General features: G+C 45.8%; 45 protein-coding genes (2 of these 45 running past the window's edge). 14 read left to right on the plus strand and 31 right to left on the minus strand.

The features are described 5' to 3' along the window. A protein-coding gene (locus tag ACU37H_RS02860) for a dicarboxylate/amino acid:cation symporter (RefSeq protein ID WP_472702851.1) crosses the window boundary here: on the minus strand, positions 1 to 199 show its start. The gene continues 1,178 nt to the left of window position 1, outside the view; only the first 199 of its 1,377 coding nucleotides appear in the window; its start codon is at positions 197 to 199; the stop codon falls past the left edge of the window. A 173-nt stretch (positions 200 to 372) separates the two neighbouring features. Here ACU37H_RS02860 and ACU37H_RS02865 point away from each other — a divergent pair, with 173 nt between their 5' ends. Continuing rightward, complete coding sequence (locus ACU37H_RS02865) at positions 373 to 1,863, plus strand: amino acid permease (protein WP_472702852.1); 1,491 nt, start codon at positions 373 to 375, stop codon at positions 1,861 to 1,863. 151 nt (positions 1,864 to 2,014) lie between these two features. On the opposite strand, the gene ACU37H_RS02870 is transcribed toward ACU37H_RS02865, so the two are convergent. Then, complete coding sequence (locus ACU37H_RS02870) at positions 2,015 to 3,640, minus strand: ABC-F family ATP-binding cassette domain-containing protein (protein WP_472702853.1); 1,626 nt, start codon at positions 3,638 to 3,640, stop codon at positions 2,015 to 2,017. A 316-nt stretch (positions 3,641 to 3,956) separates the two neighbouring features. Here ACU37H_RS02870 and ACU37H_RS02875 point away from each other — a divergent pair, with 316 nt between their 5' ends. Further along, positions 3,957 to 5,381, plus strand: coding sequence for a Gfo/Idh/MocA family oxidoreductase (locus ACU37H_RS02875; RefSeq protein ID WP_472702854.1), 1,425 nt, complete (start codon positions 3,957 to 3,959; stop codon positions 5,379 to 5,381). Between the two features lie 281 nt (positions 5,382 to 5,662). Here the strand turns inward: ACU37H_RS02875 and ACU37H_RS02880 are convergent, their stop codons facing one another. The 10 genes from ACU37H_RS02880 to ACU37H_RS02925 all read right to left on the minus strand — a co-directional run bounded on the left by ACU37H_RS02880 (position 5,663) and on the right by ACU37H_RS02925 (position 18,679). Continuing rightward, positions 5,663 to 7,069, minus strand: coding sequence for a BT_3987 domain-containing protein (locus tag ACU37H_RS02880; RefSeq protein WP_472702855.1), 1,407 nt, complete (start codon positions 7,067 to 7,069; stop codon positions 5,663 to 5,665). 31 nt (positions 7,070 to 7,100) lie between these two features. Continuing rightward, a complete protein-coding gene (locus tag ACU37H_RS02885) occupies positions 7,101 to 7,349 on the minus strand; it encodes a glycoside hydrolase family 18 protein (RefSeq protein ID WP_472702856.1) in 249 nt (82 codons plus the stop codon). Between the two features lie 9 nt (positions 7,350 to 7,358). Then, positions 7,359 to 8,123 carry a glycoside hydrolase family 18 gene (locus ACU37H_RS02890; protein ID WP_472702857.1) on the minus strand — a complete coding sequence of 255 codons (765 nt, stop codon included), beginning with the start codon at positions 8,121 to 8,123 and terminating at the stop codon, positions 7,359 to 7,361. 41 nt (positions 8,124 to 8,164) lie between these two features. After that, the gene (locus ACU37H_RS02895) at positions 8,165 to 9,232 is read right to left on the minus strand and encodes a BT_3987 domain-containing protein (RefSeq protein WP_472702858.1); all 1,068 of its coding nucleotides are present in this window, start codon (positions 9,230 to 9,232) and stop codon (positions 8,165 to 8,167) included. Positions 9,233 to 9,312: 80 nt separating this feature from the next. After that, complete coding sequence (locus ACU37H_RS02900) at positions 9,313 to 10,935, minus strand: SusD/RagB family nutrient-binding outer membrane lipoprotein (RefSeq protein WP_472702859.1); 1,623 nt, start codon at positions 10,933 to 10,935, stop codon at positions 9,313 to 9,315. A gap of 60 nt (positions 10,936 to 10,995) precedes the next feature. Then, positions 10,996 to 14,277, minus strand: coding sequence for a SusC/RagA family TonB-linked outer membrane protein (locus tag ACU37H_RS02905; RefSeq protein ID WP_472702860.1), 3,282 nt, complete (start codon positions 14,275 to 14,277; stop codon positions 10,996 to 10,998). 298 nt (positions 14,278 to 14,575) lie between these two features. After that, positions 14,576 to 15,784 (minus strand): FecR family protein, encoded by a 1,209-nt coding sequence (locus tag ACU37H_RS02910; protein ID WP_472702861.1) that lies wholly within the window; start codon positions 15,782 to 15,784, stop codon positions 14,576 to 14,578. Positions 15,785 to 15,851: 67 nt separating this feature from the next. Next, complete coding sequence (locus tag ACU37H_RS02915) at positions 15,852 to 16,433, minus strand: RNA polymerase sigma factor (RefSeq protein WP_472702862.1); 582 nt, start codon at positions 16,431 to 16,433, stop codon at positions 15,852 to 15,854. Positions 16,434 to 16,651: 218 nt separating this feature from the next. Further along, positions 16,652 to 18,292, minus strand: a complete 1,641-nt coding sequence (gene groL, locus ACU37H_RS02920) for a chaperonin GroEL (RefSeq protein WP_472702863.1) — start codon at positions 18,290 to 18,292, stop codon at positions 16,652 to 16,654. 105 nt (positions 18,293 to 18,397) lie between these two features. Beyond that, positions 18,398 to 18,679, minus strand: coding sequence for a co-chaperone GroES (locus ACU37H_RS02925; protein WP_472702864.1), 282 nt, complete (start codon positions 18,677 to 18,679; stop codon positions 18,398 to 18,400). Between the two features lie 272 nt (positions 18,680 to 18,951). Between ACU37H_RS02925 and nusB the strand changes: the two genes are divergently transcribed. The 6 genes from nusB to ACU37H_RS02955 all read left to right on the plus strand — a co-directional run bounded on the left by nusB (position 18,952) and on the right by ACU37H_RS02955 (position 23,650). Further along, positions 18,952 to 19,878 carry a transcription antitermination factor NusB gene (gene nusB, locus ACU37H_RS02930; RefSeq protein ID WP_472702865.1) on the plus strand — a complete coding sequence of 309 codons (927 nt, stop codon included), beginning with the start codon at positions 18,952 to 18,954 and terminating at the stop codon, positions 19,876 to 19,878. Between the two features lie 167 nt (positions 19,879 to 20,045). Next, positions 20,046 to 20,501: a DUF1573 domain-containing protein gene (locus tag ACU37H_RS02935; RefSeq protein WP_472702866.1), complete on the plus strand. Its 456-nt coding sequence runs from the start codon at positions 20,046 to 20,048 to the stop codon at positions 20,499 to 20,501. A 25-nt stretch (positions 20,502 to 20,526) separates the two neighbouring features. Next, positions 20,527 to 20,847, plus strand: coding sequence for a preprotein translocase subunit YajC (yajC, locus tag ACU37H_RS02940; RefSeq protein WP_472702867.1), 321 nt, complete (start codon positions 20,527 to 20,529; stop codon positions 20,845 to 20,847). A gap of 101 nt (positions 20,848 to 20,948) precedes the next feature. Further along, positions 20,949 to 21,539: a dephospho-CoA kinase gene (gene coaE / locus ACU37H_RS02945; RefSeq protein ID WP_472702868.1), complete on the plus strand. Its 591-nt coding sequence runs from the start codon at positions 20,949 to 20,951 to the stop codon at positions 21,537 to 21,539. Between the two features lie 27 nt (positions 21,540 to 21,566). Continuing rightward, entirely contained in the window at positions 21,567 to 22,481 is a 915-nt protein-coding gene (locus tag ACU37H_RS02950) for a glycosyltransferase family 2 protein (protein WP_472702869.1), read from the plus strand. Next, positions 22,478 to 23,650 carry a glycosyltransferase family 2 protein gene (locus ACU37H_RS02955; RefSeq protein WP_472702870.1) on the plus strand — a complete coding sequence of 391 codons (1,173 nt, stop codon included), beginning with the start codon at positions 22,478 to 22,480 and terminating at the stop codon, positions 23,648 to 23,650. The genes ACU37H_RS02950 and ACU37H_RS02955 overlap by 4 nt, the downstream gene beginning before the upstream one ends. A gap of 154 nt (positions 23,651 to 23,804) precedes the next feature. Here the strand turns inward: ACU37H_RS02955 and ACU37H_RS02960 are convergent, their stop codons facing one another. From ACU37H_RS02960 to ACU37H_RS02990, 7 genes are all read right to left on the minus strand, one after another. Next, on the minus strand, positions 23,805 to 24,407 hold the full coding sequence (locus tag ACU37H_RS02960; protein ID WP_472702871.1) for a LuxR C-terminal-related transcriptional regulator: 603 nt from the start codon (positions 24,405 to 24,407) through the stop codon (positions 23,805 to 23,807). Between the two features lie 191 nt (positions 24,408 to 24,598). Continuing rightward, positions 24,599 to 25,666 (minus strand): hypothetical protein, encoded by a 1,068-nt coding sequence (locus ACU37H_RS02965; RefSeq protein WP_472702872.1) that lies wholly within the window; start codon positions 25,664 to 25,666, stop codon positions 24,599 to 24,601. A 333-nt stretch (positions 25,667 to 25,999) separates the two neighbouring features. Continuing rightward, positions 26,000 to 26,584 (minus strand): hypothetical protein, encoded by a 585-nt coding sequence (locus tag ACU37H_RS02970; RefSeq protein ID WP_472702873.1) that lies wholly within the window; start codon positions 26,582 to 26,584, stop codon positions 26,000 to 26,002. 242 nt (positions 26,585 to 26,826) lie between these two features. Continuing rightward, positions 26,827 to 27,393, minus strand: coding sequence for a hypothetical protein (locus ACU37H_RS02975; protein WP_472702874.1), 567 nt, complete (start codon positions 27,391 to 27,393; stop codon positions 26,827 to 26,829). Between the two features lie 11 nt (positions 27,394 to 27,404). Then, positions 27,405 to 27,989, minus strand: coding sequence for a hypothetical protein (locus tag ACU37H_RS02980; protein WP_472702875.1), 585 nt, complete (start codon positions 27,987 to 27,989; stop codon positions 27,405 to 27,407). A gap of 10 nt (positions 27,990 to 27,999) precedes the next feature. Further along, a complete protein-coding gene (locus tag ACU37H_RS02985) occupies positions 28,000 to 34,608 on the minus strand; it encodes an FG-GAP-like repeat-containing protein (RefSeq protein ID WP_472702876.1) in 6,609 nt (2,202 codons plus the stop codon). 637 nt (positions 34,609 to 35,245) lie between these two features. Then, positions 35,246 to 36,070, minus strand: coding sequence for a 4'-phosphopantetheinyl transferase family protein (locus ACU37H_RS02990; protein ID WP_472702877.1), 825 nt, complete (start codon positions 36,068 to 36,070; stop codon positions 35,246 to 35,248). A 12-nt stretch (positions 36,071 to 36,082) separates the two neighbouring features. Between ACU37H_RS02990 and recF the strand changes: the two genes are divergently transcribed. Both recF and ACU37H_RS03000 read left to right on the plus strand, forming a co-directional pair. Then, entirely contained in the window at positions 36,083 to 37,198 is a 1,116-nt protein-coding gene (gene recF, locus ACU37H_RS02995; protein WP_472702878.1) for a DNA replication/repair protein RecF, read from the plus strand. 67 nt (positions 37,199 to 37,265) lie between these two features. After that, positions 37,266 to 37,547 (plus strand): DciA family protein, encoded by a 282-nt coding sequence (locus ACU37H_RS03000; RefSeq protein ID WP_472702879.1) that lies wholly within the window; start codon positions 37,266 to 37,268, stop codon positions 37,545 to 37,547. A 40-nt stretch (positions 37,548 to 37,587) separates the two neighbouring features. On the opposite strand, the gene ACU37H_RS03005 is transcribed toward ACU37H_RS03000, so the two are convergent. The 3 genes from ACU37H_RS03005 to ACU37H_RS03015 form a co-directional block, all read right to left on the minus strand. Then, entirely contained in the window at positions 37,588 to 38,634 is a 1,047-nt protein-coding gene (locus tag ACU37H_RS03005; RefSeq protein WP_472702880.1) for an ABC transporter permease, read from the minus strand. A 130-nt stretch (positions 38,635 to 38,764) separates the two neighbouring features. Continuing rightward, entirely contained in the window at positions 38,765 to 39,871 is a 1,107-nt protein-coding gene (locus ACU37H_RS03010) for a BT_3928 family protein (protein WP_472702881.1), read from the minus strand. 66 nt (positions 39,872 to 39,937) lie between these two features. Next, positions 39,938 to 40,492: a DUF1599 domain-containing protein gene (locus ACU37H_RS03015; protein ID WP_472702882.1), complete on the minus strand. Its 555-nt coding sequence runs from the start codon at positions 40,490 to 40,492 to the stop codon at positions 39,938 to 39,940. Positions 40,493 to 40,754: 262 nt separating this feature from the next. On the opposite strand from ACU37H_RS03015, the gene folP reads away from it, so the two are divergent. Further along, the gene (folP, locus tag ACU37H_RS03020; RefSeq protein WP_472702883.1) at positions 40,755 to 41,585 is read left to right on the plus strand and encodes a dihydropteroate synthase; all 831 of its coding nucleotides are present in this window, start codon (positions 40,755 to 40,757) and stop codon (positions 41,583 to 41,585) included. Between the two features lie 13 nt (positions 41,586 to 41,598). Here folP and ACU37H_RS03025 read toward each other — a convergent pair whose 3' ends face one another. Beyond that, a complete protein-coding gene (locus ACU37H_RS03025; protein WP_472702884.1) occupies positions 41,599 to 42,348 on the minus strand; it encodes a lysophospholipid acyltransferase family protein in 750 nt (249 codons plus the stop codon). A 283-nt stretch (positions 42,349 to 42,631) separates the two neighbouring features. Between ACU37H_RS03025 and ACU37H_RS03030 the strand changes: the two genes are divergently transcribed. The 3 genes from ACU37H_RS03030 (at position 42,632) to fbaA (ending at position 45,670) form a co-directional block, all read left to right on the plus strand. Then, a complete protein-coding gene (locus ACU37H_RS03030; RefSeq protein WP_472702885.1) occupies positions 42,632 to 43,756 on the plus strand; it encodes a hypothetical protein in 1,125 nt (374 codons plus the stop codon). Positions 43,757 to 43,974: 218 nt separating this feature from the next. Then, positions 43,975 to 44,397, plus strand: a complete 423-nt coding sequence (locus ACU37H_RS03035; protein WP_472702886.1) for a DM13 domain-containing protein — start codon at positions 43,975 to 43,977, stop codon at positions 44,395 to 44,397. Between the two features lie 202 nt (positions 44,398 to 44,599). Further along, entirely contained in the window at positions 44,600 to 45,670 is a 1,071-nt protein-coding gene (gene fbaA / locus ACU37H_RS03040; RefSeq protein ID WP_472702887.1) for a class II fructose-bisphosphate aldolase, read from the plus strand. A gap of 55 nt (positions 45,671 to 45,725) precedes the next feature. Here fbaA and ACU37H_RS03045 read toward each other — a convergent pair whose 3' ends face one another. The 8 genes from ACU37H_RS03045 to ACU37H_RS03080 form a co-directional block, all read right to left on the minus strand. Next, on the minus strand, positions 45,726 to 46,103 hold the full coding sequence (locus tag ACU37H_RS03045) for a septal ring lytic transglycosylase RlpA family protein (protein ID WP_472702888.1): 378 nt from the start codon (positions 46,101 to 46,103) through the stop codon (positions 45,726 to 45,728). A 330-nt stretch (positions 46,104 to 46,433) separates the two neighbouring features. After that, positions 46,434 to 47,741 carry a 30S ribosomal protein S12 methylthiotransferase RimO gene (gene rimO / locus ACU37H_RS03050; protein ID WP_472702889.1) on the minus strand — a complete coding sequence of 436 codons (1,308 nt, stop codon included), beginning with the start codon at positions 47,739 to 47,741 and terminating at the stop codon, positions 46,434 to 46,436. Between the two features lie 171 nt (positions 47,742 to 47,912). After that, complete coding sequence (locus ACU37H_RS03055; protein WP_472702890.1) at positions 47,913 to 49,067, minus strand: ATP-binding protein; 1,155 nt, start codon at positions 49,065 to 49,067, stop codon at positions 47,913 to 47,915. Positions 49,068 to 49,369: 302 nt separating this feature from the next. Next, a complete protein-coding gene (locus ACU37H_RS03060) occupies positions 49,370 to 51,109 on the minus strand; it encodes a RagB/SusD family nutrient uptake outer membrane protein (protein WP_472702891.1) in 1,740 nt (579 codons plus the stop codon). Positions 51,110 to 51,127: 18 nt separating this feature from the next. Further along, positions 51,128 to 54,316 carry a SusC/RagA family TonB-linked outer membrane protein gene (locus ACU37H_RS03065; RefSeq protein ID WP_472702892.1) on the minus strand — a complete coding sequence of 1,063 codons (3,189 nt, stop codon included), beginning with the start codon at positions 54,314 to 54,316 and terminating at the stop codon, positions 51,128 to 51,130. Between the two features lie 294 nt (positions 54,317 to 54,610). Then, positions 54,611 to 56,905 carry a glycoside hydrolase family 20 protein gene (locus ACU37H_RS03070; protein WP_472702893.1) on the minus strand — a complete coding sequence of 765 codons (2,295 nt, stop codon included), beginning with the start codon at positions 56,903 to 56,905 and terminating at the stop codon, positions 54,611 to 54,613. 195 nt (positions 56,906 to 57,100) lie between these two features. Further along, positions 57,101 to 57,331: a hypothetical protein gene (locus ACU37H_RS03075; protein ID WP_472702894.1), complete on the minus strand. Its 231-nt coding sequence runs from the start codon at positions 57,329 to 57,331 to the stop codon at positions 57,101 to 57,103. A gap of 105 nt (positions 57,332 to 57,436) precedes the next feature. After that, positions 57,437 to 57,671, minus strand: partial view of an L-rhamnose mutarotase gene (locus ACU37H_RS03080; RefSeq protein ID WP_472702895.1) — the 3' portion only. 230 nt of this gene lie beyond the right edge of the window; only the last 235 of its 465 coding nucleotides appear in the window; the start codon falls outside the window, past its right edge; it ends in the stop codon at positions 57,437 to 57,439.

The raw sequence follows: 57,671 nt of genomic DNA on the forward strand, positions 1-57,671 counted from the left end.
CCAGCGCCATCGCTACGAGTATCCAGGTGGTCAGGGATTTTTTTGTAAAAGCAAACAGGAATAAAGCGCCGATCAGCACCCAACGGGAAGTAAACAACAGCGCGTCCGGCAAAGGCCGGATCTCAAAGCTGAATACATGTAACACAGCTACTAAAGTAAAAAGGATCAACGCGATCAGTCCTGCTTTTTTTTTGGTCATAATATATTATAATGTTCTCGAAATTAGCTTTTGCAACCTGGTAAAACTCGGTAAAGTAGCGGATATTCTACGTAACTTCCAAAAGTTTTGTTAAGGCATTTGCAATTATTCCTTATTTTTCGGTCGTCAAATCAATTTATAAAAAATAATATACCACCTCAAAGTAGATACTTATGGGATTATTTACTAAAAAACCGTTAAGCATTTTATTGACAGAAGCCAGTGACTCAGAAAAAGGATTAAAGCGTACGTTAAGCGCGGGCGGCCTTGTGGCATTGGGTATTGGAGCGATTATCGGAGCCGGACTTTTTTCGTTGACAGGTATCACTGCCGCTGACAATGCGGGGCCGGCCGTTGTATTCTCTTTTATCATTGCTGCCGTTGGTTGCGCGTTCGCAGGCTTGTGCTACGCCGAGTTTGCGAGCATGATCCCCGTAGCGGGTAGTGCATATACTTATAGTTATGCCACCATGGGAGAATTCATTGCATGGATCATTGGCTGGGATCTGGTCCTGGAATATGCATTAGGTGCCGCGACGGTGGCGGTTAGCTGGTCCCAGTACATGGGTAAGTTTTTGGACTCTGTAGGCATTCATCTTCCGAAGGCGCTGCTCTACGGCCCCTGGGATGAAGTCAATGGCGTAAGCATGGGTGGCGTCGTTAACCTGCCGGCCATTATTATCGTTTGCCTGTTGTCGCTGTTATTAATAAGAGGTACCAAAGAATCTGCTTTGCTGAATAACCTGCTGGTAATATTAAAGGTATCGGTGGTAGTGGTATTTATTATTTTGGGATGGGGCTTTATCAATCCCGCGAATCACACGCCGTTTATCCCTGAAAACGCAGGAGAAACGATGTGGAAGTCTGGCGAGATGAGCTTCGGACAATTCTTTACAAGCGATTATTTCGGTCATTTCGGATGGAGCGGTATTTTAAGAGGTGCGGGCGTAGTGTTCTTTGCCTTCATCGGTTTTGATGCGGTAAGTACGGCTGCCCAGGAAGCGAAGAACCCGCAAAAAGGCATGCCTATTGGTATTATCGGATCGCTGGCCATCTGTACCGTATTATATGTGCTGTTTTCTTATGTGTTGACAGGTCTGGAAAACTACACAGCTTTTCGCGGTGATGCCAGCCCCGTTACTACGGCCTTTGCGCAAACCGGTTATACCTTCCTGAATTCAGGCCTGACCATCGCGATCATTGCCGGTTATACTTCTGTAATGCTGGTGATGCTGATGGGCCAGAGCCGCGTGTTTTACAGCATGAGCGTAGATGGTCTGTTACCAAAGTTCTTCAGCACCCTGCACCCGAAGAACAGAACCCCATGGAAAACCAACGTGGTGTTTATGATCTTTGTGAGCTTGTTTGCCGGTTTTATTCCTGTATCTGACCTGGGACATATGGTAAGTATCGGTACCCTGTTTGCTTTCTCACTGGTTTGTATCGGTGTGATCGTGATGCGCAAAACCAATCCGGATGCCATCCGCGGGTTCAGAACACCGCTGGTGCCTGTGATTCCTATCCTGGGTATCATTGTGTGCGTAGCGCTGATGGCGGGTCTACCTGTGGAAAGCTGGGAACGTTTAGCGATCTGGCTGGCTATCGGGCTGATCATTTATTTCGGCTACGGTAAAAAGCACAGTAAGCTCCGTAACAAAGAGTAATTACAGTTTTATCTTTTTATATAGAGCCGCCTCCGTCTGGAGGCGGCTCTTTTTGTGATACTTCAGAGGTTTGCAAGCGCGCAGGCTTCCGGTCACAAACGAAAAAAGGTACCCTTTTGAGGTACCTTCGTCTTTATAAGATCTTTGAGCCCTATGCATACATTTCTTCTCTCAGTGCTTTCACCCGCTCATCTTCGAGATACTCATCAAAGGTGGACAGCCTGTCGATAATGCCTTTAGGCGTCAGCTCGATGATCCGGTTGGCCACTGTTTGCATGAAGGTATGGTCATGGCTGGTCAGCAATACCACACCGCTATACACCGTACACTGTTCGTTGAAGCTCTGGATACTTTCCAGGTCGAGGTGGTTGGTAGGCTGGTCGAGCACGATGCAATTGGGATTTTGCAGCATCATTTTACTGATCATGCAACGCACTTTCTCTCCCCCGCTCAATACGGTTGTTTTCTTCATCACGTCCTCCCCGCTGAAAAGCATCTTGCCCAGGAACCCGCGAAGGAACGGCTCGTCGACGTCTGTAACATGCGATGGCACATACTGGCGCAACCAATCCATCAGGTTGAGGTCTTCCTGGAAATATTCTCCATTCTCTACCGGCAGGTAGGCCCTGGTGATCGTGGTGCCCCACTCGAAGCTGCCTGAATCCGCTGTCGCTTTTTCATTGATGATATTGAAGAACTGGGTCACGGCGAGCGGGTCACGGCTGATGAAAGCTATTTTATCGCCTTTGTTGACGCTAAAGGTAACATCTTTGAATAGCGGGCGGTCTTCCAGGCTGGAGCTCAGCTTCTCGGCATTGAGGATCTGGTTTCCCACATCACGGAGCGGCTGGAAGATGATGCCCGGATATTTGCGATAGCTGGGCTCGATTTCCTCGATCGTTAATTTTTCCAGAGCTTTTTTACGGCTGGTCGCCTGTTTACTTTTGGAAGCGTTGGCACTAAAGCGCGCGATAAAATCGAGCAGATCTTTCCGCTTCTCTTCCATCTTTTTGTTCTTGTCTGCGATCTGGCGCGCCATCAGCTGAGAGCTCTCATACCAGAAGGAATAGTTACCGGTAAATATTTTGATCTTAGAGCGATCCACATCGGCAACGTGCGTACATACAGCATCTAAAAAGTGACGGTCGTGGCTCACAACCAAAACGATATTCTCATAATCCGCGAGGAAATTTTCGAGCCATCCGATGGTTTCAATATCCAGACCGTTGGTAGGCTCATCAAGCAGCAGAATATCGGGGTTGCCGAACAATGCCTGCGCAAGTAACACCCGCACTTTCATGTTGGAAGGAATATCCTTCATGAGCATCTGGTGCATATCGTCTTTGATGCCCAAACCGCTTAAAAAGTTACCGGCATTGCTCTCCGACTCATATCCGCCCATTTCACCGTACTCTGCTTCCAGCTCTCCTGCTTTCATGTAATCGTCTTCGGTAGCATCAGGATTGGCATAAATGGCGTCACGCTGGTGCATGACATCCCACATTTTTTTATGCCCCATTAACACGGTATTCAATACGGTCTGATCATCAAATTCAAACTGGTTCTGCTTCAGCACCGCCATGCGTTCGCCGGGCGTGATACTGACCGTTCCTTTGTTAGGCTCTATCTCTCCACTTAAAATTTTCAGGAAGGTTGATTTTCCCGCACCGTTGGCTCCGATCACACCATAACAATTGCCTTTGGTGAAATTGACATTGACGTCTTCAAAAAGCACACGCTTGCCATATGCGAGTTTAAGATCTTTTACACTTATCATTACTGACTATTTTTTAAGGCTGCAAAGGTAGTTTAAAGTTATAAGGTGGAAAAGTTTCAACCCGTAAAACCTCGCCGCAAACGTTTTCGTAGCGGCTTTGCGGGGATTGCGCCAAACAAAAGAACACATCAATCGCAATTTTATTTATCTTTCCACGACAGACTGCAGCGTCCAATCAGCTGTCATTGAGGATGGTAACATACATCACGCTTTGCCTTTTGCTACATATGCGCTTTTAATAATACGTTGATCGATCATTGCCTGTCTGAGTTCCTGGTCAAAATAACCTTTCATTTTTAACCAATATTATTTCATAATGGATCAAAAACAAACGTCAAGAAGAAAATTTATACGAAATACTGCGTTTGCCACAGCCGGAGTGTTGGCCCTTCCGGATCTGCTGCTGGCGAAGAACAGTGTTTTGGGTGCAGCGGAAAAAGTGAACCTGGCCTGCGTGGGTATCGGCAACCGTGGCGCTGAGATCATCCAGGAGTTTGCCAAAACGGGCCTGGCCAATATCGTAGCTTTATGTGATGTAGATATGGGGGCGCCGCATACCCAAAAGATCATGGCTCAGTTTCCCAACGCCAAACGTTTCCAGGATTTCAGACAGATGTTTGATAAAATGGGCAATGAAATTGACGCGGTGAGCATCGGCACACCGGACTTTTCCCATTTCCCGATCACCATGACCGCCCTTTCGCTGAACAAGCATGTGTACGTGGAGAAGCCCATGGGCAGGACGTTTCAGGAAGTGGAGCTGATGATGAAAGCTGCACAAAAGTATCATAAAGCGGTAACGCAAATGGGCAACCAGGGACACTCGGAAGGAAATTATTTCCAGTTCAAAAGCTGGGTGGAAGCGGGCATCATAAAAGATGTTACAAAAGTAGTGGCCCATATGAACTCGCCACGCCGCTGGCATGGCTGGGATCCCAATATAAAATCTTTCCCGCCGAAAGAACCCATTCCCGAAACGCTGGACTGGACTTTATGGCAAATGCAAACCTTTGGCCACGAATACAACCATGACTATGTAAATGGTCAGTGGCGCTGCTGGTACGACTTTGGCATGGGCGCGCTGGGCGACTGGGGCGCACACCTCCTGGATACGGCGCACCAGTTCCTGGACCTGGGCCTGCCGAAGGAAGTGAAGCCCTTGAAACTAAGTGGTCATAATGATTTCTTCTACCCGATGTCGACCACGCTGTCATTTAAGTTCCCTAAAAGAGGGAATATGCCGAAACTGGAAGTGATGTGGTACGATGGCCTGGACAACCTTCCTCCCATTCCGAAGGGTTACGGCGTTCAGGGGCTGGATCCGAATATCCCTCCGCCCAGCACCGGGAAAATCGAGGCGCCAAAATTGAATCCGGGTAAGATCATTTATAGCAAGGACCTTACGTTCAAGGGAGCTTCTCACGGAAGCACACTGTCGATCATCCCTGAAGAAAAGGCGAAGGAAATGGCATCGCGTTTACCCGTAGTACCTAAATCTCCGTCTAATCATTTCAAAAACTTCTTACAAGCTTGTAAAGGCCTCGAAGAAACCCGTTCTCCGTTTTCGGTAGCAGGTCCGCTCAGCCAGGTATTTTGCCTGGGCGTGATCGCGCAGTGGACGGGCGACAAGATCAAGTTTGACCGCGAGAGAAAGATCATAACGAATAATAAAAAAGCAAACGAACTACTGGTAGGCCCGCCGCCCAGGAAAGGTTGGGAACAGTATTATAAAATGGTCTAACAGCCGGATCCCGTTAAAATAAGTTTACTTAAATGAAAAGTCCCGCCTCATTGGAGGTGGGACTTTTGCGTTGTAGGCCCGTGGTCGATGAATGCTGAGCTGACGATGCAGCTGTATCATATCCTGAGCAACAATTCTCCTTGTTCCGGAGGGCTCCCTGTATCAGCCCAGGCTCCGGTGGATTTAAAAGGCCGGCTTGAGAACAAGCCGGCCGTCTAATTGATTAACCTAAAGATATTTTATACGTTGTTAAACGAGATATCAGTAATGGTACATGCAGATTATTCTGTAGCGTTGATTTCTGATATGTTGACGTAACTACCATATGGTGGTTTCGTTTTAAGCACGTTGAACCTGAAATACCTGGCTTTGACCGGAGTGATGAACTTAACAACTTTATCCGTCGAGACCTCGTCGTAAAGCACCCCTTCCAGCTTCCATCTTACTCCGTCATTACTGGACAACACCTCAAATTCAAAAACATGGCCGAAGCTTGAGGAAGACACAGTAAAGCCTTTTACTGTCCGCTGCTCACTCATGTCTACGTCGACCCACTGCGGTAAACGGTAGGCGAGCCACATCGATGATTTGTTGCCGTCTATCGTTTTATCTACTCTATAAAAGGCGCCCAGATAGCTGCTGGCCTTTACCGTCCAGTCGGAGCGCGACATCACGGAGCCTGTAAGAGCAGCACCCGATTGATCTACATTATTTTTAAATACGTCCAGATAGATAAATACCAGCCGGGACGATTGGTTGACCAAAGGAGCCTGCGGATCGCTGTCTTTTACTATTTCAACAGGCAATACATAACTTTTACCCGTTTCGAATGCATTCAGATCGGTCAATTTGATGGCCAGGCTGTCTGCAGATACCGTGGATCCGGGTTCAATAACGACTGAGCCTTTCTGCAGCGTAAACCCATTTGAAGGAAACGGCAGGAAGTCTGTTCCGGACGCCTGACGCAAAGAATCTACCAGCGACAGGTTGTCTTTGATGCGGATCGTCACATCCCTGCTGATGTTGACGGGCATGTTTACAAATCCTTTAAGATAGATGACATCGGGACCGACATTTTCTCCGTCTTCCTCCTCGAGCAGTATCGACACGGAAGCCGTATTGCTAAGGCTACTGATGCCGGCGGTTATGATATTTACATTAACTTCTACATACATGACCTGGCGTGTAGCACTTAAGGAGGGGCCATTACTAGCCATTTGTAACACTACAGGGATCACGTAGGTTTTTATATCTTTTTCTACTAAGGAAGCATCGACTAATGCCACTTCTACAGAATCTGATGAATACAATTCGCCGGCTTTGATCGTTACCTTGCCCCCGCGCGCCAGCTTAAAGGCACCTGCGGGAACGGAAGGCGATGTTTTCTGATAGATACTATCATACAAATCTGTGAGCGTTGTGTCTATACTGGCCTGCACTTCAATGTCCTGTTCGAAAGCCCGTGACAGCACCACGGGGAATGACGTCTTGACGCCTGGCAATATAGCGTTGCCCATGAGCCCGATGCTGCCGCCTGATAATACATTGTAGGCCGCTGTTCCCGGCGCCGCATACACATAAAGTTCATTGGTGTTGAGGCTATCCCGCTTCCGGCAGGAAGAAAGGTTGAGCACTATACTTACCAGGGCCAGAAGCCAACCTGTTACACGTATGTTCAAATAATTCATAAATATTTTGTTTTGCTACTGATAATGATCCTTAATACAAAGCCGGGTTTTGTATCTGGATACCTTTTCTAAAATTGTAATAATAACCGGCATTGGGGTTGGACAAGGCGTCATATTCCAGAAGGTAGGCGCCGAAACCTCCCTTACGTCCTCCCTGAATGGGATTCCAGTAAGCCATTCCGGCCAGTGATCCGATGTTGACGCCATTATAGATAAACGACTTCCCAAACGCGCCGTTGCCCTGCATATTTTCTGTCACCACAAACTTTTCGGAAGGCAATATGTTTCCTCATCCATAAGTCGAAAATCTGCTTTGCAAAGAGCCGGCATTGGATACACCGTAGGTCTGCTGCACGTGATAGTCAATATAAGGGATGATACCAACGTCTGACTGCCCATCGATGATCAGCAACTTATCCGTACCAGACATAGGACCAAAATACTGGGATAAGGCTTTGAACAAGCGTTGTGTATGTGGGTCGTCGGTAATTGTCCCTCCCGAATCACCAAAGATGCTCTTATCACCATAGCCCGGTTCGTAGTCGAGATCAAAGCCATCCAGATTGTACTTCTTTACTGTATCTGCAATGGCTTTAGCCACATTGTCGATCGCAGCCATTGGATCAGTGATACTCAACAGACTATCGTTCTTATCCATAAGCCTGTTGACGCCCGACCCAAACATTACGATCACAAACTGGGTACCTTTCTTTTCGCGGACTGCTTGCAGCTCAGCCATGACTTCGGGATTTTTAGGGATGCCGCCCCAGAGGCTTACAATGTCAATACTGTCTGGCAGCCCTTCATACCTGGATGCCATATTAGGGCCAATGGACTCAACTCCACTCCCTCCCCACCAGGCAAAGCTGATGGAGTGTTTGCTTTTTTTATACGCACGCAAGGCTTTATAATACTCAGGACTGCCTACTTTGGGTTTCAATTCAGGAAACTCCAGCGGCACAGGCTCATTATATTTACTACAGCCCTGACCTATGACCAGGAAGCAGGCCAGGCTGGTAAAAAATTGGATTACGGGTAGTTTTTTTATTCTCATCGCTGTTCTTTTTAATCATGTTTTTCTAATCACTTAACTATTTACGGGCATTTCACGTCGCTTAACCAGGTAAAAGCGCTCGGGTCAACAATATCGTGCCCGTTGCCGGAAACGTCTTTGATTGTTGTTCCGCTGCCTTCATTGAACCGCCAGTAGGCGCGCAGTCCCGGGGTGGCCGGGTCAACGGCACAGGCAAAGGTTTTTATTTGCTTCCTGGTGCGTACATGATCCCAGATACGAAACTCACTTACCGCACAGCCATTGGTATAACCAGCGATCCCGAGGCCGCCAATGGTAAGGCCTGCGTAGGTCACCGATGAACCGGACTGTTCGCCGTTGATGTAAAGTGTAACAGCATTATCTTTATAGGTGATAGCAAAATGAGTCCAGGTGTTCAATTTGGTAGAAGTGGGTGGTCTTTCGTTGAACATAAACGCAGCATTAGGAAACCTGATATCAATACCACCGCTTCGAAATACCGCGAGCTGCATTCCAAATCCCGTGAAGATGTCGCTTCGCCAGTTTCCCGGTACGGCAAGATCTTTTGTAAGAATAAACTTGCCTTCAATAGTAATATTATCGGCCGACCCGGTTTTGCCCATGATATCAGCACTGGTGGCTGAAAAACCACGGTCGGTTGTATGCGCCGCCACTGTGTTAATGATTTTGTTGATCGACACGACCACCACATCACTGCCGGGCAATATGTCTGCGCCACCTTTGGATGCTATCTGTACAGGAATGGCATATTGAACGCCGTCAACATATTTAGGTGAATTGTTCACCGTTACCGTGAGCGCCCTGTCTGCGGCTGCCTTTCCCGCGGGAATAGACACCGCTGAAGCAGAAAGCTCAAAAGTAGATGCCGGCGCCATGACATAGTTGGTGCCATTTTTCTCGTTGAAGCTTTTCAGGTAGCTGTCGTCTAATACGGTGACGCCCACCTCTAAATTTTCTGTTGCCAGCTGAGCCGACACCAATGTCAGGCTAACCGTCCCTTTGGCTCCGTCAATAAGAACAGGAACGATCGGAGATGCGACAGACTGGGAAAAATATACCTTATTAGTAAAGTCAGTGCTTTTATTACAACTCCCTGCAAAGAGAGCCATAGCTATACAGCTGATAAATAGCGCTGTTGATTGAGATCGAAACATATGCATACAATTTTTTGAGAAGTTCACAATTCGTTTTACTTTTTGTCCCACCATAATTTTGTCCCACCGAGATCCGGGCCGCCTAAAAGCTGCACGCCCCGGGTGACATTGGCAGCGTTTTGCTGATACTCGCTGGAAGGATAAGGCAAACGTTTTACAGGATAGGTTTCCGACAAACGGTTGTCGTTACCCAGATTCCTTACCACGCCGAATAATTTTGGATAACCGGTACGACGGTATTCGCTCCAGGCCTCCTGTCCGTTAGGATACATGGCGATCCATTTTTGCGTGAGGATACGCTCCAGCTTTTTCTCAAAGCCATCAGATTCGTTCCATTTTATAGTGATCGTGCTTAGCTGAGAACTACCCGCCGATACATCGTTACTTGAATTGACCGGATCACTGTATTCTGCGGCTTTGCTGGTATCATTGGCCATATAAGCGGAAGCGCCTGCTACGCTCCATTGACTGAAGGACCGCTCGATGCCTGTTTCATACAGATCCTTTACAGTGCCATTCATATTCCATCCCCTGAGAGCTCCTTCGGCTCTAAGAAAATACACTTCAGCAGCAGGCATCCAGATCACATTAAAATTGGTTTTCAGGATGGAGAAGGCCCGGTAGTTGCCTTCGTTCGCGGTGGAAATAACATTGCCGCTTCTGATGCCTCTGTAAGTAGTAGCGCCATCACCCGGGTAGGTAGAAGTATAAAATAGTGCGGGCAATCTCGGGTCTTTGTATCCTGTTAAAAAAGACTCCATATTGGCACTCATTCGCGCCTCCCTGTAATCATTGGTAATACCGGACAAAGGATTCCCGTAGCTGAGCGCCTCATTGCCCCGTATGATTGCGTTGTCAATGTTGTTATCTATCACCCCAATCGGATCGTTTACAGCCTCTTCAGCATACCGTTTGGCCCGCTGCGGATCGGCATACACGATACGTAATGCCAGTCGCAGCTTCAGGGAGTTGGCCAATTTTACCCATTGGGTATAATCACCTGAATAAACAATGTCGAAACTTTTTAAAGGATTGGCACCGATGGCAATGGATGTTTTAAGATCTGAGATCGCCGTATCCAGATCGTTGAAGAACGAATAATAAATTTCGTCCATCGGATCATAGGCGGAACCGAATTTACCTAACTGAAAGCCCGTGTTGAAATAAGGGATCGGACCATACATGTCCACGACGCGATGGGCGGCCTGTACTTTGATGATCCTTGCAACTGCCTTGATATCGGGATTATTTGCAGCGTATCTGCTTATAGTATCATAGTTCAGCAGGATATTAGAATAAAAGGAATTGAACGCCGCGCTGTTCCAACCCACGGCTAAGAAATTGTAGGTCGTATTATCCCCCGCAGCATTCCAGTTGTGCGTCATACCATGGTAACAGCCAAAAATGTCGCCTGCAAGATTTTCGATTACCTGATAGGCATTGGTTGAGGAGCTCCCCGTGCCCCCTACCGGAAAAATACTTTCCTGCATCTTCCGGAAAAATCCGCCCAATGCTAAGTTATCCTTGTTAAGATCCTGCTGCCTCAACGCATTGGGGTTCGTGTTAAACTCTTCGAAACTGCGTGTGCAGGACGCATAGGATATAACCAATAATATACCGGCTATAATACTTAAAATATAAAGTTTAAAATTTTTCATCTTAGTATTTTATTTGTCGTTGGAAACCTATTTGATCAACTGATTACAAATACTTATTGTCTAAAATCTTGCATTGATGCTGAATCCAACACCGCGCAGACTGGGCTGCCTGAAGTAGTCGAAGCCCTGATAGTAAGTACCTGAAGAAGCGGTGCTCTCGGGATCAAAAGGAGCTTTATTGTAGAGCATGAACAGGTTATTACCCGTTACGGCAACCCGCAGGTCTTTTACGACATTGCCCAGCAGCTTACCCGGAATAGTGTACCCCAGTGAAAGCTCTCTTAACCGCACGTTGGTGGCGCTATATACATAGTAGCTCAATACGCCGTTAAGACCACTTCCCATTTGCGTATAAAAATTCTGTACATCGGGATAGGGGTACCCGTTTATTTCCACGCTGCCCTTTTCGCGGGCGTCAGCAGTGGCTTTAGATACTCCATAAGCATCAAGCATAGCCTGGGTGGCAGATACACCCACACCGCCTACTCTGGCAAAAATCAGGAAGTTCAAACTCAGATTCTTATAGCTGAATCCATTGTTCCAGCCTAAGGTATATTTAGGATCTGCATTGCCCACATAAATAGGATCAGTAGAGGATGCATCTACCGAAAGTGGCAGCATGACATATCCCTTTTCATCCAGCCTTAATTTTGCAGTGGTATATATGGAACTGAGATTTCGGCCTACGATCGCTCTTTGAAGGTAAGAACCACCACCTGCAAGATCAAGGTGAGATATCGAAACCTTGTTACCATTCGCATCGGTTGTATTATACAGCACTTCTGCTACATTTTGGTTAAGCGTGTAGGTGGCATTGCTATTCCATTTCACTCCGCCAAGATTACCTGAGTAGCCCAAAGCCGCTTCTATACCCCGGTTATTTACTCTTCCGGCGTTAAGATAGAAAGCGCTGTATCCGCCACTGGTCGCTGATTGAGAAACTCTGAAGATCTGGTCAGTCGTATAAGCGTTGTACAGCGTAACATCCAGGTTGATCTTATTGCGTAAAAATTTCAGATTGGCTCCTGCTTCCCACGATCTGGTACGTTCGGGCCTTAAAGGAAGCTGCAAGGTCTGACTCTGGGAAATTTGCCCGGTAGATAACGCAAACACCTGCGGTCCTCCTATATATGCTCTTGGCGCATTACCCGCTTCTGCATAGTTGGCTCTCACTTTTATGAAGGACACCGCATCCGAGTTCAGCTTGAAAATATCACTCAAGATAGCAGAGGCACCAATTGCCGGGTAATTGAGATAGAGCTTGGAATTTTCGTTGTAATACAACCTCGAATCCCAATCCGTACGATAGGATCCATCTATAAATACCATATTCTTATAGGCAAGGTTGGCGGATGCAAACAGCGACTGGTAGCTGCTTTTGGTTGGCTGCCGCAGCGTTGCCGAAGCCTTATCCGTTGTGAACGCATTGGGAGCATCGCCTTCGGGTATCCTTTCTTCTGAAAAACTACTGACATCCCTGTCTTCTGTCCGCTGCCCCCCGACATTGGCGGTCAGCGCCCAATCTCCCCATTTATTATTCACACCGGCGATGATGTCTGCGTAAAGTCTTTGATCGGTACCGCTTGCAACGCTAAATGCTCCGCCATAGCCTGCAAAAAGCTGATCGGTGCTGGCATACCGCTTAACGCTGTTATGGTATGCATTATGATCCATTGTTCCCCTGGCCGTGATATTTAACCAATCAAACAAATCGTACCGCAATGAACCGTTAAATAACAAGCGGCGGTTACTATTTTCAACAGGCTCCCTGTTTACAATCCACCAGGGATTTTCTGTCCGGAACTGGTCTCCCAGGAAAGGCCAGTACTGTGTAGGAAATAACCGCGACGGATCGTAGCGCTCGTATATTTTAACGGCGTCGATGTTACCGCCGGGCGGAAACAAATAGATTGGCACCAGTGGGTTGTGATACAAACCCTGTGCTACGAAATTCTTTTCGTTTTGAGCAGTATAGCGGGTATTGAGATCTAACGTAAACTTGTCGTTGAAGAATTTAGTCGTATTTCTTACCGACGCATTATAACGGCGCAATGTATTATTGGGAATGATACCGTTGGCACGGACCATATCACCGGAAATGTAGGTCTGGTTGTTTTCCGTTCCAGTGGAAAAGTTGAAGCCGACCGTGGTATTGTTACCGGTTTGAAAGAAATCGGCGGGGTTGTAAGTGGAAGGTGTGGACAGCTTGGGGCCCCAACTTTGGTTACTTCCCTGGTCCGTTGGCCCATAGGTATTTTGAAACTCAGGCATTACCAGCGGACTGAAGAACATCGTGTTGTTGTGCAACCCGACAATTGCTTTCCGCTTATTGTTACCAGATTTGGTGTTAATGATAATCACACCATTCTGGCCGTCCTTACCGTATAACGCGGTACCGGCTGCACCGGTGAGCACGGAAATATCTTCAATGTCTTCCGGGTTAATGGACGACATGATATCCGTACCGGTATTGGCTGAAAAGATACTGGAGATCTGGCCTCCCCTGCTGTTCAACACGGGAATACCGTCAATAACATATAAAGCGTTGTTGTTACCTGTGATAGATTTGATACCGCGCATCACGACCCGCGCTGCGCCACCTATACCGGCCGAACTGCTGTTGATCGTCACACCCGCTACTTTACCCACCAGGCTGTTTACAAAGTTGGCGTCCTTGTTACGGGTAAGCTCGTCGCCTTTGATCTGCTGCACATTGTAGGTCAATGATTTTTCAGCTTTCTTTATACCCAGGGCTGTTGTGATCACCACTTCTTGTTCCAGCGTCCGCTCAAGCTGCAGGATAATTTTCAGTTCCCTTGAAGGATCTGAAATAGTGATGATCTGTGTGCTATATCCAACGGATGAGACTTCGAGGACATCGCCGGCCTCTGCTTCAATGGCAAACCGGCCATCGGCATCGGTGACCGTACCGGTGGTTTTGCCTCGTACCTGAACGTTAACATTGACCAGCGGGGCGCCTGAAGAATCCGTAACCCGGCCTCTGATTCTTTCATAGACAGGCCTGACAACTTCAACCTTTCTTGGCAGTGGATTCGCCTTCAACAAGATCGTCTTATTAACGATTTCATAAGTGACAGGCGTATTCCTGAAACATATATCCAGTGCGCTCGCGAGCGGTTTGTTTTTAAAATCAGCAGACACACGAGGCGCGTTTTTTAACAGCGCATCATCATACCAGAAAAAATAGCCTGTTTGCTTTTCTATCTTTTTCAACACCCTCGACAGGTTCGTCCCCTTTTCGGAAAGCGATACCTTTTGGGCATGCCCACTGGCATGGACCTGGAATACAGCTACTGTCAATAGTAGTATCGACAACTTCATTATAAGCAAGTTTTTTTTGAGAGAAGCGCTGCTATAGCGAATCTTAACAGCATACCAATCATTTAAATTCATAAATTTGACAGGGTTTGAGTTTTAGTGATTACAACATTTACAACAGTAAGGCTTAGCCCAATTACAACGTGCTCCGGCTCCACCCGGGGCACATTTTATCTGAACGATGATATTTGGGTATCAGCAAGCCTTCCCTGCTATTTTATAAGTGATAACTTATATTTTTAAACAAGCTTCGGTAGTCAGTGGCAATCTGACTTAACAATCGTCTCTGGTTGGGAATCAATTACCCGGTTATTACAATTGTTCTGGCAGTCATTTCAATTTTTATATCGCTTTGCCTCAGTATATGCAATACCTGCTGCAAACTTGTGTTTCGGCTGATAGCACCGGAAAAGGTCTTCACAGGAGGAGTACCCCGGTACACAACCTGTACATCGTACCACCTGGATACCTCCTGCATGATAGCTTTGATATCGGCCTTATTGAAGCTCAGCAATCCATTTTTCCAGGCCATTACGTCCTCTGTGTCAACCCGGGCGGGAGACGTGATTTCGGAGCCGCTGATCTGAACCTGTTGTCCGGGAATCAGACTGCGTGCCGGCCTGCCACCTGTGTGACTTCCTACCTCCACAGCACCTTCCAGCAGCGTTACCTTTTGCTGCTCGCCTTCATAGGATCTGACGTTAAAATGTGTGCCGGTTACTTCAGTATAAAAAGAACCGGATTCAACCACAAATTTTTTCTGAGCATTCTTTGCTATTTCAAAATAGGCCTCGCCCTTGATATTGACCGTACGGGTATCTTGTGAAAACGCCAGGGGATAACTGATGGAAGATTGTGCATTTAGCCAAACAGATGAACCATCTGCTAAAGTCAGCAGCAATGGCTGGCTGGCTCTTGGATTTTCAACCAATACCTGCGCGGCCTGACGGCCCTGCGTATATGGATCAGCCACTGTTAATGCTAATCCATCGTTTCCGGCACTTTTGACAGACAAGCCATACGAACTTAGCGCCATCCCTGTCTGCAAAGAATCCACGGGAATAACGGTTCCGTCCGGCAAGGTCATAACAGCATAATTTTTCTGCGGGGCAGCGATATCTTTCAATATCGTTGCAGCATGATCACCACCCTTAACAGGAGTATGATCCGTTTGAACCAGCAGCCAATATCCAACACCTGACAAGGCTATGAGAAGGAATACGGCCGCAATCTTTCTCCAATGATTGAAAAATCGCAATGAGGCGGGACGTGCCGGTTTCTGTAATGAATGCCTGATCTGTTCCAATACTTTTTGCAGGCTTCTTTCTCTTTCCTCCTCCGTCTCTAATCCCTTGTACACGCCACTTTCAAAATCCTTCAGCAGTTCCTGCTCCACATAGGGAGCCGCTTTCTCATCATGAAGAGCAGCCAATACTTCCTCCAGTTCCGAAACGCTTAATTTTTCGCTCTTCCATTTATCTAATAATGCTTTGGCTTGTTCTGCTGTCATGATTTTAATTATGCCCTATATTAATAAGTACCCTGCGGGAAAACAAAAAGGGGGGTGATAAAAAAAATTAAAAAATAATAATCGAAAGAATAATGTCTTTATATTTTATTAACCGCTGCTTCATTTTAGCAACTGCCTTGGAAGCATGTTCTTTAACCGTTTCGGGTGACAGGCCCAACCGGAGCGCAATCTCTTTATAGGTATAGCCTTCGTGCCGGCTCAGGCGGTAGACCTCCTGCTGGCGTTTGGGCAGCTCAATCAGTATCTGTTCCACCAACTCCCCCTTTTGACGGGTAATCAGCTGGTCAATGGGCGTATCTGCTTCTTCGACAAATTGTTCCTTCAACCGGTCGATATAAGATTCGTAAGTCGTTTTCTTTCGTAACCATTTCAGGGTTTGATTTTTGGCCACATTATAAAGCCATGCTTCCGGGTTAGCGATGTCTTTTAGCTCTTTCCGCTGCTCCCACAAGGCGATGAAAACCTGCTGGGTGATATCTTCTGCCCCAGTGCGCGTTTTGCAATACTGCAACGCCGTAGAAAAAATACGACTATAGCAGGTCTTGTAGACCTTCGTGAACGCTTCTGCATCGCCGGCGGATATTTTAAAGAAATCTGATTTTATAGTTTTGGTAAATGTGGGGTGCATTTTGAAAAAGTGTTAGTTTTCTTCCTTACAAAAATAAGGGTATCGAAAGAAGTGCCCGTTGGCGCCCGTGAAAATTGACGTAATCGTCTGAACATTAAAGTCTTTGCAACATTGATTTAGACATTAAAAAAAATCCCGCCTCTTTCAAAGCGGGACTTTTATTGATCGATGACCGTCGGCCATTTCTGTCGACTTTCATCTGTAATCTGTCAACTGGATTAATAACCCATTCCACCCATCTCGTGGCCACCTGGCATTGCAGGAGCTGCAGATTTAGGCTCTGGTTTGTCAGCCACTACACACTCAGTAGTTAATAACATACCGGCGATAGAAGCTGCATTTTCTAATGCAACACGACTTACTTTAGTCGGGTCGATTACACCAGCTTTGAAAAGGTTTTCGTAAGACTCGGTTCTGGCGTTGAAGCCAAAGTCGCCTGTTCCTTCTTTAATTCTCTGAACTACGATAGAACCGTCGATTCCGGCGTTGTCAGTTAAAGTGCGGATCGGAGATTCCAACGCGCGTTTTACGATTGCCATACCGGTCTGCTCATCTTCCATCTGGCCTTTTACTTTTACATCCAGGGAAGCAACAGAGCGGATGTAGGCAACGCCACCACCTGGTACGATACCTTCTTCAACGGCAGCGCGGGTTGCATGTAAAGCATCATCTACACGGTCTTTCTTCTCTTTCATTTCAACCTCGGTAGCAGCACCTACATAAAGTACCGCAACACCACCGCTTAATTTAGCTAAGCGCTCTTGTAATTTTTCTTTATCGTAATCGGAAGTAGTGCTTTCGATCTGAGCTTTGATCTGGTTTACACGTGCAACAATATCGGCTTTTTTACCTTTTCCACCTACAACGATCGTGTTGTCCTTATCAATAGTGATTGATGCAGCCTGACCTAAAGCAGCAATATCAGCGCCTTCCAGTTTGTGGCCCATGTCTTCACTGATCACAGTACCGCCGGTTAAGATGGCGATGTCCTGCAACATTTCTTTTCTTCTGTCACCAAATCCAGGAGCTTTAACGGCAGCTACTTTCAGCGTGCCACGCAGTTTGTTTACTACCAGTGTAGCCAATGCTTCACCTTCCAGGTCTTCAGCAATGATTGCCAGAGGACGGCCGCTTTGAGCTACTTTTTCAAGGATAGAAAGAATATCTTTCATCGCGCTGATCTTTTTGTCATAGATCAGGATGTAAGGATTCTGTAATTCAGCCTCCATTTTTTCGCTGTTGGTAACGAAATAAGGAGAGATATATCCGCGGTCAAATTGCATACCTTCTACCACGTCTACATATGTTTCAGTACCTTTTGCTTCTTCAACAGTGATCACACCTTCTTTACCTACTTTGCCAAATGCCTGTGCAATCAGGTCGCCGATCTGCTCGTCGTTGTTAGCAGAAATAGAAGCTACTTGTTTAATTTTTTTGCTGTCGCTGCCTACAGTCTGGCTTTGCGCTTTCAGGTTTTCAACTACCAGCGCTACAGCTTTGTCGATACCGCGTTTCAGGTCCATTGGGTTAGAACCCGCTGCAACCATTTTCAAACCTTCGCTGATGATCGCCTGGGCTAAAACAGTGGCTGTTGTAGTACCGTCACCGGCAATGTCAGCAGTTTTAGAAGCCACTTCTTTCACCATCTGCGCACCCATGTTTTCGATAGCGTCTTCCAGTTCAATTTCTTTTGCTACCGTAACACCATCTTTGGTCACAGCAGGTGCACCAAATTTTTTCTCGATCACTACATTACGTCCTTTAGGGCCTAATGTAACTTTTACAGCGTTGGCTAAAGCGTCAACGCCTCTTTTCATTTTATTCCTTGCTTCAATATCGAAGTAAAGTTGTTTTGCCATTTTTATTTGCCCCAATCCCCGGAGGGAACAATATGCTGCGGGGTTAACAGTTTTTAAATAAGTAACTAAATAAGAATATAAGCAACCTTTGAGGGAGCCGAGGGATTATACGATAGCTAAAATATCACTTTCGCGCATGATCAAAAGATCCTGGCCATCGATCTGAATTTCTGTACCGGAGTATTTTCCGTAAAGAACTACATCTCCTGCTTTTACAGTCACAGGCTCGTCCTTTTTACCCGGGCCGGCAGCAATCACGGTACCGCGCTGTGGTTTTTCTTTAGCTGTATCGGGGATGATAATACCGCCTGCGGTCTTTTCTTCAGCGGCAGCTGGTTTAACGATTACCCTGTCGTGTAAAGGGGTAACTGTGGATTTTTTAGCCATAATGTCTATCGTTTTATAAATTTTTGATTGTTTACAGAATTCTGTGATCGTTATTTTACGGTCGGCAAATGTACCGTAAATAATATGCCACACCTGATAAATATGAAATTTTTTCAGTTTATGGGCAAGCCGCTCTACAGACGGGAGGACAACTTGACAAGATGGCCGGAAAGAAGGCGTCCGTCGTAGTTTTGACCCTGTCAACATTTCAAGTTGTCAACATTTCAACGAATAAAACCTATCTTCGCCGCTTCAAAATAGTTCTTGATTCAATGATTAGCAGAAGAAATATAAGGGTGAAAGTGATGCAAACCCTTTACGCATACACGGCCAGTCTGGACACTGACAAACCGCTCGATCCTCAGAAAACGCTCAAACAACATTTTAATCAAACCCGCTCCCTGATCACTTACGTGGTGTATTTCCTGACAGAAGTAGCCCGGTACGCTGAAAAGGACGCTTATAAAAAGTCGCATAAGTATATCCCGACAGAGAACGATCTGAACGTTAATACCAAGCTGGCGGGCAGTAATCTTTTGTGGCAGATACTGGAACTGAACGATGTGAAGATCGCGTTCAAGAACGAAAAGCCGGAGCAGTTTGCAGATGAGGAGCTGATCAAAAAGATCTACACGCAGCTGACCACCTCTCAGCAATACGCGCATTATATTGGTATCCACCAGCAAAACCTGCAGGAAGACCGTAAAATATTCGAATACATCTTCAATGACCTGATGCTGGATAACGAAGTATTCATTTCTCATATTGAAGAAACCTTCAGCAACTGGAATGACGATGGCGACATGGTTGCTCAAAGCACCGCTGCCTTTATCCGGAAGCCGCAGTCTCTTAATTTTCAGCAAATTATCAGCACAGATAAAGAATCTTTCGCCGTCGGCCTGTTAAAAACGGTCATCGAAAAAGAAGATTACCTGCTCACGCTGATCAAACCCAAACTGAAAAACTGGGATCCTGAACGTATTGCACTGCTGGACATGGTATTGATGAAAATGGGCGTCGCTGAATTCCTTTATTTCGACACCATCCCTCCCAAAGTGACCATCAACGAATATATCGACCTCGCTAAGGATTACAGTACCGCACAAAGCGGGCATTTTGTCAATGGTATCCTGGATAATATTCATAAAGAACTGGTTCAGGAAGGCAAACTGAAAAAGAAGGATTTCAGAAAAGCCTGATTTTAATACAAAATTTTTCTCCGGCTCTGAATATTCATCTACTTTCGCAAGGACTTTTCGGAGGCGCATGAAATGGTGTAGACAGGCCGGTATCCCGCAGAATTATTTTCAGGAAGATACGACACCGATATACGATCAGACTATTTAAAAAACAAAATAACAAACGAATGAAACGGTTAGCACTTATTATTTCAATAGCCGCTGCATTGGCTGCCTGCAACAATGGTGAGAATAACAAAACAGTGCCAGACGGTCCGTTAACGGATTCGCTCAAACAGGAAGCACTGAAAGACTCCTCTAACTTTACGACCATCGCCTGGGTAGATTCAACTTTTAAAGACCTGGGAGACGTTAAAAAAGGACAAACTGTTGAGGTTCCCTTTGAAGTGGAAAACACGGGTGACAAGCCTTTGATCATTTCAAGCGTTCAACCCGGCTGCGGTTGCACCGTTGCTGATAAGCCCGAAAAGCCCATCATGCCTGGAAAAACAGAAAAAATTGTCGCTAAGTTCAATAGCGAAGGTCAAACTGATGGTTCTCACGAAAAAACGATCAACGTGATCGCCAACACCAAGCCTTTTACACAGCATATGCTGCGCTTTAAGGTGAACGTGGTTAATTAGTTTTCAAGCATAATAAATACATATAATGACGCATTACATTTTACAAGCACAAGGTGGCGGATCATTTCAATTGATCTTCCTGGTAGGTATGATCCTGGTATTCTGGTTGTTTTTTATCCGCCCTCAGGCTAAAAAAGCTAAAAATCAAAAGAAGTTTATCGAAGATTTGCAGAAGGGCGACCGGATCGTAACCATCGCCGGTATACATGGTAAAATCCAGCAGGTAAATGAAGACGGTACGCTGAACATTGAGATCAGTCCGGGCAACTATATTAAAATAGAAAAATCAGCGATCAGCATGGACTGGACAGCGCAGATCAACAAACCTGCAGCTCCGGCCAAATAGTTGACAGGCAACAGATGATAGTTGACAGATGGGAAGCGACCAGCACCAGTTTATTTTAAACTACATCAACCATTTTAAGCAGTTAACATATCAACTATATCATGTTAAAAATTGGCCTCACAGGTGGTATTGGCAGTGGTAAAACAACCATTGCCAATATTTTTTCTACCCTTGGCATCCCCGTCTACGACGCGGATAGCGCAGCTAAAAGGCTGATGCATACTGACGCGTCGATCCGTAAGCAGATCATGGATCACTTCGGAGCCGAAGCGTATAAAGACGATCAGCTCGATCGCGCGTTCCTGGCCGCCGCGGTGTTCAACAACGAAGCAGAACTGAAAGTGCTGAATGCTATCACCCACCCTGCCACCATCCGGGACTCCGTCGACTGGTTCTCTCAACAACAGGCGCCGTATGCGATTAAAGAAGCAGCACTGATCTTTGAAAGCGGCAGCGAACAACACCTCGACTATGTAATCGGCGTCTGGACCGATACGCCGCTTCGCATCGAGAGAGTCTTACAACGGGGTGGCCTTTCCAGGGAACAGGTCGATGCCCGCATGAAAAAACAAATGGACGAAGTCACCAAAATGAAACGCTGCGACTTTGTGATCGACAACAATGAAAAACAATCCGTCATCGAACAGGTATTTAACCTCCATCAAAAATTAAAAGGGCTGGCCGGCTATTGATTGATAAAAGATTTTATCTTCGTAGTAATGCCCCTGACTTCGATCATAACCGTTAACTACAACCAACCTGCTGTAACCATTGACTTCTTAAAATCGGTCAGGTCGTTTACCGCTGCCGGCGAGGTAGAGCTGATCCTGGTTGATAATGCGCCGGCGAAAAACTGGATGAAAGATTTCATCGCAGTCTACCCGGACCTGGTTTACATTCACTCCTCTAAAAACCTGGGCTATGCAGGCGGCAACAACCTGGGCATCAGGAATGCCAAAGGCGCGTATATTTTACTTCTGAACAACGATACCGAAATCACACCGGACTTTGTATCTACCATGGTTGCGGAAATGGAAAAGAACCCGGACATCGGTCTGCTTTCCCCCCTGATCAAATATTTTGAAAACAAGAACATTATCCAGTATGCCGGTTTCACCGAGATGAACTATCTCACCGCCCGTAACAGCGGCATTGGCTCGATGGAGACGGATAAGGGACAATACAGCAGGGACAGCAGAGAAACGGGCTTCTGTCATGGCGCCGCCGTGATGTGCAGAAAAACGGATCTCGACCGCGCAGGATTGATGGATGAGCGCTATTTTCTGTATTATGAAGAACTGGATTGGTGTGAGAAATTCAAGCGCATAGGAAAAAAGATCTGGTTTACCGGCAAGGCCGTGATCTATCACAAAGAATCGATCAGCGTGGGCAAAGCCAGTCCTATCAAAGCCTTTTTCATGACGCGCAACAGGATGCTCTACATCAGGAGGAATACGGGGCTCGGCAAGAAGGCTTTGTTCTTGGTTTATTATACACTCGTAGCCACCCCTAAACAATTAGCCATACATTTAAAAAACGGGAGAACCGACCTGGCGGCTCAAACACTGAAAGGTCTCTGGTGGAATTTTACTCACTCATCCAACAGCCAATCCCTGGGCTATAAAATATCATGATAACTCTATTCTGGATCAGCCTCTTTATTGTCTTCTACGCCTTCTTCGGGTATGGCATATTATTATATATCATCGTGAGGCTAAAGCGATTGGCCGGCCTGCAAAAACCGGTGCCTGTATTGGATACCACCCGGCTGCCGACGGTGGCCTTGTTGATCGCCGCTTACAATGAAGAAGATTATATCGAAGAGAAGATCCAAAACTGCGTGGAGCTCGATTATCCATCAGCTATTTTTAATATTGTTTTTGTAACAGATGGTTCCAATGATAGTACGCCTTTAAAGATCCAGCAGCACCCGGGTGTGCGGCTGTTTCACAAGAACGAAAGGTCGGGAAAAATGGCTGCCATCAAACGCGTATTACCGGAACTAAGCAGTGATATTATCGTGTTTACCGACGCCAACACCTACCTGAATCCCGATGCGATCAGGGAATTGGTAAAACATTATCAGAACCCCAAAGTGGGCGCCGTGGCCGGCGAAAAAAAGATCAGGGTGGACGCAGCGGCTGACGCCAGTTCGGCGGGTGAAGGATTTTACTGGAAGTATGAATCCGCTTTAAAAAAGTGGGATTATGAATTGTATAGCAATGTGGGCGCCGCCGGCGAGTTGTTCAGCATCCGCCGCACGCTTTACCAACCGGTAGAGGCCGACACGATCATTGACGACCACATGATCGCCATGCGCATCGCGGAGAAAGGATATGTGATCGCTTATGAACCGGCGGCTTATGCGATGGAAACCGCTTCAGCCAATTCCAAAGAAGAGTTGAAACGCAAGATCCGAATAGCCGCGGGTGGCATCCAGTCCATCTTCCGCCTGAAGAAAGCAGCAAACCCCTTTCGCAACCCTGTATTGACATTTCAATACATCAGCCACCGTGTTTTGCGTTGGACGATCACGCCGTTTCTGATGATCCTGGCTTTCGTTTTGAACATAGCGATTGTTACAACAAACGACGCCTTGATCTATCAGCTGCTCCTGGCGGGTCAGGTATTATTCTACGGTCTCAGTATAGCCGGTTATTTCTTTGAACAGCGCAATGTTAAGATCAAAGCCTTTTTCATCCCCTATTATTTCTGCATGATGAATTATGCCGTCATCGCCGGCATCGTCCGCTATTTTAAAGGCAAACAAAGTGCGGCCTGGGAGAAGTCTAAGAGAAAGTAAGGGGAAGGCGGTAGGGGAGCTTAAGTGTGGGGATGCCAGATAAATAGCATCCCGAAAAACCCAATGAGGTTGTATCATTACAGAAACCATTAAAAACCGATATCTCTCAAAAATGCGAAAATTTTCGAACCCATTTTCAAAAGTGACGCTGCTTCTACACCCTTCCCGGCGTCATTCGCCAATCAGATGATTTAATCTTTTTTAAAAGATTATACCGGTGCTTTTCTACGGTTCTTTTACTAAGGAATAGCTTTTGCGAAATCTCAGCGGAACTCCAGTTATTGATTACAAGGTCCAGTATCTCTTTTTCTCTCTTCGTTATTTTGGGAGCGATGTCAGTCATCTGTTCGGCAACGATATCATTTTTCTTTTCAGAATTTTCGTTGTGACAGTTGATCGCAATCAGGTCTTTAATAGCTGAAGCAAAGACTTTGGTGCTACAGCTCTCCGGAAGTACAATGCAGTCATTATGCTGCATTGCTCCAATTGGATCTTTTGCCAGCGCTATTATACAAGCGTGCGTAAATTGCGATCTTAAGCTTGTCAGCCAATCTTTATGTTGTTTTGTAAAAAGATTGATACCAATAACTAAAATATCCGGTTGTAAATAATTGATGGTACGGGAAGCCATTCTAACTGTAGCTGCCTGAAAAAATTCAACGTTATATGCCTTGCATAGAATAGTACTAAGAACATGTTGTATTCCTATGCGAAGCAACTCGGCATCATGAATCGTTAAAATTTTAATAGGTTGCAAGTCACAATCGGTTAAGTGTTAGTTCTGGGGAGTGTGGAGTTCCCAGCGGTTAAAGAAATCAATCGTAAAGGCAATGTATTTTACGTTTCTTATTCGTCGCGCCTGATATCAACTGCTATTGAGCGTCCCTACCCTGTTATCAAAACGCACCAGTATTATCACATCACGCCACCAAATCTCCTATCAATCATTTATAGTTCCGGGCTACCATTATCTAAGTTGATCCTGACCGATTCCGCGTCTATTTTGTATCCTTTATATTCATTAAGCGCTATCACGTAGCGGTTGTCGAACGGGTTACTGTCTTCCCATTTATTGAAACTACTACCAATACTATTTCGCCAAAAAGTTGCGTTGTTTTTTCGTATCGCCGGATTCACATATTTCGAAAATACCAGCGTATTCCCCATGGACTCCGCAGGATAAAGCATGTTATTTTTATACAAATACAACTCGTTTGCTACCGCCACTGCATATGGCTCCTGACTGTTCTTCATTGTTGTATCACCGACGTCAAACCCATTCACCTTAACAGTCTTAGATAACGTGTCCGTCTTTACAAAAAATTGGCCGTAGGTAGGTCGCAAAGCCTTGAATTCCTCAAAACTCATATAAACGCCGGAAGGAAAGACGCCATTGCCGATAAAACTTAGCCCATCCTGTTTGGCTTTGATCACTTGCGTTTTGGACTTGGGTTTAAGGTCTGACAGTCGTACAATCGGACCTGCTCCAGCCGACACAACTCTACCCAACAATTCTATCACGTTGCCTGCCGTGTTGTCGATACCTGACACTTTATTAACGGAAAATTCATCTATAGCTTTTACAAAAGTATAGGCATCCTTACCCAAAGGTGTTTTATACAGATCGCCTTTCAACCGCGCATAAGATTGGTTACTACTGCCACCCACACTCAGATTTGTAATGATCAGTAGAAATGAAGCGCCAGTTTGCAAAGACGCACCGATGTTAGCGGTTTCGGCAATGGCGCTTAACCATTCCTGCTTGGAAACCGGCGGGTAAATAGCTATTCGCTCATTGCTGGCTTCCGCGGGCGGCAAATACCCGAGAACGCTATCCCCGGTCAGATCGACTATTTCAAAGGTAGTAATGGTCTCGGTCTTCGGCGAAAGACCAGACATCGCCAACATTTCTTCTGAAGGACGTATTACATAATGCTGCTGCTGAGCTGCCGTTTCGCTACATATCCCCGAGACGAGGAAAGTCAAACTGATAAAAAGAATGGGTATTTTTTTCATAAACAGGTGTATTGGGTTTGCAAACTCGCCTGAACTTTAAAATAAATAATTCAGATGCGTTATGTTGATTATAAAGATATATTCATTTTTTCATATAAAAAATACGTAGGGGCTACGTATTTTACACCTCGACCCTCGGTCAACTAAGGTATTGAGCCGACCACGCGTTTTATTCTTACAGAAACACCTGGCTCGTCATTTGCTTAACAGCTCAACAGAGTGCACAACATTTTCCTTTTATGTGATTTTTTAACGAAAAGTGCGCAAAGATTTGTTCGCAAAGCACGCAGAGTAGGATAAAAATATAATGCACCCGCTCAACATCTGCCAAGACTATTCCGTTTTTATACATTCCACCGCGTCAGTCTGAATAAATTTTAGCTCGTGAGGCTTAAAAGCTCCGGTGTTACCCGAGTATTCTATAACGCTCTTTTTAACTTTTTTAGGATACGGCGGCACTGCATGCCAATTTACAATACGCTCCTTATTAACAATGGTACCCGTAAAATGCAGAAAATAGGTTCTGTAATAAGCGCCCTGGCCAAATGCCAGCAAAACAGGACTAAAAGCTTTAATTTGATCTCCATCAATGATATATACCCCTAAATCATCAGGCTCAGCGTGCTTCTTATAATAAGCACACTCATAATTACTGCTATCATAACGGGTACTAGCTCCGAATGAGGTAAATATTCTGTTATCTTTTGCAAATACCACAGGATCTACCGATGTATATTGTTCCTGTGGGTAGTCTATCTCACTTATATTAGTGTAAAAACCGTTCAATCGTAACTTGCTTGTATCTATCGGTGTAGGATTATTGTAGTAAGCCGGTGCGGTTAGCTGCCGCCCTTTCCCACAAGAAAGGAATAAACACGATACAGCAATGAACAACAGTATTTCAAGGTTTCGAGTCATAATATAAGTTTAATAATACAAATAAAAAGGATTGTAGCCTCCGTAATATCCATAATACCTGGAAGACAGCCCCCGGTCAGGAAAATAAGGTGTCGGGACAATGTTTCTGTGTATCCAGTTTTGAATACTGTGCAATCTTTCTTTCGTCGCCCGTTAAAAAAGATGATATAAACAGAGTTGCACGTCGCTACCTCGAATGGTATGAAGATTATTTTTAGTTCTATCAAGATGCTTCATTTAATTTAAAGACATCTAACTGCATCCGTTTGTACAAAAATTAAACTTTGTTTTTTAAAGATGGATTTATTCGCTTTTCCTTGAATAACCTTTTTCTTAATTCCTTTAGGATAAGGGGGTACCGCCACCCAATTAACTATGGTATCTCTACTCTTAATAGTTCCCCTGAAATTCAAAAAATATTCTGAGTATATCGCACCTTCATTTAACGCGACCTTAGTTTGAATATACGCCAATATAGTCCTCCCTTTTACCATATACCTATTTTGTTTAATTACTCTATGATAATGATCACATGAAATTGGTAGGTCTATATCTGAAACCACAACGTTTCCGGCTGAGTAGACTTGATTCTTTTCAGTAAACACCACCAAACCAAGCCCGGTGAATTTATTTTGGGGGTATGGATACGCCGAATCATCAAGGTTAGTATAAAATCCATCAAACCGTAAAATATTATTATCCACCGGAGCAGGATTGTTAAAATACCAGGGCTTCGATAATTTTGGCGCTCTGCCACAAGAGAATAGATATACACATGCCAACGCACCAACACTTATTTTGAGTTCCATTTGAAAAATTTTCATTCCGTTTTTATACATTCCACCGCGTCAGTCTGAATAAATTTTAACTCGTGAGGCTTAAAAGCTCCGGTGTTACCCGAGTCCTCTATAACGCTCTTTTTAACTTTTTTAGGATACGGCGGCACTGCATGCCAATTTACAATACGCTCCTTATTAACAACGGTACCCGTAAAGTGCAGAAAATAGGTTCTGTAATAAGCGCCCTGGCCAAATGCCAGCAAAGCAGGACAAAAAGCTTTAATTTGATTTCCATCAATGATATATACTCCTAAATCATCAGGCTCAGCGTGTTCCTTATAATAAGCACACTCATAATTACTGCTATCATAACGGGTATTAGCTCCAAATGAGGCATATATTCTGTTATCTTTTGTAAATACCACAGGGTCTATTGCTGTATATTCTTCTCGCCGAAGGCTGCTCTTACTTATATTAGTATAAAAACCATTCACCCTTAACTTGCCCGTATCTATCGGTGTAGGATTATTGTAGTACGCCGGAGCAGTTAGTTGCCTTCCTTTTCCACAGGAAAGGAATAAATATGACACGACAAGGAACAAGAAAATTTGATTATTGCGGATCATAATAACACGTTTAATAATACAAATAAAAAGGATTGTGACCTCCGTAATATCCATAATACCTCGAAGGCAGCCCCCGGTCAGGAAAATAAGCAGTCGGGACAATATTCCTGTGTATCCAGTTTTGAATACTGTGCAATCTTTTCTCGCTGCTGTTTCCGGCGAAATAGCTTTGCCCTTTATAGATGACACCCCCGTACAACGAGCCTCCTCTAAGTGTTGGCAACAATTCGGTAGCAGGGTTGTAAAGCCCGCGTCTATCCTCAAATTTTGGGTTGTTATAGGCACCTCCATCAACTCGTTCTCGATTTGTCATGCCGGTTATCATGCTCCCGCCAACCGCCAGCGTGATGTCATTATTAATCTTGTAAGTGGCCAGCAAGCCACCGGTTCTGAACTTGTCACTGCCCGGAAAATCTTCATCAATCCGAAGGCCAAAGTCTCCTGCCTGGAATTGCAATGCGTTAACCGACTGGGCCGTTCTTCCTCCAAACGAACTATAGGAGTACCCCAAACCGTAATTGCCGTGTCCGTCGTTGTAACCGGCAAATCCTCCGGCATTCCAATAGGTACTTCCTCCGGCAGCTTCTCCCAGGCTGGTCATCCCGGAATTATAGCCCAACCCAAAACCTGCTGAATACGCAAATCCTTTTCCGTCACCATTGGGATCAATCATTCCACTAACGTTTAAACTTGCACCAAATGTAAGGCCCGAGCTGCCCAAACCTACTAACGGCGAAACGCCAACACTAAAGTTTTCCGACTGGTAGATGGGAATATTAGGTAAAAAACGATTCACCTGACTTACTCCTGCCCATAAAAAGGCTTTACCCACTGTAGTTATTGCGCCACCGCCGATAAAACCACCTATCGCTCCGCTAACCGCTGATGTTACAATTTGACCAAAGTTCATGTCACCATTGTTCATGATCAGGTCAACTGCAACATTAACTGCGGCATAGATCAAAGGAACAAACCATAGAATGTCCCCACTCGGATCGGTAAACTTCAACGGATTCCCGTTAGCATAAAGGTAACGATTGTAGCCTCCGGGCGCCCAGGGCAATGGCACGTATTTATCAGGTGCCAGCATCTGCCCGGTATTGGGGTCATACATACGGGCATTCATATTGATCATGCCGCCCATCTCATCAATGTGCTCATGCCCGGTAAAACCGCGGTACAGCCAGGCCGGCACCGCAGGTACACCTGCATAGGTCCAGTTAGCGGGATTACGCTTTCTACCCCAGGCGTCAAAATTCTGCTCGGCGATCACCGTTCCGGACTCGTTGGTCAGGGCTACAATGCTACCCAACTGATCGGTGTAGGCATAATAAATGCTGATCGCTCCATTCTGCTTCACAATAATATTGTTCAATCCATTGCCCGCACTGATATAATAAATTTCATAACTGACCCCGCCTTTGGTCAATCCCTCCATATTGCCCCAATAACTTTTGGTGGCCACTGTGCTGGCGCCGTTCTTTAATACAGCAGTGAGCCTCTGCCGGTCGGAGCCATAGGTGTAGCTTACACTATAACCATTGTCATGCGTAACAGTCTGCGGACGCTGGAATGCTGTAAACGCTATCGAGTAGGTTTGCGGCCCCATAGTCAGGTTAGGATCCGGCCCACCGCTGATGGCCGACAGTGACTGCAACAAATGTATTTTCGAGGTGTTGTAGTTATAATTACCCACATTGGTTTTCTGCAACATTTTACCCTGCCCGCCGCCATCGTAATTGATGCTGAATTGTTGTGTGCCATTTACAGAAGCGCTTGTAAGCCTGTCGCTGGCATCGTAAGTAAAAGTTTCTGTGAGATTCCTGATCGCATCCTTACGTGTGAGCAGGTTACCCGTGTTGGCTTCATAAGTAAGGTTAAGATCCTGCACGCCGGCCGTGTAATAGCGGGTGGGCATTTCTTTGGAAAAATCCCAGGTAATCTGCCGGGTCTTGCCGTTGCCGGTACTATAGCCGGTGTATACGCCACGGCTATTCATGGCTGTGGCGGTAAATAGGGTTTTTACCGTAACCCCTTGCTCATATTTTTTCTTTGTTAGATTATCATTGTTGTCATACTCATTACGGATCACAAAACCCGCAGGATAGCTTGTGGTAGCCAGCCTGCTTTTGCTGTCATAAGTATAGGTTTTGGTAAGGCTGCTGCCGGAGGCTGTAATGCTTTCACTGCTTAACCTTTGCAGTGCATCATATACATAAGTTCGCACGTCTCCGTTAAAGCCGACTACCTGTATAACGTTATCATTGCTTTTTCCTGTTGCTGCGTCATAATAATACGTGTAAGTGGTAGTTCCTTGCGAACCGGAAGTGGTAGCGGCACGGCCAAAGACATCATAGGTCATATTCTGCACATTGCCGCTCGCATCGGTTTGCTGGGTAATCTGTCCTATAGCATTATATTGGTAACTGAAGGTGCCGGCATTGACATCGTTAGTAGCGGTTTTCCGTCCATAACTGTCGTAAGTATTCGTTACAAAGGTTTGACTGCCGCTCGAAGCTGTCAACTGGTTGCCCCAACTATCGTAGGTGAAGCTCATGGTGTTCCCATTATCGCCGCTACTGATCACTTTGCCACTGGCATCGGTGGTTTTACTGCTGCTTTGTCCGGCAGCATTAGTAGTGGATACGGTAAACGTACCCGCTCCGGCATCGGTGGTATAAGAGGTAGTAACAGTACCTGTTGTATTACTCGTGGTTGTAGGTCGACCGTAACTATCGTAACTATAAGAAGTCGTATTTATAGTTTCTCCGGGATAGTAAGGCGCCGTGTCGCTTTGCAACTGTCCCAGGTAGTTATATGTCTTAACAGAAGTAAGCCACTGATCATTAAAGCCTCTTTTTTCAGTTTTTATCTCCCTGCCCAATATATCCATATACACTTTCACAGGATTGCTGCCATCAGTTCTTTGGGTTAAAGCGCTCATCCGAGCATTGCCAGAAGTTTCCCAGGCTCTGGTAGTACTCACCGAATTGCCATCAGGAAAATTGGTTTGCGTAAGCTGTCCAAGCGTATTGTACACATAAGAGGTGGTGAGTCCGTCGGTGGAAGTTTCGGTAAGCGGCACGCCCCAGCGCGTATCATAAGTGTGGGATGTCTTTTTGGTGATGCCACCACCGGTTACTTTCTTTTCCAGCAAAAAATTACCTGTAGCGTCATATACATATTGCGTTACGGGTGTGGTTACTCCAGGCACACTCATGCTGCTTTGTGATAACAGGCCAAAACTGTTATAGGTATTGCTAACCGTTGTTGCAATGGCCGTCCCGGCAAATTCCGTCACGGTTGCCGGTAACCCCTGCGCTGTATAGGTGTAATTAGTAGTTTTACTGACAGTGGGCTGACCGGTGCGGGTTTTACTCACCGCTACGCTGGTTGGGAAGCCCGGGTAGGGCGCTCCGGCATAGGTGCCGTAAGTCGTATTGACCGTGGCTGTTTCTAAAGTATTGGTGAGATTGAAATCATTCGACGTACCGGCTTTTGTTACAGATTGCGTTACATTGCCGTAGCTGTCGTAGGTGTTTAATATTTCTGAAGCCTCTCCTGTTAACCAATTCTTGGTGTGGACCCGATCTGTCTTCATGAAGAAACGACGGTTAGAGTAGCTGCTTGCAGACACCTGTTGAAAAGTTGTTGTGTATCTTGATCTCGACAAGATACCTCCGGAACTCAAATGAGTTTGGGCCACATCGGGATATAGCATTGAATAACTCAAATTAAGGTTATTCCACATTCTGTTGGTAATTCCCTTATCGTCACTTACATCCGTCCTTAAAAACCCTAAAAAGCCACGCCCACCGGGATGAACTACTAAATTTTCATATTTATAGCTTTCATTAAACCAGCCGCCTATACCATTCTGCCTTCTTATGTTAGAAACAGCATACATTGCAGGGGCTGGAACTATATAATCAGGAACATAGGGTCCTGCCATTGACCAGTCGGAGTAACTATACCCATCCGTAGTACGGCTATATACATTGGTGTTGTAATACCCATTTAGTAAGGAATAATCGAAATCGGTTTGGTAACCTGCATTGGTAACGGTAGCTAAAAGGTTTTTTTCCTGAAACGGCTTTAGTAAAAGTAAGCTCGCATAAAAAGACGTCTCACTGGCTTTCCTGATCTTAATAAAATCAAGCTTACTATCGCCGTTAAAGTCACCTGCTGTAAACCCGGCCTCTGTATTGGTGGCTTGTCCTATACTATTGTTTTCCACCTCAAACTGGGCACCATTAAAATAATAGAATACCTGATTGCTTGATCCGTTCCCCTGCTGAATGGCATGGCATATTTCAGTCTTACCATCGCCATCATAATCTCCAACCGTTAACATGTGTGCGGTAGAGAATCCGTCTCCAGGTAAAATGATCCCATATGCTTCTCCGGTAAAAGCTTGTTGATTAAAGGCTTTCCCAGTGCTGAAAAAAATTTTCCAGGGAGTGGTAGATACATTTTTTGAGGCTCTTACAAATAAATCAGTATTACCATCTCCGTTAAAATCGCCGGGAAGGATCCTGTAATCCGTCTTAATATCTGACGTCGAATACAGTACTGAAGAGCCGTAGGAATAACCTGTGCTGGACGGCACAGGAAAGACAGATAAAATATAACTTCCTTCGTCCCGGACTACCAATAGTTCTGTTTTGGCATCTCCATCAAAATTAATAGGAATCACAGCCTTTGATTCAGCTACTTTTAATGCTGAAAAGTCTCCACTGCCTCCGTTTACGCCGGAGCCAAATCCCCACACTTCCTTATTAACTATATTCTTTGCCGGGGAGTTAAAAAACGCTTTGTAAGCATTGCTATATCCGTCCACGCCCAATATCGTTATATAGTCGGCGTAGCCGTCGCCGTCAAAATCACCGGTAGCAAAAAAACTTCCGCCCTGCTTTGTCAGCTTATGAGTTCCGTAAAAAGATGAAGGCAAAACGTCGTAAGCTACCTTTTTCTTTTCAACCGTTTTTGTTCCAAAAACATTGCTCACCCTTGAGTAGTTGATATTCATCCCCTTCAACGTATAACTCCCGGTATTAAACTTGGCAAGAAATACATCATCTTTACCATCACCATCATAATCATAATTTGCAAACGGATTTTGAACGGGACCGTTACCCATCATTTTAAAATCCGTATTTGGAATATCAGACTCCATACTATAGGTGTATTTTGCCCCAATATTTCCATTGTCGTAATCATATATCTGATACCATTTAAACCACTTTTCAAAAGTACTGGTGCTTACTCTGTATGCATAACTCTGTATATCCATTCGCCCATCCCCATCAAAATCTCCGCTGAAGTTTTCATCCGTCGAGTAAGAATTCTCAGCGGTCAATGTCGCATTTTGCGCCCCGGCATTTTCCCCATAAGTAAAAGTTATCGGTTTTAACGCACTGCCATCAGATCCAGACTCAGTAACGCTTGTCAAAAAATATTTCTTTTGACGATATTGGTAGGCCATTGCATAGCTTCGAATCTGCGTTCCATCAGACTTTTTTATATCAATCTTATTAAGCAGTTTAGCGCCATACATCGAAGACCCCGCTATATACATGGGGTTGTTGTTCCAGCCGGTCTTGTCTGTATAGCTAAATTGAACCTGATAATTGCCAGATATCCCCACAGATGTGTTGCCAGTATAGCTGATACTGCTTAGTGAATAATAACGATTTGTATTGTCTATATTATAATTGTACAACATGTAATTCCCGCTTGCATCCGTGACCCTTCGTAAAGCCCAAAAAATCGTCTCGGTACCGTCAGTAGTCAACATTAATGTATTATCTGTGCCATATTCCAGCACCGTCCCATTTTTGGTGGTAATCTTAAAAGATGCCGGGGAGTTTCCATTACCTCCCACTGCTTCTATCTTACTAAAGCTTTCCTGTTCTGTGCCATACACAGCACCACCGGCGCCATTAGTGCCGCTAATAAGCATTAGCCGCTGACCATCCAACATAAAAGCATCATTGCTACCAGTATATTGAACAGGTGTTGCGACTCCGTTATGAAATACATTCTTTCCGGCACGAGTAATCATTGATATAGGCGACACAGTCCACCCATGACCACTAAATCCATTGCCGCCCCCCTGCGAACTGTAGCTGAGGCTTACCTGCGGTTGCATTCCATTAACGCCTGCCGGCAAATTGATCGGAATAGTGTAAGTTGCTCCCCCCGCGCCATTGCTACCTGCAACTCCTTCAGTCATTCCAACAGGTGGAGATTTCAATGTCGTTGTAACTGATAAATTTACCGTTCCCGTGTTACTGCCGTACCCCTCGGCCACAATATAATAAGTACCCGCTGCCAGAGCTGATGCCTGAATAGAAGACTGAAGACCACTACATGAAGGTCCATTATCATCGTTATATTGAATGGCAGTACCACTGCTATTTAAAAGGTGCAAATAGGTATCAAACGAAGAACCGCACAGTGATATACTGAGGTCAGCAGCGGTGCTAAAAGTCACTTTGTAATATATATCATCAGAAGACTGACCATAGTCATTCCCATAGCCACTATTATTTCGGCTGTCAGTATATGAGTAAGTGCCTGCGGAAGTATAAATTCCGATCACAATAGCATTACTCATGTTATTTCCGGATTGAGCCCTCGCGTTTAGGGTGACGAAGCAGACGATAACAAATACAAGCGCCCTAAAGCAGCGATTTAGAAAAAAAATTCGGTGGTATTTCATATCGTTAGTTTTAGTAGGTGTTAATTATATGAGTATCCCGTGTCAGAAACCAGTGTTTTAGAACATGCGGCGTCATTAGAATTTTCCACGCCACGTAGACGATAAAAGGTTTCGTGAATTCCATGCTTCCTAAATCACTCCTTGAACCTTTGCAACTACTAAAATAATTACATATATTCATAAAAAAAATACGTAGTACTACGTATTTTTTTCTAGTTGTTGTGAAGCTGGAGCATATCCGCAAATAAGAATAGGATTTCATCCCTGCCTCAATTGCTTCAACCGCCTGCCGGGTTCAAAAGACCAGGGGCAGGTTACATTGGAGAGAACAATTACAATAGTTCGGCGTTTTCCATCGCAAGGGAAAATGGTGATCAGCGGGCCCTAACTATTCCCGGCGCTGCTAGCGCCTCCCGATTCCACTATTGGTGCTCGCGTTCAAAAGCGGCCAGACGGAGACCGTCAGACCGGTCGGGAAATCTATCTGCTCCGTTGAAAACGCTGATCCGTAAGAAGATCTATGAACGAGCCTCTACTGTTGATCATTCGCCAAATTACCACTCAACACCTCCCCCGTCAAGCAACCCAGAATCGGCTTCTTACCCGCTTCATAGCAAAGGCTTACCATGTATTCATCTCCCCACGCTGTGGTATCGAGCTGTAGCGGTAAAGTGGTATGCTTACTCACAAAAGCAGAGTCTATACCATCCAGTATATCGATCTGCTTCAGTTCGTCCACCAACCCCAATCCTAAAGCCTTTAACAACGCTTCCTTGCCGGTCCATATCCGGTAAAAAGCGGTAAGCGGTTGGGGTGACACATTGAAATATTGTAATTCCCGCGGCGAAAAAACGGCTGCAGCCAGATCAGCAACGCCTATATCCTTTAGCTGTTCGACATCCACACCAATGAGCGCTTTGGCGAAAGCCACCACCACCCAATCGCCGGAATGCGTGATATTAAATTGCGGAAACGGTAGCACCCGTTCAGCATACAAAGCTTCAGGCCTCCTGTACCTGCCCGGCCGGATCAATATTTCGCCAGCGCCAATGCCCAAGTATCGCGCCAGCACATACTTGGTGATGCCACGCCCTGTCAGGAAGCGCAGCGCATCTTCCGGAAGCCTGTAAGCCGCGGCCTTAGCCCTTTCCTCCGGCGTGATCCATGCCGCGTCGCGAGAAAAATGGCAACTGCGGATATCACAGGCATAGAGATGCACTTCTGTCTCCATCAGTTCGCGATTCATCATCCGGGATATATCGGCAGTAACTTCTATCACAATGGTCTGCTTGAGTGGCAAGCAATTTACAACAAAGTAGCGGAGTCCGGCAAAGGATGATGACCTGCGGACTGACATGAAGAAAAAATTTTGGTACTCACCCGCAGCAACTATTTTTGCCTGATGCTGAGGCTGAATTCCATATCGTTGTTGCAATTCAAGAACTACACTAATAAAGTGTTTGAATTTGAACAGCCCGTCATTGGAATTTGTGGTCGCAACGGAGTCGGCAAAACGAATATCCTGGATGCGATCCACTACTTGTGTTTCACCAAAAGCTATTTTAGTAAAACCGACGTGGTTAACGTGCAACAGGGTTCGCGCGGTTTCCGGATCGAGGGAAAAATGATCAGGGATGATGCGGAAGAAACGGCGACCTGTATCCTCCGCGAAAACAACAAAAAAGAATTCCTCATTAATAACGACCCGTACGACAAATTTTCACAACATATCGGGAGGTATCCCTGCGTCGTGATCGCCCCGGACGACGCGGTTCTGATCACCGGTGGAAGTGAGGAGCGACGCAGCTTCCTGGACTCTTTGCTTTCCCAGATCGATGCGGATTACCTGCGCAACCTGATCCTGTACAATAAAATTCTGCAACAACGCAATTCACTCCTGAAGTCGGCCGCGGAAAGCGGAACCATTGATGAAGCGCTGCTACAAATACTGACAGAGCAATTGCTACAGCCCGGCAACTTTATATTTGAGAAGCGCAGCCAGTTCCTCGTGTCCTTCCTGCCCAGGGTAAAACGACTATACACCGAAATCGCGCAGAAAGAGGAAAACCTTTCAGTACTGTACGACAGCCGTTTGCTGGAAACGCCATTTGAAGAACTACTGGCTGCCAGCCTGCAGAAAGACCGCGCCCTGCAGCGCACCACCACGGGCATACACCGGGACGATATGTTACTGCAGCTCAATCATCAACCTTTTAAAAATATAGCCTCGCAAGGCCAGCGGAAGAGCCTCCTCTTTGCGTTGAAACTGACCGAACTGGAGGTGATCGAAGAAGAAAAGAAGATCACACCTTTATTATTGCTGGACGACGTTTTTGAAAAACTGGATGAGCAACGCATCGGCAACCTGCTGCAGAAGGTTTGTATTGAAAACAAAGGGCAGGTATTTATCACCGACACCAACCAGGAGCGGCTTCAAACCCATCTCGACGAAATTAAAGCTACTTACGAACTGATATCTTTGTAGCTTTACCAGGTCTGATCCCGACACCCGCCTGTACATTTCGGGCAGGGTCTGACTACAATAACAAATTATGGCGCAGTATTCAATTGGAGAAGCATTACAGGAATTTTTGAAAAAGAGTCGTATCCGCGGAGATATACAGGCGCTGGAAATTGATGCGGCCTGGGAAAGGATCATGGGCAAAACGGTTGCGCGATACACAGACAAACTGCATATCATCGGTGATAAGTTATTTGTGTACACCACCGTGGCCCCGCTGAAACACGAACTGATCTATCAAAAGGAAAAAATTGTGGAAAGGGTCAACGAAGCGTTAGGCAGCAAAGTGATTAAGGATGTGATTGTGAAGTAGTCCATGGTCCATTGTCCATAGGCAATAGACCCGGCTTCCATTATTTCCGGACCCTCGGATCAAAGACACCATACAGAACATCGGCGATTATGTTCATGAATACAAAAAAGGTAGCCGACACCAACACGGATCCCATGACCACCGGGTAATCCAGCTTTTCCAGCGCATCTACAGTAACCTTCCCGATGCCCTGCCATCCAAAAATATACTCTACGAAAAAGGCGCCTGCCAGCAACTCGGCAAACCAACCTGTGATAGCGGTAATAACCGGGTTCAAGGCATTCTTTAAAGCATGTCGCCAGATGACGGTTCGCTTGCTCAAGCCCTTGGCATAAGCGGTACGTATGTAATCCTGGTCGAGCACATCCAGCATGGCGCTTCGTGTCAATTGGGTGATGATCGCCAACGGTCGGATGCCCAGCGTGATAGCCGGCAGTATCAGGTTTTTAAAACTGAATATCCTTTCGCCGGTTACTTCATCAATATCGAACCAGTTACCGCTGATCTGCAGCCCGGTGTAATCCGTCAGAACAAACCCCAAAATATAGGCGATGATAATGCCCATAAAAAAGGAAGGCGCTGAGATGCCGACAATACTGGAGAAAATAGCGGTAGTATCCAGCCAGGTGTTTTGTTTCACGGCCGCTATCACGCCTAGCGGTATCCCAATGATCACCGCCAGAAACATCGCAGCCACGGTCAGCATCAGGGTCCCTGGCAAAGCCTGCATTAAAATACTTCCCACTTCCCGTTTGCTCTGGTAAGATTTTCTCAAATAAGGCACTTTCAAAGCAAATTTCGTATCACCGCCGATAAATATTCCTTTCAACTGCTTGTCCGAAATGTCTTCTTTGGAATGAATGGCTATCGGCGATACATCATTTACATACAAAACAAACTGCTTCCATTTGGGCTGATCAAGATAAAGTTCTTTGCGGATATTTTCACGGGTCTTCGCATCGCCTGTTTGTCCCATAACCAGCCTGGAAGGATCGCCAAACCCCTGGAACAAAAAGAACACTAACACCACCACCCCTGCTAAGACAAGAATGCTGTAAAAGATTTTATTTGCGATGTATTGAAACATGTTGGGTTAAATGTCCGAAGACGGAGGTCGGATGTCAGAAGATGCGAGCTGGAGATGTAAGGGTGAAAAGTTAGATGGAAATGTTCCATTACGCCTCGGACTTCGGACATCTGACTTCCGACCTACGTCTTTAAAATTCGATCTCATCAAAATTCTTATAACTCCACTTACCGGCAATGGTTCCTTCGTGCAGCACGTATACGGTGGGATTCGTGCGCGCGGCGGTCCTGATCATGGTATTATCACCATTCAACAGGCTCACGTTGCTGAACGGCGTATCTTTGATGGCCTGCTTCACGGCGGAAGCGGCACTGGTAACGATATAAACCGGAATATTTTTTTCCTGCGCACCGGTAACAATTTCTGCAAAGTCTTCCTGCCATTTAGCTACGGGCGTATCTGCATCTTCTGCAAATAGCAATACGACAGTTTTCATTCCGAGTATGTCCTGCGTCAGATCGTTCCCCTGCATATCAGTAAGTCCGAATGCCTTGATCGGCGGTTCATTGTTCACCCCCGGCCGGATGATCTTATCATACCGGTTCACAAACTCATAAGTACTGTCATTAAAGTCTTCCGGAAAAGTCTCGGCAGTAAACTCAACATTCTTCCCGTCTTTTTTATACACAAACGTGATGATCGTGCTATCCGGAATAGCATTCGCAGGCATCATCATTTGCTGTGGAATATTATTACCTGTTTTGAAAGGCAGACAATCCGCCACAGGCAGGTACTTTAGCGTATACCATTGCGATGCAAAGCTGAATACCGTTACCAGCAGCAGCAATACGGAAGTCATCATTTTGGAGAACAGGGGCCTGATGTATTTTGTGTTGAAGAATATCAGCAGGATCAGCACCAGCAAAATGATATCTTTTATAAAGGAGGTTTTCGACGTTATGGGTATACAATCTCCGAAACAACCACAGTTTTTGAACTTGCCCGACAGATAAGCATAACCCGTGAGGAAAGTAAAAAAGACAATTAGCAATAATAGCAGCCAGGCGATCGTCCTGATCCGCCAGCCCAGCAAAAGCGCGGCTCCGGCGATGATCTCAAAAGCAATCATCAGTACAGAGAGGGTTAAAGCAATGCCATCCAGCGAACTCATGCCCCACACTAAAAAGAACTCCTGCATTTTATAGCTCAGCCCTACCGGGTCGTTCGCTTTGACCAGGCCGGAAAAGATAAAAAGAATGCCTACTATAACTCTGGCGATGTTGATCAGTATTTTCATCCGTCTCTTATTTATTTAATTCAATGGGTGGCAAAGAATGCTATAGCATCCATAGATCTTCTTAGATCATTGGGCTGCCTGATCTTTTTCGCTGTCCAATATCAGCGCAAACACCGCATAGTTGATCATATCATGATAATTCGCGTCAATACCTTCGCTCACCAGCGTCTTCCCGTCGTTGTTCAGGATCTGGCGGATACGGAACAATTTCATCAGGATCAAATCTGTCAGTCCTTCCTGGCTCATACTACGCCAGGCTTCACCATAATCATGATTTTTGCTGCCCATAAGCTCCTTTGTGTCCCTGATATGTTTTTCATAAAGGGCGGTCACTTCCTCTGCAGGCAGATCCCAGGGCGCATCGTCCGACAGGCCCAGTTGAATAAGACCGATCACGGAATAATTGATAATACCTTTAAACTCTCCCATAATATCATCTGCGATCATCTGCTGCTTTTTCTCCTGGATCGTCCTGATACGCTGCGCCTTGATGTAGATCTGATCCACGATCGAAATAGTGCGCAGCACCCGCCAGGCCGTACCATAATCTTTGTTCTTCTTTAGAAAAAGCGTCTTGCAGTGATCAATAACTGCATCATACTGTTCATTTGTTTTCGTCATAAAAATGGTCTGACCCAGGATTTATTATAATAAAATATTTTGTTATCAAATGACTTTACTCATCGGTATTGCCACGCCCGCCTGAAACATCCGGGCAGGCCCGCTTGTACTATCGAACATACCTTCCTATTTGTTCTTCGCCATTAGTCTGATCCTTGACGGGCTGGAGATTAACAGGGTTTATTGCTCATCAACTTTGTAAATTTATCAACTTGCAAACTAACCTTATCTTCACCCTTCAAAAATAGCAAACAAATAATTGATGTTTACACTTAATTGCAAAGGACGTTTATGGACCATCGATCAGCCCGTTGTAATGGGCATATTGAATGTCAATGACGATTCCTTTTATGCCAGCAGCAGGTACAACGAAAAGGACGAATGGATCGCGGCGGCCGAACGCATGATCCGTGATGGCGCTACTGTGCTGGATATCGGAGGACAAAGCACCAGGCCCCGCAGCGAGCGCATCCCGGAAGCTACAGAGCTGGCGCGGGTGGTTCCGGCAATTGAAGCTATTGCCCGCCAGTTCCCGGATATACTTCTGTCGGTAGATACTTTTTACAGCCGCGTTGCGGTAGAGGCAGTGGCTGCGGGAGCTTCCATCATTAATGACATTAGTGCGGGAACATTGGATCCCACCTTTATTGATACGGTGGCATCGCTCGGCGTTCCTTATGTATTGATGCATATGCAAGGCACCCCCCAGGATATGCAACAGCAGCCCACCTATGAAAATGTGACCCGGGAAGTGCTTGACTTCTTCATCCAAAAGACGGCCCTGCTCCGGGAAAAAGGCATTAAAGACATCATCATTGATCCGGGTTTCGGGTTTGGTAAAACTGCCGCGCATAACTTCACGCTGCTCAAAAATCTTTCGGCCTTTAAGATCCTGGAATGCCCGCTGTTACTGGGCGTCAGCAGGAAAGGGATGATCTATCGTACTTTGGGAACTACAGCAGATGAGGCCCTCAACGGCACAACTGTGTTGCATACCATCGGGCTTCAGCAGGGTGCTGCTATTTTGCGTGTGCATGACGTAAAAGAAACGATGGAAACGATCCGGTTGGTTCGTGAAGTAAGAGCCGTTTAAAGATTCTACAGACTTAGTGCTTTAACACTTCAGGCATAAAGGTTTTGCTTTGCTCGATTGCATCCATGATCTGCGCGGTGATATCGTGTGGTGAAGCATCGAAGTCCACTTCCAAAGGGGCTTTAAAGGTCACCGTCAGCAAAGTTCCTTTCTTTCGAAGTGTTACACCAGTTTTATTAAAGGCCCTGGAAAATCCGTTGATGACCACGGGAATGACTACCGGCCGGTGATGCTTGATGATGAGTGCCGTCCCCTTTCTCGCCGGCGCATAGGGCGTAGTAGTACCCTGTGGAAAAGTAATGATCCAGTTATTTTTTAACGAACGCTCTATCTTCCGCGTATCGCTGGGATCGAGACCCGCACGCTGCTCCTTGCTGTTTTCGTTCCAGGTACGCCGCACGGTGAGCCCCCCGGCCAGTAAAAACAACCTGCTCATCCAGCTGCTCTTCATCGTTTGTTCAGCCGCAACATAGTTGACACGGGTGAAAGGATTGAGCATGTAAACGGGAATGCCCAGCCGCTTTTTTCTGCCCCATTTTACCGCGGAAAAAATATGGAACAGCGTAATGACGTCTAAAAAATAAGTCTGATGATTACACACAAACAATACATTGGAAGTAGGCAGCTTCCGGATATGCTCCGCCCCTTCTATCCTTAGTTTATTGGCAACGGCAATCCCCGGATAGGTAGCAATACCCACGATGAAGTGCACCAGTTTCTTAACAAGGCTCGTACTTTTTAATCGTTCAACCAGCTTTCTCATTGATACCGGCAAAATAATAGTTTAAAATAACTAAACGACATTTACATCAGGATTTTTTTAATATTTTTTAGCGATGCACGACGCCTGGCAATCCTGCTCCTGAAGCGGGCGCGTGAAGCTTCGAAGCCGGTGCCGCTGCCACAGGAATAATGCTCTTTGATACATCGGGGGATCAAGCAAATTAATATCGATTTTTGCGTCCTTGGCGTGTAATTGACGGGGCTGCACTGCTGTCACCCGTGACTCCGCAACGCCCGCAATAAATATTTCATAACTTGCCGGCATGAACGAGCTGGATATTTTAAATAACAAGCCTTCGAAAAAAAAACTGCTGTACCCCGTAAATACAGAGCTGGCGGCGTACCTGGTAAGACAGGGGCGCGAAGTGAGCCTGCCTGTGTCGCACCGCGACCTGCTGAATTTCACCTGGTCAGTACCCATCAAAGATGAACATGGCAACAGCACCTACTGGGAAAAAGCCATTTATGATAATCGCGACTGGGAATACCTGAAAGAAGGGCTGATCAAGATCTACGCGATCCTCAGAACGGAGGGCGACATGAGCTTTGCCGACCAGCTGGACGTGGCACGCATTGATTACTGCTCGTTCGGAAACTCGCTTCCTTTCCGTATCCGGATCATCAATAAGTTCAACTCCAATTTCGACCACTATTATATCAAGATCACCGACGCCTCAAGGGTTTACGGCCTGGAACTGGAACATTTCCTTTCACCTAACCGGATCACTTTTTACACCAACGGGCCTACGCTGGTAGAGGAGCATATTCCGGGGCTCGCGGGTGATGTTTTCCTGGAGCACTACCTGAACAAAGACGAGACGAACAAAACCCGGCTGGCCAAGGAATTCGTAAAATTCAATGAGCGGTGTTTTGTGCGGTTGCTCGGAGACATGCGGTCTTACAATTTCGTGGTGGTTGCCACACCGGATATCGAAAGCTACCAGTACCGGATCCGCGCCATCGATTTTGACCAGCAATCTTATGAAGGCCGTAAACCGTTGTATATGCCCCAATTCTTTAAAGAGAACAATGCTTTTGTAAAAACGGTATTGGGACATCTGAACTTCGAGTCTATTGAGCAGTATAAAGCCGAAGAACGGTCGGCAATGGCCTACCGCGTAGCGGTGACCCGTTTCCGCCTCATGGAGTTGCTGGATATCATGTCGCGCGATACGATCGCGCCCGTGGAAAAACAGCAATTATTAATTCAGCAACTGAACGACCACTTTAATACCCATGCTTTCAGCCGGTGTAAATCGATGGGACAGATCTTAAAACTGCACCTGAAATATATGTTGCGCGGCAACCTGAAGCTGATACAGGAAAAAACAAGAAGCCTGGCGAAACGCACCAGTTTGGCTCCGCCAAGCACTACAACCGTCATATAATTGTCTTTTTCCTTTCTCAATGAACCATTTGTACTTATAAATTGTATATAATACGTACAAGTGGCCATCACAGCTGCTGCAGGCAGCTGCTATACAGGCAATGCTTGCCAATATCCCGACATACGGGACGACACAGGTCGCGCTTCTGCACTGACTTCAGCGTCCGGCCACCGTACCTGAGCGTAAAACCAAACTTTCACCCTTTAAAAAAATGAGACATGAGATCCGTACTTCTGTTATTTGTTATTCTACTTAGTTTTAGCTGCACCAAAAAGAACACACCCGGTCACGCCAACGAAAAACTTCCGGTTGATAAAAACGCGATGACTACGGCCGGCGGCAATTTTACATCCAACGCGCACACCACCACGGGCAAAGTCTCTGTCGTAACCAATGACAACGGCAAAAAACTTTTGTCTTTCGAAAATTTTAAAACGGATAACGGGCCCGATCTGCGTGTCTACCTGTCTCCCAATACTTCGACCAGTACCTTTGTGGAAGTGGGAAAACTCAAAGCGGTTTCCGGTAATTTTTTCTATGAGCTTAGCAGCTCGATCGACTATAGCACCAATAACCATGTGCTGATCTGGTGCGAAGATTTTTCCGTGCTCTTCGGACATGCAGTTCTGGCGGGTAAGTAATATATGCGTTTTGTGATGGAATTAACACGAAATAACGGTCTGGCTGACAGGCTGATGGGTTCTTTATGGTCAATGCCATAGCCTATTTACCGGGACGAAAAAATGTTCTGGCAGGGCCATCGTGTATTTCTCACATATTATTATTATCTTAGCGAGCCTGTTTAAAGGAATTATTCTATTACTAAAAACAATTAAGAACAAAATGAGCAAGTACACAGCCGGAGTATTACACGGCAAGGAGCTTGAAGCTCTTTACAACGATGCTAAAGACAATAATTTTGCCCTTCCAGCAGTCAACGTGGTGGGAACGGATAGCGTTAACGCGGTATTGGAAACTGCTGCGAAAGTGAACTCTCCCGTTATGATCCAGTTCAGCAACGGTGGTGCGCAGTTTTTCGCCGGAAAAGGCATGCCTAATAAAAATCTTGAGGCCAACATATATGGTGCAGTAAGTGGTGCCCTTCACGTGCACACAGTAGCTAAATATTACGGAGTACCCGTGGTATTGCATACTGACCACGCCGCTAAAAAATGGTTGCCCTGGATCAGCGCCCTGATCGATGAGGGAGAAAAATTCTACAAAGAAAAAGGCCAGCCTTTATTCAGCTCGCACATGTTGGATCTGAGTGAAGAGCCTATCGAAGAAAATATCGAAACATCGGTGGAGTTCTTCAAACGTATGGCTCCACTGGGTATGAGCATCGAGATTGAACTGGGTGTTACCGGTGGTGAAGAAGACGGTGTTGACAACACAGATGTAGACAACTCTAAATTATATACGCAACCTGAAGAAGTAGCTTATGCTTACGAAAAGCTGAAAGAAGTGAGCAACATGTTCACTGTAGCAGCTGCGTTCGGTAACGTACACGGTGTGTATAAACCAGGAAACGTGCAATTAACGCCGGTGATTTTGGACAACAGCCAAAAATACATCGCTGAAAAATTCAAGACTGACAGCAAGAAGCCTGTATACTTTGTATTCCACGGTGGTAGCGGTTCTGAGCAAAGCCAGATCCGTGAAGCGATCGGATACGGTGCTATCAAAATGAACCTGGATACAGATATGCAGTGGGCATTTGCTGAAGGTGTGTTCGATTATTACAAAAAGAATGAAGCTTACCTGCAAGGTCAGTTAGGCAACCCTGAAGGTGATGACAAACCCAACAAAAAATACTACGATCCCCGCGTATGGTTGCGCAAAGGTGAAGAGACTTTTGTAAAACGTCTGGAGACAGCTTTTGAAGATCTGAACTGTATCGGCAAAAATGCTTAAACATAAAAAAGCCCCGCAAATTGCGGGGTTTTTTATAACTTTTTGCTGCTAATTTTTAAAGTGAATTACTGTCGTCCGATTTCCCTTCCAAAACTTTAACTTCAACGGGAACCAAACCTTTGCTGGCCTGCGCAATTTTATTGAAAGCAGACTTGCTTAGATCTACTCTTCCTTTAATATGCGGAGCCATTCTGTCGTTTACCACTACCTGAACGCTTTTTCCGGTCCTTTTATTAGTTACCAGCAAGCGGGTACCTAATTTATAGATATTAGAAGCGGCGGTTAAAAGATAGTCCCTGTAGATATCGCCGGTAGCCGTTTTGCGGCCGTTAAATTTACTGTGATAATAAGAAGCTTTCTGCGAACTGGTTTGCGAAAAACCCTCATTAGCGATACATACAAAAGCGAAAAACAGAACTAACCATTTCTTCATGTGAGATATTTTAGTTAAACAATAAACGCGGAAAAACAAATTTTATTTTGTACGCGTCTTTAATAACGTTATTTTACTTACATGCAAAATACGGCTGCAAAGGTAGGCCGGTGTCTCTTTAGGAAATGTTAAAAGGAGTGACAATATGACAACGAAAACCCCTAAATAGCTGATTTTCAATATGACGATATTTCAAAGGGCACGAGGACGGTATTTTTGATGGAATTTGATTCGATAGTTTTTGCCGGCATCGACACCCACTTTTACTACTCTGGGTCAATTGATATTAAGCTCGCCGATGCCGTTTTTCAACGATTTACATTACCTTACCTACACGATCACTCCTTCGAGATCATAATCGTAGGCTTTTTCAATGCGAACGTTGTAAAACTCACCGATCTTCAACTTCTGATCGCTGCTGATGATCACTTCGTTGTCTACCTCCACGCTGTCAAATTCAGTTCGCCCGATATAACGACCTGCTTCCTTTTTATCGATGATGGTTTTAAACACTTTGCCGATCTTCTCCTGGTTCAGTTCGTAGGAGATCTCCTGTTGATATTCCATGATCTCCTGTGCCCGACGCTCCTTTTCTTCCTGCGGCACATCATCTTCAAACTGGTACGCGCCAGTGTTTTCTTCATGAGAATAAGTAAACACACCTACCCTGTCAAAACGATGTTGATCCAGGAAAGCTTTTAACTCATCAATGTCTTCCTGCGTTTCGCCGGGAAATCCTGCAATCAGGGTTGTGCGCAGACAAATGCCCGGCACTTTCTCACGAATGGTAGCGATCAGCTCGTTCATATCTGCCCGCGTGATCTGCCTTTTCATTGCCTGAAGCATGCGGTCAGAAGCGTGTTGCAGCGGGATATCCAGGTAGTTACAAATGTTATCGCGCTCGCGCATCACATCCAATATTTCCAGGGGAAACTTTGTAGGATAAGCATAATGCAGGCGGATCCACTCCAACCCTTTTACATCGGCCAGGCGGTGTAAGAGTTCCGGCAGCATCCGTTTTTTATAAATGTCCAGACCGTAGTAAGTTAGTTCCTGCGCGATCAGCATCACTTCCTTTACGCCCATACGCACCAGCTTTTCAGCTTCTAATACCAGCTCGTCAATAGGCTTGCTCACGTGCTTGCCGCGCATCAGCGGGATGGCGCAAAAAGTACAGGTCCGGTTACACCCTTCAGATATCTTCAGGTAGGCATAATGCTTGGGCGTCGCCAGCAAGCGCTCCCCTACCAGCTCTGTTTTATAATCTGCTTCAAATTGCTTTAAGATCAATGGCAGCTCCATCGTTCCGAAGAAGGCGTCTACTTCCGGAATCTCGTCTTCAAGGTTATTTTTATAGCGCTCACTGAGGCATCCTGTCACGTACACCTTATCCAGGCGTCCCCTTTTCTTTAATTCTACCTGTTCCAGGATCGTGTTGATGCTCTCCTCTTTAGCCTTATCGATAAATCCACAGGTGTTGACTACCACAATGTTATGATCGCGTTTGGCGTTTTCGTGCACTACGTCGATATCATTGGCACGCAGCTGCCCGCTCAGCACCTCACTGTCCACCATATTTTTGCTGCAGCCGAGTGTAATAATATTTACCTTATCTTTTTTAAGAGTTTTCGCTTTCAAATGAGAGTTTTTTTGAAAATAAGCTGCAAAGGTACGCCATGAAAAATAAACAGTGGTTTATAAAGATAGTTTGAATGCAGAACAGCCGTTAAAGTGATCAAAAACAATCGGACGCACGGAGAAAACTGTCTCAGAAAAAACACAGAATAAAATAGAAAAGCGTACCAGCGTTTACAACTTTATATTTTGCCAGCTCATTACTCTGTATTTCGTTCGCCTTTGATTAGTCGCTCCGCCATAGACAAGTGATTTATGTACAACACCCGGACCCGCGATCTTTTCAAATTTATCAAGATTCTTAAAGACATCGGAAGTAATCGTTTGAGTAGCTTTGATCTCAACAATATTAAACCCGTTTTCTGTGGTTGAAAGCAGATCAACTTCATTGGCGTTGCTATCCTGCCAGAAATAAAACTCTTCATGCAGGTATTGGTGATTGTTCTTCTTAAAGAACTCAGCAACCACCATGTTTTCGAATATATTTCCTTTGAGCCTGTTTGTCATTACAGACTTTGCCGTTTTGATCTTAAGCAGGTGACACAATAACCCTGAATCATAAAAGTAAAGCTTGGGAGTTTTGATGAGGCGCTTATTAAAGTTTTGGTGATAGGGTTGCAATAAAAAAACGATATAACTACTCTCTAAAATAGACAGCCAGCTTTTGGCTGTAGGCTGTGATATATTACAATCATTGGCCAAAGCACTGAGGTTTAACAGCTGTCCGCACTGATGTGCACAAAGCCCGATGAAAGTCCTGAATGCTTTTATATCATGGATGTTCAGCAAGGTCGTCACATCTTTTTCTACATAGGTCTGAATGTAGTTGCTATAGAAAACTGAAGGCTTAATATCCCGGTCAAATATTGCAGGGTAAAAACCTTTTACACAGGCACTGGCAAAGTTATTTTCAAGCCACCCCGCACTTTTTAGTTCATCCATATCAAATGGCAATAATTTAAACAGCGCTACCCTGCCGGAAAGGCTCTGTGTGATATTATCCGCCAGATGAAAATTCTGGGAACCTGATAAAATATATTGCCCCATTTTATTAGCCGCATCAACACGGCTTTGTAAATAGGAAAAAAGTTCCGGCACTCTCTGCACTTCGTCTAAAATCACCTTATCATCATATTGATCTAAAAAGCCGTTCGGATCGGACGCCGCATAGGACCTTATATCCGGATTTTCGAGAGAAACATAGCGGTAATCATTAAATAAGTCTTTTAATAAAGTCGTTTTCCCGGACTGTCGTGGACCTGTGACGGCGATGACCGGATACTTTTTTATATACATCTTTATAACCGAAATGATATCTCTCTGAACCATAAGGCTTTGTTTCTATTACAAAAATAGATCATTTTCGAATAACATAACTTTTTTTTTGAAATTACATAACATCATTTTTGAAATTACATAAAATATTTCTTGAAATTACATAGATTTTTTTTTGAAATTACATAACTTATAATTCGTTATCGAATGACTTATGATTGAGGCGAGTTTGACGCTGCATATGCACCGAAGATAAGTGCTAAGATCACCTCTGCGGTTGAAACGTCCTTTACTAAAATAAAAAAGGACCAGGTGTTGTAACCTCGTCCTCTCCTTAATATTGATTGACCTTGCGCTTACCAATTTGGATTTTGCTCCAGATTAGGATTGAGCTGCAGCTCCTGAACCGGTATCGGATTCAGGTAGTCGCGGGATTCATTGAACTTTTTGGAGATTTGCGGATTCACCAGTATCAGGCCTCCGTTCGTGTTACCTTCCAGGATGATCTCGCTTCCCAATTTCAAATATTGCGGACCTTTCTCTGTGGGCTTGGTGCCGGCGTAAATATATACATCCGTGTCGCCATCCCCATCCAGATCATAAGGACCCACGCCGGCGAAGTACATTCCTTTAAACTGCTCCGTATACAAATGTCCTTCCTTCCAGCGCATGAGATCGTTTCTGCGGAAACTTTCCATTGCCAGCTCAATTCTTCTTTCCCGACGAATTTCCAGGATGACACCTTTGTTAGCGCCGGTAACATTGATATACTGGCCTGCCAGGTACGCATCAGGCGCCGCATTAGCAGCCGCCAGGTTCATGTTGGGCATAGCCACCCTGTTGCGCAGCAACTTAATAGATTTATCAATATCCGCCTGAGTCAGCGTTCCCAGCTCTGCTTTCGCTTCTGCAAAGTTCAGCAACACTTCTGCATAACGCATGATGGGCATATCGTTGTACGACCGGTTGTAGGAGTCTTCCGCTGTAGACGTCACAAATTTCACCAACTGGTAACCTGTCACCGTACCTGTAAAATCAGGAGGTAACGGTGTGGTGCTTCCGATCCTTGTGTAACCAGGTGTCCGGATCGTCTGAGATAAACGCGGATCGCGGTTTTGCACTTCCTCTACAAAGGGGATGGTGTTATAGCCAGGCTGATCTGTAAACCTTGTGCCATCTTTCAAAAGGTAGCTGTTCACCAGTTTTTTTTCCAGGCCGGGGCGACCATAAGAAGCCGTGATGGTATAATAGTTCACGTTATGCCAGATCTGCAGATCGTTGCTGAACCTGCGCGTGAGTATCACCTCCCGCTCAATAGCGCTCATAGACGAGAACAGCTCGAGGTAGGCCTTGTCCGGCGTACTGGTATAGATACCGTACGTGTCGCTATCGATCAGCTCTTCCGCGGCTTCGGCGGCTTCGGTTAAGAACTTGTTGGCGTCCGGCAGGTTGAATTCTTTATGGTACTTCCGGAATGTGCCTTCAAACAAACAGATTCTCGACTTATAAGCGAGCGCTGTCCATTTGGTCATTTTTTCCACGCTGGTATTGGTATTCATATTGGCAATAGCATAATCCAGGTCCGCCAACACGCTATCCATCACCAATGTCCGCGGATCTCTTTTCTTGTTGAGCAAGGACGAATCCTGGATATCGATCACACCACTATACCAGGGCACATCTCCAAACGACGATACTTTATCAAAATAAAAGATAGCACGGAACAGTCTGGCAACGCCCGCATAATGAGCAGCGCCGGGGATGTCTACCTTGTTGTAGTTAGCCAGGAAGTAATTGATGTTCCGGAGCGGATACCAGTTCCATCCTCCGCCGGATACGGGCACTACCCTGTTGCCGGTCTGCAATTCATTCAGACTGGTTTTGACCACGTTGTCGTCATCTTCATTGTAGATGCCTTCGGCACTGGGCATCACATTATAAAAAGAGTTGGTATACAATTCGAGGTCCTTAACCGTTCTGAAAAACTGGTCAGGATTGATATCGGCCAATGGATCACGGTCCAGGAACCCTTTTTTACAGGAACTGAAAAGGGCGAAGGCGGCAATGACAGCACATACAATATTTAGCTTCTTCATGATGTAATGTTTAAGGATTTAGAAAGAAAGATCAAGGCCAAACGAGAACACTTTGCTGATAGGGTACACCCGTCCGTTGGCTTCGGCAGCAGCCTGCTCAGGATCGATGTAATCTGTTTCCAGTTTGGTGCGGGTGAAAATATTATCACCACTAACGTATATCCGGCACCGGGTGATCTTAGCGCGTGATAAGAGGTTTGCAGGCAGGGAATAACCAATGGTCAGATTCTTTAACCGCACATACGCCAGATCCTGCAGATACTTGTCGTTGATAACATTCAGCTCCCCGCCGCCGTTAAGCGCCACATAACCTCTTAGCTTAGGAAAGTAAGCATCAGGATTTTCTTCGCTCCATACCTTATCAGGAAAGTCTTCAGGAATGAATGAATAATAAGGTCTTGAATAGGGCCCCCAGAACTTATCGGCATTGTTGCCCGGGTACCAGTTTTGCTTTCCGATCCCCTGAATAAATGCCGAGATGTCGAATCCATTCCAGTTGGCACCCAGGTTAGCGCCATAAGTGTAGCGCGGCTGACGATTACCGAGCTTCACCAGGTCGCCATGATCTTCCAATGTGTTTTTGCCATTGTTGACGATACCGTCTCCGTTCACATCAATGAACTTAATATCACCCGCCTGTAGTTTAGACCAGTCGCCGGGGGCGGACAATCTTTGTTTATTGACAAAATCCTGGTTAACCACTTTCTGATATTCAGCGGCTTCTGCATCGGTCTTAAAGTATCCCGCAATCCGGTAACCCCAAATCTCTCCTACTTCCTGTCCCACGTAGTAGTTACTCAGCAACCCCTGCGGATTGTCGAAGCGGGTGATCTTTGCTTTATAATCAGACAGTCCCACGCTGACACTGTAACCAAAAGGCTTGCCGGCTACGTCGCGGGTATCGTTCCATCCTACCTGCAGCTCCCAGCCCCTTGTCTGCATGTCACCGGCGTTGGTTTTTGGCGAGGATTCTCCATAAACTGAAGGCAGGGTCCGGCCGGGTATCAACATGTCTAATGTATTGCGCACATACCAGTCATAGGTTACTGTCAGCCGGTTCCTGAACAAGCCGAGATCGATACCAATGTTAGTTGACTGCGCCCGCTCCCAGGTAAGATCAGGAGATAAAGGCACTGGTACTCCCAGGTATTGGGCTCTAGCTCCATCAAAGATGTAGCTAAGCGTCCCCCGGCGTAAAATGGGCAGGTAACCGTAAATAGAGGCTTCCTGCTGGTTGCCCAATGAGCCGTAAGACCCACGGAGCTTGAACTCGTTTACAGTAGACTTAATGCCCTGCCAGAAGTTCTCTTCACTCACGCGCCATCCGGCCGATACTGAAGGGAAAAAGCCGAAACGACTGTCTTTCGGAAACCTCGACGATCCGTCATAGCGTCCATTGAATTCAAAAAGATATTTCCCGTTGAAGTCATAGTTAAACCTTGCGAAATACCCCATCAAAGCCCATTCGTTCGCGCCGCCGGTGAGGGTGGCCTGGCCGGTACCTAAATTGAAATCGTTCAGGTCCACCGATAACAGGTCGGTATTTCTACCGGTGATCTGCTTAAAGGTCTGCAGCTCCTGGTTATATCCCAACATCAGTTTGAAGTTGTGATCGCGGAAGCTTTTGGCATAACTGCCATAGATGTTGAGCGCGTGATACTGCCGGTTACTCACAAACTCATTCAGATAATCATTTCCTACATAACTGATCACGCCCGGGTAGATAGACCATGGAGAAGCTACCCGGCGCTGCATGGTCGCCGTTGGGTTGAATGTGTAAGAATAGTTAGCATTGATCTCCATTCCTTTAAAAGGCTTGTAGGTGGCGCCCACCATATTGATCAGCTCAAACTCTTTTTCTTCTCCTTTCGACTTCCCGTAGAGCAGGTCTGCATACACACCATCTCCGATCGTATAGTTGTTAAGCTCTGTCCGGTAAGTGGCCGTCCCATCAGGGTTTACAGGCACATAAGAAGGAAGCGCATGGACGGTGATGGACACGAAATTGCTGTTATAGCCCCAGCCCGGGTAAGTATATTTATTGGTATTGAAATAGGTATTCGTAAACAGTTCGAGCTTATCAGTAATACGAGCGTTCAGTTTCGCCCGGAAATTATAACTGTTGAAACGGTCCTGGTTGATCTGCATCACACCGTCTTTGCTATACATCCGCCCGGAGATCAGGAAGTCGATCTTTTCTGATCCGCCATTCACGCTGATATTATGTTCACGCGAAGGTTGCCAGTCACGAAACATCACATCCCACCAATCCGTGCTTCCGTAATACACATACTGGTCGCGGCCATTGCGATTGCTGATCACTACGTCCGGCAAAGATTTATCGGTTTGCCGTTTCTTCAATTCTTCGTAATCCTCTTCTGTATAACGCGTATAAGTGTTGCCTGTTGCCCGAAGAAAAGCTTCATCGTTCAGCATGGCCGAGGTATAGCCGTCTGTGATAAAGTCAGTGCTCGTTGTCAATCCCGACCATCCAAAGTTGTTGGAATAATTCACGCTCAGTTTTCCGCGCTTGGCTTTTTTGGTAGTGACCAATATCACACCGAAGGATCCGCGTGCGCCATAGATTGCAGCGGAAGCGGCATCTTTCAAAACTGAAATATTTTCCACGTCCCTGGGATTGACGTTGTTGAGATTGCCGGGCACCCCATCGATCAGGATCAGCGGCGAGCCTCCGCCGTTGATAGACGTGTTACCGCGGATGTTGATATTCCCTTCCGTGCCCGGTCGCCCGTCGCCGAAAGTGATGTTAACGTTGGGTACCGCGCCCTGTAAGGCCTGAGTGATATTGGCCACGGGCCTGTCTTCCAGGACCTCACCGCTCACCTGTGCTACCGCGCCTGTAAGATTGACCTTCCGCTGGGTACCATAACCCACCACAACTACCTCGTCCATGTCTTCGTTCTTTTTAATCAATACAACGGGATAGTTGGTACCAGCCCCTACCAGCAACGTGTAGTCTTTGTAACCGATCATCGTGATCAGTAAAGAGTCTCCCGCTGCAGCATCAATTGTAAATGCACCATCGTTGGTGCTTAACGCAGATTCGTTTCTTACCATGTTGAAGACCGTCGCTCCGGCTACAGGTAGCGACTGCTCATCTTTAATACTGCCATTGATTTTTTTAGGCTCGTTTTGCGCACCGGCAGTGAATGCGACAAAGAGCAACAAACAAAGAATTCCTTTCATGGTTTAGTTTTTATTTGAAGAATACTCACAGAATGTGATGGGTAATTGAACGCGTCAATGATCTTCTAGCTGAAGCGCGGCGAAAGTAGCGGGCATCAATGATTTTTTTTCCAGGCAGCAATGATTTAATCAATCGATAATAAAACACTAATAAAAATTTAATTTTCCGTATGGGCAAGGGCATTATATACTTGTTCACTGATTCACATCAGTGTTATACACACATGAAAAAGGCCGCCCTTACCGGACAGCCTTATCAAAATTATAAACAAACAGCTTTAACCAGAAGGGCAACTATTGCACCACCAGTTCATCGGCGAATATCCATCCCGGCGATCCTGCGCCGGGGTGATCCGGAGGGCATTGGTTGTTCCTGGCAGTTACGCGGATGTATCGCGCGACCTTACCAGGGATAGCAACCTGAAAATCATATTGCAAAGAGCCTTCATGAATATCAAACGGGTTCTTTACCGTTTTGATTTCGGTAAAGTGATCACCATCCGACGACACTTCGAATGTCACCGATTGTGGTAGAAATATCCAACTGCTGTAAGCCTGCAAGCATCCTAATGAAATATGGCGTATCGTATCCAGCCTTCCTAAGTCGACTGTCGCAATCAAATCTTTACCGTTAAAACCGTGCCAGTATTTACCTACCGTCGTAGTTCCTTTGATACCATCCGTGAGGGCGTTCGGACCGTCGGCCGGATACGCAGGAGATGGACTGTTGATATAGTTGACCTGCTTACCAATCGCTTTATGCAGGATAAAATCTTGCCTGGACGCCTGCAGGTTCATCACCCTCCCATTCACAACAGTCGAGGCTTTAAGTGTCAGCGATGTATTAACCGGAAGCGGACGGGTAAAAGATTCGCTGCCGACAAGGGGTTCGCTACCATCAAGGGTATATACGATTTTACTGTCGGGAATATCATTTGATAGTTCCACATATAATTGACCGGCTTTGAACAGCGGTTTTATTTTTACCGCAAAATTTCCTGCGCTGTAATTCAGCCCTCTTTGTTCATACGATCGGAAATGTGTTTTGATCCTGCTGGTGAACGAGCTCCAGTCTCTTCGGTTCCGGGGCGACCAAACGGCTTCTGCCAGCGCTGCCATGCGTGGCAGCACCATATATTCGGCACCTGCTACAGTGGTGATATGCTCTGTCCATAAATTAGCCTGCGCACCCAGGACGAAAGGTGCATCAGCATCGCTTAATTCTTTCGAAATCGGCTCATAGTCATATACATTTTTTAAAGTATTCATGCCTCCAAAAGCCAAAGGTTCCCCTTCCGGCCCCGCCTGGTAATGATCAAAGTAAAGCGGATAACCCGGCGTCATTACAACGTCATGCTTCATCCGGGCAGCCTCAATACCGCCCTTTTCGCCCCGCCAGCTCATGACGGTCGCTTCCGGGGCCAGGCCGCCTTCCAGTATCTCATCCCAGCCGATCATCTTCCGGCCTTTGCCTACTATAAATTTTTCTATTCTTTTGACGAAGTAGCTCTGCAACTCTTCTTCATTTTTCAGACCTTCTTTTTTCATTCTTCCCTGGCATCGCGGACAGGCTTTCCAATCCCTCTTATCCACCTCATCCCCACCGATATGAATGTATGGCGAGGGAAACAAGGCGATCACCTCAGTTAAAACATTTTCTAAAAACGTAAACACAGAATCGTTACCCGCACAATAGTTGGATGATGCGCCCGGATTGTTGGGACCGGTGTGTGGCAGTTGTGCCTCTTGCGTACATCGCAACCAGGGGTACGAAGCGATGGCAGAAGCCACATGCCCCGGCATTTCTATTTCCGGAACAATGGTAACGGCGCGCGCCTCGGCATATTTAATAATCTCCTTCACCTGCTCCTGGGTGTAATAGCCGCCGTAAGTAGCCGCTTCGCCAGGCTGGGCGGGCTTCCTGGCTCCCCATGCATCAGCCGTCCGATCTACACGCCAGGCGCCGGTAGCTGTCAGTTGGGGATATTTCTGAATTTCGATTCTCCAACCCTGATCATCCACCAGGTGCCAGTGGAAGCGATTCATCTTGTAAGAAGCTAACAAATCAATATACTCCTTTATGAACTCGGGCCCGAAAAAATGACGGCTTACATCAAGGTGCATACCACGCCATTTGAATCTCGGATAATCCTCGATCTTCATTGCAGGAATTTTCAAAGGAGCGTTCGTGCGAATCGCAGGCAAGGTTTGAAAAAGAGATTGCATACCGTATATAATACCTGCGTGGCTATTCGCTTTTATGGAGACGCCGGAAGCGGTCACGTTTAACTGGTATCCTTCACTTCCAACCTGTGCCACCCGGCTGATCCCTAGTGTGATCTTTTTGGCGCCGGTGTTCTTTTCGGGAAGATCGATACCGGAAAGACGTTTGATCTGAGCCTTAAAGAAACTGGCGGCCGAAGCCAGGTCCTTGTTACCCGCCGGATAAGAAAGAGACGTATTTGCATCAATGGTAAAATATCCGTCCCCCATTTCTAGAGATACGGGCATGGGAATAATACTGACCTTTTGCTGAGCGCACAGCACAGTCGTTATCAATAAAAAGAGGATCGTTAGTTTCTGTTTCATATTTTGCATGCCGATAAAAATACAATGAAGAAAATTAAAATGAGTATCTGCGGAAATTTTTTGGCTTCAGCCTTCGACGATTACCCTGGATCATAAGCAGAGTCGGGTATCTAAAGTCGGTGCTGCCGGTATTCAGCGCGGGACAATCGTGTACATAGAAGGTGATCAATGGTCATTGCTCCGAATGTGTAGGCGCTAGGCCATCACCGGCACCTCGTGCACTTCGATCATAAACAGGACCTGTTTTTTGGCGTCATCCAGGCTCACATGGTTAGATACCAATTCCCAGTGCTTACCCACCTTCCGGGATATTGTCACGATATCTGAGTAATGCTTCACCGAGATACAGTACTTGCACCGCGTATTAGACATGTAATGCATGCCATAATGGGAGCTGAACTGCACCCAGGTGATCCGAATGTCCATAGTTTTCGAAGGATTGTACGGACACAAATCCAATTATCTTGCCACTTTAACATTTCCTTCTTCAGCCTTGAACCCAACACAATGGACTCCGGCCTGGTCTGGCTACTAGTCCAGATGAAACACTTCTTCCATACCCGACCAGATCTCCCCTTTCGCGGCCGCATCGGGCAGCGGCTGCTGACAGGGATCGGTTTCCTTCCACCATCGCTGTGTAGCGCTATCAGCCGCCATCTTTGCCATATCAGCCTCAAAGTCTTTACCTGTATATTCAAAGTAGCTAAACAGGTAGGGTTTTCCTTCAATCTCTCTCAGATAGATGGAATAGTTACGGATATTGCAT

The sequence above is a fragment of the Niabella sp. ZPM-14 genome, from assembly GCF_055693045.2.

Coding starts and splice junctions, on each gene's coding strand:
- ACU37H_RS02865 (WP_472702852.1), top strand. CDS start 373: ATGGGATTATTTACTAAAAAACCGTTAAGCATTTTATTGACAGAAGCC.
- ACU37H_RS02870 (WP_472702853.1), bottom strand. CDS start 3,640: ATGATAAGTGTAAAAGATCTTAAACTCGCATATGGCAAGCGTGTGCTT.
- ACU37H_RS02875 (WP_472702854.1), top strand. CDS start 3,957: ATGGATCAAAAACAAACGTCAAGAAGAAAATTTATACGAAATACTGCG.
- ACU37H_RS02880 (WP_472702855.1), bottom strand. CDS start 7,069: ATGAATTATTTGAACATACGTGTAACAGGTTGGCTTCTGGCCCTGGTA.
- ACU37H_RS02890 (WP_472702857.1), bottom strand. CDS start 8,123: ATGAGAATAAAAAAACTACCCGTAATCCAATTTTTTACCAGCCTGGCC.
- ACU37H_RS02895 (WP_472702858.1), bottom strand. CDS start 9,232: ATGGCTCTCTTTGCAGGGAGTTGTAATAAAAGCACTGACTTTACTAAT.
- ACU37H_RS02900 (WP_472702859.1), bottom strand. CDS start 10,935: ATGAAAAATTTTAAACTTTATATTTTAAGTATTATAGCCGGTATATTA.
- ACU37H_RS02905 (WP_472702860.1), bottom strand. CDS start 14,277: ATGAAGTTGTCGATACTACTATTGACAGTAGCTGTATTCCAGGTCCAT.
- ACU37H_RS02910 (WP_472702861.1), bottom strand. CDS start 15,784: ATGACAGCAGAACAAGCCAAAGCATTATTAGATAAATGGAAGAGCGAA.
- ACU37H_RS02915 (WP_472702862.1), bottom strand. CDS start 16,433: ATGCACCCCACATTTACCAAAACTATAAAATCAGATTTCTTTAAAATA.
- groL (WP_472702863.1), bottom strand. CDS start 18,292: ATGGCAAAACAACTTTACTTCGATATTGAAGCAAGGAATAAAATGAAA.
- ACU37H_RS02925 (WP_472702864.1), bottom strand. CDS start 18,679: ATGGCTAAAAAATCCACAGTTACCCCTTTACACGACAGGGTAATCGTT.
- nusB (WP_472702865.1), top strand. CDS start 18,952: ATGATTAGCAGAAGAAATATAAGGGTGAAAGTGATGCAAACCCTTTAC.
- ACU37H_RS02935 (WP_472702866.1), top strand. CDS start 20,046: ATGAAACGGTTAGCACTTATTATTTCAATAGCCGCTGCATTGGCTGCC.
- yajC (WP_472702867.1), top strand. CDS start 20,527: ATGACGCATTACATTTTACAAGCACAAGGTGGCGGATCATTTCAATTG.
- coaE (WP_472702868.1), top strand. CDS start 20,949: ATGTTAAAAATTGGCCTCACAGGTGGTATTGGCAGTGGTAAAACAACC.
- ACU37H_RS02950 (WP_472702869.1), top strand. CDS start 21,567: ATGCCCCTGACTTCGATCATAACCGTTAACTACAACCAACCTGCTGTA.
- ACU37H_RS02955 (WP_472702870.1), top strand. CDS start 22,478: ATGATAACTCTATTCTGGATCAGCCTCTTTATTGTCTTCTACGCCTTC.
- ACU37H_RS02965 (WP_472702872.1), bottom strand. CDS start 25,666: ATGAAAAAAATACCCATTCTTTTTATCAGTTTGACTTTCCTCGTCTCG.
- ACU37H_RS02970 (WP_472702873.1), bottom strand. CDS start 26,584: ATGACTCGAAACCTTGAAATACTGTTGTTCATTGCTGTATCGTGTTTA.
- ACU37H_RS02975 (WP_472702874.1), bottom strand. CDS start 27,393: ATGGAACTCAAAATAAGTGTTGGTGCGTTGGCATGTGTATATCTATTC.
- ACU37H_RS02980 (WP_472702875.1), bottom strand. CDS start 27,989: ATGATCCGCAATAATCAAATTTTCTTGTTCCTTGTCGTGTCATATTTA.
- ACU37H_RS02985 (WP_472702876.1), bottom strand. CDS start 34,608: ATGAGTAATGCTATTGTGATCGGAATTTATACTTCCGCAGGCACTTAC.
- ACU37H_RS02990 (WP_472702877.1), bottom strand. CDS start 36,070: ATGTCAGTCCGCAGGTCATCATCCTTTGCCGGACTCCGCTACTTTGTT.
- ACU37H_RS03000 (WP_472702879.1), top strand. CDS start 37,266: ATGGCGCAGTATTCAATTGGAGAAGCATTACAGGAATTTTTGAAAAAG.
- ACU37H_RS03005 (WP_472702880.1), bottom strand. CDS start 38,634: ATGTTTCAATACATCGCAAATAAAATCTTTTACAGCATTCTTGTCTTA.
- ACU37H_RS03010 (WP_472702881.1), bottom strand. CDS start 39,871: ATGAAAATACTGATCAACATCGCCAGAGTTATAGTAGGCATTCTTTTT.
- ACU37H_RS03015 (WP_472702882.1), bottom strand. CDS start 40,492: ATGACGAAAACAAATGAACAGTATGATGCAGTTATTGATCACTGCAAG.
- folP (WP_472702883.1), top strand. CDS start 40,755: ATGTTTACACTTAATTGCAAAGGACGTTTATGGACCATCGATCAGCCC.
- ACU37H_RS03025 (WP_472702884.1), bottom strand. CDS start 42,348: ATGAGAAAGCTGGTTGAACGATTAAAAAGTACGAGCCTTGTTAAGAAA.
- ACU37H_RS03030 (WP_472702885.1), top strand. CDS start 42,632: ATGAACGAGCTGGATATTTTAAATAACAAGCCTTCGAAAAAAAAACTG.
- ACU37H_RS03035 (WP_472702886.1), top strand. CDS start 43,975: ATGAGATCCGTACTTCTGTTATTTGTTATTCTACTTAGTTTTAGCTGC.
- fbaA (WP_472702887.1), top strand. CDS start 44,600: ATGAGCAAGTACACAGCCGGAGTATTACACGGCAAGGAGCTTGAAGCT.
- ACU37H_RS03045 (WP_472702888.1), bottom strand. CDS start 46,103: ATGAAGAAATGGTTAGTTCTGTTTTTCGCTTTTGTATGTATCGCTAAT.
- ACU37H_RS03055 (WP_472702890.1), bottom strand. CDS start 49,067: ATGGTTCAGAGAGATATCATTTCGGTTATAAAGATGTATATAAAAAAG.
- ACU37H_RS03060 (WP_472702891.1), bottom strand. CDS start 51,109: ATGAAGAAGCTAAATATTGTATGTGCTGTCATTGCCGCCTTCGCCCTT.
- ACU37H_RS03065 (WP_472702892.1), bottom strand. CDS start 54,316: ATGAAAGGAATTCTTTGTTTGTTGCTCTTTGTCGCATTCACTGCCGGT.
- ACU37H_RS03070 (WP_472702893.1), bottom strand. CDS start 56,905: ATGAAACAGAAACTAACGATCCTCTTTTTATTGATAACGACTGTGCTG.
- ACU37H_RS03075 (WP_472702894.1), bottom strand. CDS start 57,331: ATGGACATTCGGATCACCTGGGTGCAGTTCAGCTCCCATTATGGCATG.